Origin of the sequence: Microcoleus sp. w2-18bC1 (assembly GCF_036700365.1) — a bacterium.
In the GTDB taxonomy this organism is placed as follows: domain Bacteria; phylum Cyanobacteriota; class Cyanobacteriia; order Cyanobacteriales; family Microcoleaceae; genus Microcoleus.
In genome coordinates this window covers 1-57,671 of record NZ_JAUBOS010000026.1, presented here as the reverse complement: position 1 = coordinate 57,671, position 57,671 = coordinate 1, and the positions used below count along the sequence as shown (strand labels likewise).

The following is a 57,671-nucleotide window of genomic DNA, read 5'->3' as shown; positions in this document are numbered from 1 at the left end:
CACGAGGCTGCTTTATGCAGTACGGCGGGGATGGGTGTCAGTGATGGACTGAGTTGCTTGGGAGTTTTGAGTCAGGGCGCGAGATTGCTTCGTGACTCCCCGGGCGTAGCTGCGTCAAAGAGTTTTGAGATTGCCACCCACTTGCCACCCACTTGCCACCCACGGAGCACAACACACACGGGGTGCATGAGTGGTGATACCAATTTACTATGAAGCTGCATTTAATATAACGCTAAGGATATAGTTCCAACCAAAAAGACATCAGCCTCATTTAGTGTATCTTCATAGTGAATTGGTATGAGCTAAAATCTCATCCATAAAAGTAGACGAATCCCCAATAGATGCACCGCTCTTAAAAGGAAATATTAAGCTAAAAGGAAAGGGTATGTTTAATTCTACAGAACTGCTGATCGAGGCTTTTATCGAACAACTTCAGAACGGGTACAGCCGCACTTACGGAGGCTACAAATCAGACTATGCTGACATTATTGCCTGGGTGGGGGCAATGGCGTTAGAAAACATCGCCAACAGCGATGCTCTTTATCACAATGTAGAACACGCCATTTGCATTAGCTTAGTCGGTCAAGAAATCTTGCGGGGAAAACACATTCGCAAGGGCGGAGTTTCCTGCGAAGATTGGCTGCACTTCATTATTTCTTTGCTGTGCCAAGACATCGGATATGTCAAAGGAGTTTGCCGGCAAGACCAAGAATCAGAAGGATTATATGCTACGGGAAAAGATGGCATGAGAATTGCACTTGCTCCCGGTGCAACAGCCGCTAGCTTAGCTCCTTACCGAGTTGACAGAGCCAAATTGTTTATTGACGAGCGCTTCGGCAACCACAAGCTAATTAATGCTGAGATAATTAAGCAGAACATAGAACAGACTCGTTTCTCGGTGCTTGACGGCAACACTGACGAGGATGCAGGTAATTATTCTAGTTTAGTGCGCGGTGCTGACTTGATAGGTCAGCTCAGCAACCCGCAATATTTGCAGAAAATTGGCGCGCTGTTTTACGAGTTGGAAGAAAGCGGTGCTACTAAAGTTTTGGGCTATCGACATCCGGGCGACTTGCTGCAAAGCTACTCTAAGTTTTACTGGAGCGGCATTTATCCTCACATCAGTGAATCTCTCGGTTACTTGCAGTTGACGCAGGAAGGCAAACAGATTGTTGCTAGTTTGTACGCTAACATATTTCGGATGGAACACCAACGTTGCGATTCTTCTGAGGTTGCTTGATTGCAAAAGTGAGTTCAGCAGTCAGCAGTCAGTTGTCAGTTATCATTGGTTATGTGTAGGTGCTAATAACTAACAGCTCATAACGAATAAAAGAGCACAAATTACCAATTATCACCAATTCCATATTACCTAAGTGTATTTCATCCAAATTAACTAATTTCCTCATCCATTTCAGAATGATATCTGGGACACAACCAATTACTGGGTACCAAAGAAGGCCATCCCTCCCGCAGCGCTTCCAAACAAACAGCACGCACAGTTAACTGACAGTCAAGCAGTTCTACCCCAGCTTTTTCAACTTGCTTTTTGCCAATTTTTAAAATTGATTCATCGCTAAATTCAAAGGTTTTGTGACACTGAATGCAAACCAGATGATGGTGGTGGTGCAATTCGGGAAAATTCAGTTCGTAATGTTTGTGTCCTTCTGCTAATTCTAGTTCACGCAAAATTCCTATCCTTGCTAACAAATGCAGCGTTCGGTAGACAGTAGACAAGCCTATTCGTTCTCCTTGATTCTGCAAAGTCCTGTATAATTCTTCCGCACTTAAATGATTACCCTGCGGTAGATTTTGAAAGACACTCAAAATAGTTTCTCGCTGGGGAGTCAGGCGGCAGCCTCTTTGGTTGAGTTCGACTTTGAGTGAGTTAGCACTGTATAAATTCATGTCGGAAAAAATAAAAAAGTTGAACGAGGATGGTCATGGATTATCTGTTATTTATTCGTGCTATTTTTTAGATGCTCCTAAAGTATATTTTCCGTGATAATCCATATAACTCTAGACTCTCCCTTTAGTCCAGGGTAATCTGCTAGCCACCTATCCCCTTTGCTAAAAGTGGAACTGAAAAAGTTGTTTTCGGTATTTCTGCGTAATTTTTGTGAAGTTTATAGCAATGTTGCGGATAAGCATTGATAAAACAAGTCTTAGGTTCAAAGTCAGTGCAACCGCTCGCATCTTCAGCACAAGCAACGCACGGGCGCACTGTAAATGTGAGGCGGTAGTCGTTAGTAAAAAAATTTCAATCACAAGGAATTGGATACAAGCGCTTGATTTGATGCACTCCTTCTGAAAATGTTACGGACAGACTCCACAAAAATAATCAAAGTGGCAATACATAAATATTAGAAAAAGACAGTCATAAACCACCGAGATACATAGCTTTAGCCCCCAACAAGAAGGTAGTGACACCCAGCAAAACTAGGTGGATGCCCAAGATGGTGGTCACTTTGTGTGCGTCTTCCCATGTGTAGCCAAAGAAAGAAGTTCTTGCTTCGAGGGTGGCTGGCCCTTTGAGGGGGTGAAAGATGCCGCCGAAGCCGAGAAAGGCTGAGCTGATTAGGTGAATCGCCCTAATGGCGAAGTACGGATCAGTCTCGACAATTTTGCCTCCCGCACCCCCGCCCAAGCCGAGTCTGGCTAGGTTTGGCAACGGGATTAAGCCTTGTTCGTACATGGGCAATTCTGAGTTAAAGCGGGAAAGCTCTAATAGGGATAGGCTCCCGCCCAGAAGACGATGAGGCCGGCGTGGGCGACGTGGATACCGAGCAAACGGCTGGAAAGGTTGATTAAGTGGGCGTTGCCGACCCACCAGGGAAATGATTTTCCTTCGGCTGGGAAGGATTTTGCCATGCTGGTCACGGTGATTTACCTCTTGAGAAAGATGCCAGGGGAGTTTTAAGCGATCGCAGATTATTGATATAGATAATCAACAATTTTAGTAGTTTAGTCAAGGGGTATTTGAGAAAAATTTTCACTGATTTGAGTTCAGGTATGTAAATCAGTAGGAAAAAACATCGTTATATCACGATTATGACTGTTTTTGGCGCTTGAGCGGAGTTTGGCTTCTTCTTAGCCAAAATAGCAGCTAAAGGAATACCTCTAAATTTATTGATAAATAATATTATTAAAGAGTATTATGGCTAGAGTATTGTTTAAGTAGGTATCCAATCCTCTCGGAAAAGACAAGGTGGAAAAAGAAATCCGGTACTTTCCTATGGACAAGCTTCTCTAAAAGTACGGTTAGAGGCAGGGCGGTTTCGTTCTCACGAAAATCGCGATTTTGTAGGGGTAGTGTCCCCGTGCCTAGCCCCCCACAGGCGATTTCACAGTTTCAGACATGGGGCTAGCCCCTACAAGAGAATGAAACCGCGCGGTCAGAGGGGGGTGTGGGATTGTTTTTTTCCGAATGAAGAGAGTTAATGCCTACTTGTTGACATATTCATATCAAACTCCAAACAACTAAGCCTGAGAGCAAATGCTCTCAGGCTTTTCTAGCGGAACTTTTAACTGCTTGTTGCATCTGGCGTGCTAGCTCAAGCAGAGGATTTTGTTTGTTCAGCTACTTGCTCGTTGTTGGGTAACTCCAGGCAATAACCAGCCCCGTATACGGTTTTGATGTACCGAGGATGGCGGGGATCGGGTTCCATCTTGGTTCTCAGGTGTCTGATGTGTACACGAATAGTTTCGATATCGTCGTCGGGGTCGTAACCCCACACTTCTTTGAGAATTTCGCTGGGAGAGACTGTCTGGCCGTGGCGCTGAAGCAAGCAGTGCAGCAACTCAAACTCTAGGTGGGTCAGTTTGACTGTCTGAGCGTACCAAACAGCTTCAAACCTTTCGGGGACAAGGGTCAGCGGGCCGTAATTCAGGATTTCGGAGTGTTTGGCCGCTTGGGGGATGCGGTCTGTGCGTCTTAGTAGAGCTCGCACTCGGGCTAGCATCTCTTCTAGTTCAAAGGGTTTGGTCAGGTAGTCGTCGGCGCCGGAGTTGAAGCCTTCTACTTTGTCTTGAGTTTGACTTAAGGCTGTCAACATCAAGACGGGAATGTCGGAGGTGCGCTCGTCACGCCGCAAACGCTGACATACGGTGAATCCGTCTACTCTAGGCAGCATGAGGTCTAGCATGATCAGGTCGGGGAGCATTTGTATGGCTAGTGCCTGACCTTTGATGCCGTCTTCTGCCTGGGTGACTTCGTAGCCAGCCATTTCTAGGTTGACTGCTACGAGTTCGGCGATCGCCGCGTCATCATCAATAACAAGTATCCGAGGCATCATTATTTATCTCACAGCTAACCGAATGGCAGATCCTACAGCCTTCTGGGGGTTCCAGGTAACTTTAACGAACAATTTTTTAATTTTAAGCTTCATTAAGGATTATAAGGTTGATTAAGAACTTTCGGGACTCTGTAAATATTCTTGTACTAATTATAAGCCCTAAGAGCGCTTATCAGAAAACTGTTTACCAAAAATCTTGCTGGGGACAGATTTTTGGTCGGAAAGAACAGCCTTAACTTTTGCAGGGTGCGCCTGGGGCTTCACAGGATCGCCCTAACGGTAGTCTGCGTTTTACATAACCCTGTTAACCGTTAACTGTAATTTTTTTAAGTTAGTTAATTTTGCTGATAAAATTTTTGTGTTTTTGGATTGGTAGGGCCTATTTTTTGGGGTATTGACGGTATTATCAAATAATATTATTATGACTATTTATAAAATAAATAAACAATGTTGGCACCATTTAATTGTATCATATAAAAGTCAAATAATAAATCCCGCAAACTGAAAGTTTTTGGTCAATTTTTTGCGTGTGGGGCTAATTTTTTTATCGCCCTGGAATCAGCAAAACAACCGATAAAAACAGTTGCGTACCTACTGAGGGCGAGTTTCCGATCGAGCTGGCTGAGTATTTTGGTTGGGAAGAGTTGCCTGAGAGCCTAATTTTTGGAAATAAAGACCGCCGATGGTGGCTAAGAATATGGTGTAAGCCGCCGCTTGGACGAGATAAAGTCGCTCTCTGTATCCAAACAGTGCTTTGAGAATCACTCCTGGAAATTGTCGATCGGGCAAAATTTCCGCTGCATTCCACACCAGAGGCCCTAAAATACAAGAGTGGAGTGGTGCGAGGCGATCGTAATAAAAACAAATTGCTGAATATTTGCTATTCATCTGCGACAAAATCCCAGCGGCTTGGTCAAAATGTTTGAGTGCAGATACTGCCAAACCTGCTACGATTAACAGCAACAAAATCCCCATAAACTTGAAAAACAGGCGGATATCAATTTTGACACCCCATTTGAACAGTAGCGCGCCAATGATTGCGGCCCCAGTCAAACCGCCCAAAGCACCCAAAGCAGGAGTTAAACCTTGTTGAAATTGAGCGCTGACAAATATAACTGTTTCAAAACCTTCGCGCAGTACCGCAATAAAAATTAAGCCAAATACGCCCCAGCCGGCATTGCTATTTTCTGTTAAAGCTGCTGTAACTGCTCCTTCAACTTCTGCTTTGAGAAAGCGAGCTTGCTGAGTCATCCAAATTAGCATCCAGCTTAGCATTGCGATCGCCACAATGCCCAACACGCCCTCTAATAGCTGTTTAATGACTGGTGCGTAAGGCTGCTCTGAGGTTGATAGTGCTGCGAGCAATCCATTGAAGAGAATACCCACAATACCGCTAGCACCAATGCCGGCTGCGACACCTGCATAAACCCAAGAATTGAGGTGACTTTGCTCGGCTTTTTTGAGGCAAGCTAGTACAATTCCGACAACTAAGGCGGCTTCTACGCCTTCGCGCAGGGTAATTACAAAAGTGGGTATGGCTTCACTAAAATTCATTTTTTATAATCATGGGGCATGGGCATGGGGTATTGGTCATTGGTGAGTGGAAATAACCAATAACCAATAACCCATAACAACTAACTAATGATTAAATCAACTATAATCCCGCAGCATTTTTTTCAATTCTACTTGGTGCAATTCTTCTTGCCCAATCAAATTGCGGGCATATTCTTCCAAATAAACGCTGGAGTCTGTCACAACTTCAAGTAAAGATTTATACTTTTTGAGCGCTTTTTTCTCGTGATTTAAACTTTCTTCTAACAAGTCTTTCACCGAGTGTTTGTAGGTTTCTTCGATGGGAGCAATTTTCTGACTAGGATGCCCCTCTAAACCGGTGAGAATTTCTCCTGCTTGTTGGGCGTGGATTAGAGATTCCGTGGCTTGTGCTTTAAAAAACTGCACGATGGGAATCCGGTTTGGCCCTGTCACCATTAGTGAATAGTGGGTATAGCGCACGACACCTGCCAGTTCCCATTCCATGATGGTGCATAGCAGTTCCTGGGTTTTTTTCTCGTCAAGTTCTTTCATTTGTTGTTTTAGAAGTAGAATGCCTTAGAGGGCGCTGTTTATAATATCACATTTAAGTTAAAAATGAAAAGTAAGGTGTGGATGGCGAACCTTACCGGATATAGATGTTGTATGTGAGTTAGGGGTTAACTTCTAAGGTGCCAGTAGGAGCAAACACTACAGTAAATTTAGCGACTGGCGCTGCATTGTTGCTGCTAGTTTCGGGAGATTTGAGCAGATGTGGCAAAGGAGTTTCTTGGGTGTAATCCTTGGCTGGTTGATTGAGCGGCTCGAAATTGCTGATCGCCCCATCTTGACTTGTAGTGACTCGATAGACTAGATTTTGATTGAACGTAGGGCTAGTTTGCCAACTTTGATCGATGCGATCGTAGACTTTCAGAGCTAACTCATCTAGTTTTACGCTATCCGTAATTTCTGCTGTCTGATTTGTTCCATCCACCGCCTGAACTTGCTGCTGGCCTGCTGATACAGGTACAGCTTGGACAGTCTTATCTGTAGGGCTACTCGAAATAGCCGTTTCAGTAGACGTATTAGTGAAAGGTACAACCTGTGGAGACTTCTCAGGCAGCTTTTTTTGGCTGTCAACAACTAAACTGGAATTATTTGTAGTCGCAAGCGCACTGCTACTCGCAATCGCTGGTTGGACCAGCCCCTTAGCAACAGCATTATCGGGTTTTTTCCCCTCGATTGTGAAAGACTTGACGTGGGAACCGAGAAACTTTTCTTTTTGGCTGACGCGCCACATTGAGATAGGAAAAGTCACAAAGAAAAGAGTCAAAACTCCCATACTAATCCAAACTATTTTGTGCATCTCCCTGGCTGGGATCGGCTTATTTTTTGTTTCCATCATTAAACCTCGAATTATTTAAGTTAAGGGCAAATAGGGGAAGAGAGGATGCCAGGACATAGCTGTCGCAGCAACTAACAAAGCAAACATCCAGAAAAATATGGTGCGACTTTTAATCTGCTGATTTTTCCACAGCAGATGCAGAATTGGCCAACTGACAAGCCAACCGACAAGCAACATAGTTTCTTTGCCCGTGTAGCTGCCGATGTTTCCCCACAATTCATCATTAGTCTTGCTTCCCGGAATCCAACTACCGAGGTTCCAAAGCATTTCGTTTATCTCTTTGGATGTGTCCCCTAAATGGTGACTCACCATCATTGTGAAACAACCAATTGCAGCGCTAACTATTGCTGCTGCTGCCGGGCCCGAAACGCTAGGCGCAGTTGCCGAACCCTCAGCTAAACCTTTGGGAAAGTGTTTTAATTTGCTCCAAAGTTTTCCGTAAAAAGGTTCATCACCCGCATGACTTTGGCGGGATAATTGTCTGGTCATTTCACAAATCTCCTATGATAGTTGATAGTGGGTAGGGTCAGTGCCACCTTGTCCGCCCTGAGAGTCAATCGATTGAGAGTTTAGAGTTGAGAGTCGATCGATTGATAGTTGATAATTGGCCAATGCTGACTACAAAGCATGAATTTTTGCAACGCCAATTCCACTTACCATGCCCCCCATTGAAAAAAACATTAGCGCCATCAAAGCTACACAGGTTGCGGTTAAAACCGGGCGATTCTGCTTTTCTAAAATTGCATCGCCGTAAGTCCACAGAATCCAGGTGCAAGCTATTGCTAATGGCAGGGTAAACAGGACGCTAAACTCGTGATATTCCATCAAAACATACTGCCCTAAAGGCGAGTTTTCTTTCAGCCAAGCCCGAGCTCCGCCAAAGTCCATGCCTGCCCGATAACGCATATAAGCCCAATTGCCGGTAGCTATGGCTAAAAAGCTCAAAATAGATGACCAAAAGGCTAATGTACGCATTTGCGGCAAGATTTTACCGGCACCCCGCAGCAAGGGGAAAGCTAAATGTCCCGTGTAAACCATCACTACCATTGCAAACATTGCGCCTAAGCCGTGAATGGTTCCCATCAATCGTTGCCAATGGCTGGGATGCAGTAGGTTGACTAAAGGTAAAAACAGAAACATACCAGCCGATAAAAAACTCAGCCCGTAGATAGAAACTTGAGCGATATCTAACTGTTTGGGAAATTCCGATGGAACTAAATCGGTAGTTGAGTCTGGGGTTGAGTGTTGCACCGCTGGCGGGCCTCCTGTAGGTTGGTCGGAAAATTAGTTGAGAATAATTGCATTAGATCTTTGATTTTCTTGAGAATGCAGCCCGTGCGGGAAAAGCCGATCGCCCATTGGCGCGAGTGACAACTGCTAACCTACTGCTAACTATATTAAGTCGCAATAATTCGCACTTTTTAGTTTCTATAACACGCAATACTTTTGCTGTGACTAGCTATCTGCTAATTTCACTGGCTGCGGTATTCAAAAACTTAATGCTATTTATTCTCAAGAGTTGAGAATAAAACCAATGAGAGATTTTCACGGAATTCTTTATATTTTTTTAATATTCTTGTTTGAGCTTGACGGTGAATACAATTGTGGAGGTGAATCTGTAAACAAATATTGATAATTCTTATCAAAAAGTTTCAATTTGGGGGTGCTAGGTAAAATATCCCAATAATTCTTCAGGATTATTTAATGTAAAATTTCTCATCCTCAAAATTTTGCTTTTGAGGCGGTAATCTATATCAAATAAGCGATCGCCCGCCACCAATCCCCCGATCGCTCGATCGCAGAAATACCCCCACAGGGGATGGTAAATTTTTGTAAAAAATAGTTGACTAAAGGGCTGGAAGTTCTCTTGTTTGGGATACATCAATGCACATACCTGATGGTTTTCTTTCACCGCCAGTAGCCGTTGCCACCGGCATAGCAAGCGCAGCAGCAATTGCAGTTGCCCTAAATCGAACCCGCGCCAGTCTTGGACTCCGACAAGCCCCAATCATGGGCTTAACCACAGCTTTCGTGTTTGCAGCCCAGATGATCAACTTTCCCGTAGCCGGCGGCACCAGCGGCCACTTGTTGGGAGGGGCGCTCGCATCCGTCGTTTTGGGGAACCCTTGGGCGGCAACTTTAGCGATGAGTACAGTTTTTATAATTCAGAGCGTCTTGTTTGCCGACGGGGGCATCACCGCCCTGGGAGCCAATATTTTTAACATGGGGCTAGTTGGCATTTGGGTGGGCTGGTGGCTGTTGCAGCCATTGCAGCAACTTTTGGGAGGTTCCAGAAATCGTTTGCCGCTAGCAGCAGGGATTGCAGCCGCCCTTAGCGTCGTGGCTGCTTCGATTTCTGTGGCGATCCAATTGGCAATTTCTGGAACAGTAGGGCTCAATATCGCATTGCCCGCAATGGTAGGCGTACATATTTTAATTGGGATTGGCGAAGGGGTAATTACAGGTGGCGTTTTAACTTATCTCGTCAAAGTGCGGCCGGATTTACTGCCGGGACAACAGCCACAATTGCAGAAATGGGTAGTGCCAGTAATCGGAGTTTTATTAATTTCCGGGGTGCTTTCACTGTTTGCTTCAAGTTGGCCTGACGGGTTAGAAGCGGTAGCCGAAAAATACGGCTTTAAAGATAAAGAAGCTGTGGCAATCGAAAATCCCACTCCTTTAGCAGATTACACAGTTAAAGGATTAGAAGAACAGCCGATTGGTACTAGCATTGCTGGACTTTTAGGGTCTGCCTTCAGCTTCGGCGCGGCTTTTGGAATTGCTCAGTTGGTGGTAAAACCTAAAGATGTCTAAACTCTCCATACCTTTTCGATTGCGAGTGTCTCTCACAATTGTGATTGGCATGGGTTTTCTGAAGACAGGCGCTTGGCTGTGGCTGGGAATTTATGGAGCGATCACACTTTTTTGGTCGTTTTGGCTGAGGGCTCCGGTGCGAACCCTCGCGCAACTTTTGGGAGCAGAATTGCTTTTTCTCTCCTTATTAGTCCTGCCCCAAGGTTGGGAACGCGCTAGTTTTCTGTTGCTGCGTTCCCTAATTTGCCTGCTAATTATGAACAGCTTCCTGTTAACTTTGCCACCCCACAGTTTCGGAATCGCCCTCAAAGGATTACCCCTACCAGCAGGTTTGCAAGAGATTGTACTGTTAACGGGACAATACTTGGAAATCCTGCTGACCGAAGTCAACCGCATGAAAATATCTGCCCAACTCCGGGGCTTATCGGGTACCGGAGGATGGCTGCGCTACGCCAGCGCTTCCATGATCGGAGCGCTTTATTTGCGAAGTCTCGATCGGGCAGAAAGAGTACACGCAGCCATGCTAATTCGCGGCTATCAAGGAGCTTTACCTGCTGACTCAAAATCAACACCAAAAGAGCGACTCTGGCTGACAGTAGCAATTTTAATGGCAGCCGGATTAACAATAGCTTCTTATGGTAAGTGGTAATTTAGAACGGGCAATTGGTAATTTGTAATTGATTCATTCATGCCTCTACCTTTTGCCTTCTCCCTTCCCCTCTCTGCGCCCTCTGTGTTCTCTGCGGTTAAATACTCTTAATCCTAAAATAGAGGAAAATAAAAATTGACTATACTCAAATCCGTGCCAACAATCGAAGTAGAAAACTTAGTATTCGGATATCACGATCAAAAGCCAATATTGCGGGGGATTTCTTTTACTTTGCAACCGGGAGAAAGAGTTGCTCTACTCGGTCTGACAGGTGCTGGTAAAAGCACTTTGCTCGAAAACTTGATCGGATTAAAAATGCCTCAATCGGGCGAGATTAGAGTGCAGGGAAAAAAGTTGGAAGAGGCGACTTTATCGCAGGCGCGGAGGCAGATTGGATTTTGCTTTCAAGATGCTAATGACCAGCTATTTATGCCGACTATTTTAGAGGATGTCATGTTCGGGCCCCGCAATTATGGAGTGCCGCCGGGAGTTGCGCGCGATCGAGCTTTATCACTATTAGACGAATTTGGTTTAGTAGAATTCGCCAACCGTTCTGCCCATGAACTTTCGGGAGGTCAAAGAAGGTTAGCAGCCTTGGCAGCAATTTTAGCATTAGAGCCGGCAATTTTAATCTTAGACGAGCCGACCAACGGACTAGATCCCTCGTGGCGGCGTCACTTGGCGTCAGTTTTGTCTCAATTGCCGATCGAGGTAATTTTGATCGCTTCTCACAATTTGAATTGGATCGGGAAAACAACTCAAAGGGCTTTAGTTTTGGCGGATGGCGAGATTAAAATTGACAGAAAAACCCAAGATTTGCTGGCAGACAAATCAACTCTCGAATATTACAATTTGCCGCCAGATTGGTAATTAACCATTGTTTATTAGTCATTACATAAAGTAGTCATAACTAACCACAAGCGATATTTCTCATGGAAAGTGGGTTGTTTGGGGCCACGGCGTTCTAGTAAACTTTAGAGTTGATCGGGAAAGAATTTCCAACTATTACTGGGTTTGCAGGCAAAAATCATGAAGGTAGCCGTATTCAGCACCAAATCTTACGATCGCACATTTCTGGAAGCAGCGAATGTCGGCGACAAACACGATTTAGTTTTTTTTGAACCGCGTCTGAACCTGGAAACCAGCGTTTTGGCTGCTGGATTTCCGGCAGTCTGCGCGTTCGTGAACGACTCCTTGGACGCGAAAACGCTGCTTAGCATTGCCGAAAAAGGCGTTCGCTTGCTGGCCCTGAGATCCGCCGGATTCAATCACGTCGATTTAGCAGCAGCGAAGGATTTAAATCTAACTCTCCTCCGCGTTCCGGCTTATTCTCCCTACGCAGTGGCCGAACACGCAGTCGCTCTGATTTTGTCCCTCAACCGCAGAATCCATCGGGCCTACAACCGCGTCCGCGAAGGCAATTTCGCCCTAGACGGCTTGTTGGGTTTTGATCTCCACGGCAAAACGGTGGGAATCGTCGGAACAGGCAGAATTGGTGCAATTACTGCCCAAATTCTGCACGGATTCGGGTGTCACCTGCTGGGATACGATGTTTACCAAAACCCGGATTGCCTCGCCCTAGGCATGGAATACGTCGCACTCCCGGAACTCTTCGCCGCTTCTGATATTGTCAGCCTCCACTGTCCGCTGATACCGGAAACTTACCATTTAATCGGTGCAGAGGCGATCAAACAAATGAAACCAGGGATGATGCTGATCAATACCAGCCGCGGTCAGTTGATTGACACTAAAGCTGTTACCAAAGGACTGAAATCTGGTATAATTGGATACCTCGGTTTAGATGTTTACGAACAAGAGACGGATCTGTTTTTTGAGGATTTGTCAAATCACGTCATTCAAGACGACGTATTTCAGCGTTTGCTGACTTTCCCCAACGTCCTGATTACCGGACACCAAGCTTTTTTCACCGAGGAAGCTTTGAAAAATATCGCCGAAACCACGATCGGCAATATCACCGACTTTGAACAAGGACGCCCTTGCCCGAATCAAATTGACCTCGCTCAAGTGAAAAAATGAGTCAAAAGACCGATTTGGCAGGGAAGGCAATTGTTTAAAATCAAGTCATATCGTTATTTTTGCTTGCAATTTGTGAAACTCTGCCTTAGTCTCATCAATTAGTCCCTGCAGCGCGGATGCTGTGCTAATTGCCGGACAATTATACTGGCAGCAATTCACAGCCTGCAATTTTACCTGACAACGGAGGAAGTATTCAATGACACAAGCTAACTTTTCGGACGAGACACAAACAATCACTGAAGTCGTGACAGTAGATCTGGTTGAGGACAAACCGGGGGTCATGACTACAGTGACAACCACAGAAACAACGGCAGGTCAGTTCCAAGATATTAAAGACCAAGTTATTACAATTTTGTCGGAACTTCCAGTCTATCTCTCTAATTTTTTTGCTGACTACCAAAAGCCCCTCATAACTGTTGGTTTAATTCTGGCAGGCGGTATTAGTATTAAGGTAATGCTGGGAGTTTTAGGTGCTCTTAATGATGTCCCTTTGGTAGCTCCAATTTTTGAGTTGATTGGCATGGGATATACGGGTTGGTTTGTTTACCGGTATCTGCTCAAGGCTTCTAATCGCCAAGAGTTGTTAACGGAAATTGATTCTTTAAAAGAACAAGTTGTAGGGAAAGATTCTTAGAGGAAGTCATTAGTCATTGGTTATTTGTTATTTGTAAGGCTATAGCCATAACCGATAACAAATAACCAGCAACCAATGCCCAATGCCCAATGCCCAATGCCCAATGTCCAATCTCAATTTGGATGGCAAACTTGTTGCAAAGTGGCGGTAAAGTCGGGGTAGGAAATGGCAGCAGCTTCTGCCCGGTGAATGTTAGTAATACCTGTGGCGTTGAGCGCTGCGATCGCCAAACTCATCGCTATTCTGTGGTCGGTGTAGCTGTCAACATCCGCACCAGTCAAAGGAGTTCCCCCGGTAATTTCTAAACCGTCAGGTAACTCGGAAATTTGGGCTCCCATGCGGTTGAGTTCGGCAGCGGTCACGGCCAGCCGATCGCTCTCTTTGACTCGCAACTCGGCCGCATCTCGAATTATTGTAGTACCCGACGCAAAGATCGCCGCTACTGCCAAAATCGGGATTTCGTCAATCAGTCGGGGAATTAAGTCGCCCGCAATGGTGCATCCCCGCAATTGGCCGGAACTGCGAACCAAAATATCCGCTACAGGTTCTCCGGCGGCCTCTCGCTGATTTTGCAGTTCAATATCGGCCCCCATCATTTCCAAAGCTTCCAAAATGCCTGTACGAGTTGGGTTGACGCCGACATTTTCGACTACGAGTTCCGAACCCGGGACGATCGCCCCTGCAACTAGCCAAAATGCCGCCGAACTAATATCTCCCGGTACAATCACATTCTGCCCTTGCAGTTGTGTCGGCCCAGTAACTGTCACGCTACAAGTTTCTGGATCGACGCTCAATTGGGCTCCAAACGCTCGCAGCATCCGTTCGCTGTGATCCCGCGACAGAGCGGGTTCTGTGACTGTAGTTTCTCCCTCTGCCATCAAACCGGCGAGCAAAATGCAAGATTTAACTTGAGCCGAGGCGATCGGAGAATGGTAGTGAATTGGTTTTAACTGCTGTCCGAGTATCGCTAAGGGAGCTAAAGAATTACTTTTTCGACCCCAAATTTGCGATCCCATAAGTTGCAGCGGTTTAATGACGCGCGACATCGGGCGCGATCGCAGAGAACTGTCACCCGTTACCGCAAAAAAACGCCCCGGATGAGACGCTAAAATTCCCAACATTAGCCGCATCGTTGTGCCGGAATTGCCAGCGTCCAAGACTTCTACAGGCTCCTCTAACTCGCCAATTCCGACGCCCGTGACTGTCACCCGTTCCGCGTTGAGTTCAGAAACTTTGGCTCCGAGGAGCGAGAAACATTTAGCCGTGCTGCGGGGGTCTTCCCCTAGGAGTAGTCCCTCAATAGTAGTTTCACCTTGGGCGATCGCACCCAACATCAAAGCTCGGTGAGAAATTGACTTATCGCCCGGAACTCGAATCCTCCCCACCAGCGACAAGCCCGAGGTCGGTTTTTGAATGCTTAAAGTTTGGCTTTTGTCAAGAAGCGTAGTAGTTATAATGTCAGCTTGCATTGAGATAAACTAGGATTGGATGGCGTTAGCTATCCTACCTTTTTCTCAGTCCTAAGTCAGTCGTCTTTTGTACGGCCTGCGGGTTTTTTCCCAATGTGTCCGGTTAACTTAAAGCCTGATTAAACTCGCCCAGAGACTCTGCTGTCAGTTATCGAGGACACAGGAGTGCGGAGGCAACGGCACGGATTTCACTTTAATTTCACATTAATTTCACAAATATTATCCGTGTATATGCTTAGATTTCATCTCCTGCTGTGAGTTATCGACCAGATGATTGAATTGTGACTAAACAATTTTCGATTTTCGATTGCCAGTTGTAGATTTTTCATTTTTTTAAGCAAAAGCTCCGGAATTTGGAACCCAGCTAATCTAAAATCTAAAATCTAAAGCTTAAAATCTCAAATCTCAAACCCCCCGATCCACAACAACTCCTACACTTTTGTTTATGCTGACGCATCACCGCAAGCCTGTAAGTTTATCGCTGGTATCCACAGATTTACCATTGTGGTCAGTTGTTGAAACCGCTGGTACGCTTTATCAAAAAGACCGCGATCGCTTTCACTTGTTGTTGCACGAACCAGCCATCCTCGATCGCCAATTTTCTGACGACTCCGACGCATCTGCCGAGCAAGTTACAATCTTACCCCCAACTACAAAACCCCGGTTGCTCTGGCTAGAAGTTTCCCCTTATCGAGTCATTATGACCATGCAAGGAAACGGCAAATACAGTTACCGCCACTGCTGGGAACGAGGAATGTACGGCCTGAGCCGTTATTGGCTTCAGGGCGAATCGCTGGCCACTCCCGAACAGTTGCGACTCCGCAACTTCACTCGCAACTTGACGCTGACAGGAAAGCCGGAACCGGATCACTTGCGGTTAGAATACGAGTTGTGGTCGGAGAAAGTACAACTCGGTCGCTATATTTTGAATCTAGAAATTCATCACTAAATTGGGTAATTGCAAAGGGGTAGATAGTAGGTGAAGGCGACGCATTCCTCAAATTCATTCACCCGCTGTGCGTTGTTGGAGTTTGCGTGGCCATCTCGCAAATCAAAACTCTTAGCCTTTAGCGATCGCCCTTACAATAATTAATCAGTTTGCTAGTCAAAGCGTCTTGATTTGCGGCTGCTTGATTCGCCTGTTGGCCGGCTCTAATAATATCTGCTTGAGCGGTTTGGATTTGCTCTCGACCTTCTATACTTGTAGAAGCGAGATTTCCAGCCTGAAGACTTTTGCTTATGTCGCCGAGTGCTTGACTAATTTCCTGGAATGATTTAACCGATGGCTGCTGAATTTCTTTGAGGGTTGAATCTGTTATTCGCAGATCCTCAAGTTCATTCGCTATCAGGTTCAAATTTTTAGCTAAATTGTCGGTCGTTGCAGCATCGTTGCTGTCTTTATCAACCTCAAGGAGAGCGTTGCCTTTGTTGACAATTTCAGTAAATTTAGTACACTGGACAGCTCGGCTATCGCTGCAACTAATCGTCAGCGTACAGCAAGCAACAACTATCAACAGGATGGCAATCTGTTTGCGAAAAAAGTACATGAACCCTCGGTTGCAAAAAAAGTAGATTCTGGGATTTTGTCGTAGAGTGCGTCACTCGATTTTCGATTTTCGATTTACTTGCGACATTGAATCAAAGGAGCTGGAACTTTGGTCTAAAATTAGGGATTGTCCACAAGGCGAGTGTACGCGGCACAGTATCCGTTTTTGGGTGTGTCAGCGGGCCGATCGATATATCGACTGTCGAAAAACTTTCGCGACATTCAGACACGCTCTACTAAGCTAAACTACGTACCTGTTTAGGAACTATGGTCAAAAACAGCAATAACCTAAAGAAGGGAAGCATTTGGGGATATCTTACCCTGCTTTTGCCTATTTCCTTGACGGCGGTTGCCAGTTTCGAGTCGGGAAGGATGTTTTGGGCGATCGCCACCACTGCGGGCATTGCTTGGGCTTACAAACTCTACCACCAGCAGCAAAAACATAAACTCGCTCATTTAGACTCGGTTTTCTATAAGTTGATCAAGGAAAATCAAGGGCGAGTTACGGCTTTGGATTTGGCGATGAATGCGAAACTCCCCGGCGAAAAGGTTCAAGAGTATCTCGACGAACGAGCTTCTGAGTTTGCCGCAGATTTTGAAGTGACGGAACAAGGCGGAATTTTGTATTATTTTCAAATAGCTCCACCTGTCAATCAAAGCGAAACAGCTAATGCGGGAATAGCTGTTCAAGAGCCTCCCACAAATCGGGAAAAAGCACAAGATAAAAAACCAAATTTATTCCCCATAGCTTCAACCAAGACTCCTCAAAAGCCCAAAATCTCTTTTACCCAGACGGAACTCTCCCGCAGGTTCAAAGTTCACGCAACTACGATCGGCAAGTGGAAACTTAAGCCGGAGTTTGCTCAGTGGAGTCGCGAAAAAGACCCGGAGGATCTCGCCTGGGAATATTCTACAGAAAACAAGCGATTTTATCCCAAAGATTGAGTGCCTCCGGTATTTGCCAAAATATCTCAAGAAACCCGGTTTATACGATGCTCTGCAGTTGGTAACGAATAATTTGGCAACAAACCGGGTTTCTGAGACTTGAGCGCGTGTTGGACTGATTTTACTGCGGTTGACTGAAAGCATCCAGGATACACGCCCCCGGATTCATTCCTTCGCAGACTCAGGACCGAGAAATAAAAAAACTGTATCCGATGAAACTTGCCCCCCGAATTTATCCGTGGGGTCAATGCTTCAAATCTAAAATCTAAAATCTAAAATCTAAAATCTAAAATCTAAAATCGATTGACCGATCGACCTGTGTAGGTTATTTTAAGTAAAATCTTCTATATTTGAGTTTGCCAAATAAAAATCGGTAAATTCGATCGTCCTATCTGTGACTTTTTTCTCCTATGTCCAAAACAACCTTGCGAGTAGTCGCCCGCCTCGTCGCCTTTCCCGACAAAGTAGCAGAACTTAAATCTCTGCTGCTGAGCGTTATAGAACCAACTCGCAAAGAAAAAGGCTGCATCAAATACGAGCTCCTGCAAAATCAAGCCGACCCCACAGATTTTACGTTTGTTGAAGAGTGGGAAAGTGCAGATTTGCTCGAACTACATCTCGGTTCAACTCACATTCAAGACGCCGTACAGAAATTAGACGGTTTGGCCGTTGGGCCTCCAGATATCCGCCGCTATGAATTGCTAGCTTAATCGGGTTTTTATAGCAATTTGATTAAGGTTTTTGAATTAGCTTCGACCCCCCTAGCCCTCCTTAGTAAGGGGGGGGGGACAAGAGTGAAAGTTAAAATTTTACTAACTTGGGAAATATTTATGACATTAGCAACAATAAAACAGTTATTTATTTATCCCATTAAAGGGCTGACACCGCAAGAAATGTCGGAGTTTGCTTTAACAGCAGGACACGGAATTAAGGGCGATCGAGCTTTTGCCTTAATGTTTGCAGATAATCTGGAAGCTGCAAAGATGCCCGCCCAAAATGTCCCTTGGATGAGCAAAAAAAATTTTGCTGTCCAAAACGATTGGCCTTTGTTAGCAGCTTTAGAATGTGATTATCAACCGGAAACGGCCGTTTTAACAGTCAAGCGTGAAGGAGTGGAAGTGTTATCGGCAGAAACAAACACAGCAGCGGGGCGCGATCGCATCGGCAGTTTTTTCACAGAATATCTAGCCGCAATTGAACCCACAAAAGAAGCGAGACACCCGCAGTTTGCACCTTTGCACTTAGTCGGCGACACCAGCGGCGAAACTCGTTATCCCGATCGAGAACCCGTACACATTTCTTTACTCAGTCAAGCCACATTAGACCAATTAACAGAAATTGCTGTTCAAAACATTGACGTGGGCCGATTTCGCCCGAACATTGTGCTAGAAGGTATGGCAGCTTGGTCAGAATTTGAGTTGATCGGAAAACAGTTTCAATTAGGCACGGCGCGCATAGAAGTTACAGCACGAATCGGTCGCTGTGTCAATATAGAAGTGAATCCAGAAACAGGCGATCGGGATATTTCCTTACTCAGTTTACTGCAACAGGAATTCGGTCACGCGCAAACTGGAGTTTTAGCCAAAATTATTAACAGCGGCACAGTTAAAATTGGCGATGTTTTGCATCCCTAGAATAATCAGTTGATGCGTTGTTATATATCCGAAGCCTTTAGAGGCGTGCCCTAGTCCACAATCCGAACCAACAGGAGACAATATTAACACAAAACCCGCCCCAAGCTAGCGACTCCTTATGCTTCCGGCACCCTCACCTTATTACCAATTAAATTCAGAAAACTCGTTCCAAAATGTTGAATCTCCAAAAAGTTAGCATAGGAAGGAGTTGACTTGTAAACTCTAAAAGTCCGCATAATTCCTAAAGTCGCGGCACTTTCTAGCGGGCCGATAAAGCTAGTATCTCTATCCAAAAAATGAGACTGCTTAGCCCAATGTGCCATTTGTTCCGCATTCAAAAAATAGCAGCCGGAATGAGGATTCAAAGCCCGCTCAAAAGCGACTGTTTGTTCCATGATTTTTCCCATTAACTGCCGCTGCTCCTCTACATTTTGAAACGGAGAAGTCGCTGAGTCTGCTAAATCACCATCAACATATGCTTTAAAAACCGCGCCTTTAGGCGCTATTTCATAGCGATTAGGTTGCAGCAAATTCCCATTTCCTCCGTGATGCGTAAACCACTTTAATTTACTAAAAAACCACGGATCATGCAGAACTAAATCATCTTCCAAATAACAGAAATAATCGTATTTGTTAAGGCACGCTCGCAAAACTGCTTGACACTCAAACCCCAACAGCAGCGGTTCGCATTTAGTAGCGTGGTGCATAAAACATCTGGGCTGCACTGGCAGTTGAGGCAACAGATGATAACCTTGAGTAGTGCAAACAACAATGTCAATTTCGTGCTGTTGAGATTGATTTGCTGGGATAGTTGCACATTCGCTAATGTCAATCATGGACTGAGATTTGCCGTACAAGGCTTGCAGCGATGTCACGCAAGCGGTTAAAGCATTTAGTCGGGGCTGCGGATCATTTCGCTGGGAAGCGTGTTTCCCGTCGCCGCTGGGATTGTAAAAGTGAGCAATAGTGAATAGAATTCGCATTGGTGTGGAGTAACAATTAGAAATTAAGCAATAAAACAGTAAGATCGCACAATAACCCTATAAATCTTACCGCACTTAGTCACCAAATAACTCCGGCAGGCGATCGCGCAACTCAGCATTTAAACGTGGCAACTCGTCCCGCATCTGTAAGTACCAATCTCGCCGCTGCCGGTAGTGCCCGCACAGCAAGCGGTTGTCCCGCACCCATTCGTAAGCATTCGCGGCTATTTTCCGGCGCATAGAAGTGTCTGAAATCAGCGAATTTAGTTTGGTTTCAAACTCTTTTTCATATCTATAAATCAATCCGGTTTCACCTTCGACAATCGAATGTTCGTAAACAGTGGGACTCGCCAGCACCGCTACTCCCCGCGCTGCACATTCAATAAACTTTAAGTCGGATTTCGTTTCGTTAACCGGGTTGGAAACGAGCGGCAGCAAAGCTATATCGCAACTGTACATTATTTCTTGATACCGTTCGTAACTGCAAAATGGTTCAAATTCTTTTTGCTGTATTTTCAAGGATTCAAAAAATCTGCGGTCGTGGATTACTTTAACTTTAATCCGGTGCTTGTGTGCGACTAAAACTCGATTTAGCGCTGCCATAATTGGCTGCCAATCTTTTTCGCGGTTGAGTGCACCAAAAAAAATTGTGACTGTATCTTCTGCCGGATAAATTCGTGGCGGGGGTAAATAGGCTAATTGATTGGGAAATACAGCAACATTGTGATTGTAATACCGCAAAATTTTTGCTAGCGGTTCCGTAGAAGTTTGCACGCAGTGACAGCCGCGATAGCTAAGGTAGTTATTGTCGGCGTATTCGCGGCGACGGATGGGATTGTCGTCAATTTCAGCTACTATTAAATAGCCTTGTTGCAACAGTTCTTTGAGTTGAGGAATATAGCCGGGATATTGCATAATTGTCCGCTGCCAAATGAAGACTTTTTCTTCTTCCGGCAGGGGGGGAATTAATCCTGCTGTTTTCACGCCGGATACGGTGCGGACACCGGGAATTGTAGCGCTAAATTTGTCCGGTTCCAAAACTCGCACACGATCGCACCCTGTAGGAGCCATAATGATAGTCTGAATCAGCAGTCTGCGCGCAGGTGCGGTAGATTTGGTCGATCGCACGATATAATGTTCAGCACCGGTTTCCGTAGCAAAACTGCTCGATGTTAGCTCTAAAGCCTTTACCATTGGATGCAGTAATTCCTGAAAGTGGACAAAATTTTCGGTTTTGTGTCCCTTTCCTTGGAATTCGTAAACCTGCAATCCGGCTTGAGCAAATAGTGATTTAATACTTTCTAGGGTAAACCAGTGCTGCATCTTGTTGTCGGGATTCTCCCACTGTCCCCGCAACAGATTGACAATCCGCCGCCAGTATTGAACATTAGGGATTCTAGCGAGAATTTGCCCCTCTGGATTCAGCAAAACACTGTACTGCTTGAGGACTTCCCAGGGATTTTTGAGGTAGGGTAGCAAGTCACCAAAAACCAAACAATCCACGGTTCCTGGGGCGATGTCGAGACTTTCGAGGGCAATTTCTTCAATATCGGCTACCGTCACCCAGTTTAGCCGATCGACTGCTATTTTAGCTTTTTCTCGATCGCATTCAATGCCAATATACTGACAATGGGGATTGATCAGCTTGTACTGTTCGCCCGTCGATCCCGTACCGCAGCCAATTTCAACAATGACTTTAGCATCCGGCGGTAGCAGCTTCAAGAAGTCGTGGTTGGCGCGATCGATCACTTTGTCTAAAATTCCTGATTAGTTGATCGTAAAATAAAACAGAGCAACCCATGCCGACAGACAACCAGCCGAAGGTTAGCATTGCGATGCCAGTATACAATGGCGATCGGCACATTTGTCAAGCCTTAAATTCTCACTTGCGAACTTTTTTTCTTTTCTATTCTCTTGGTCTGCGTTAAGAGCGTTTCCTTTAAATCTTATTCACCAATCCTACAAGGATTGCTATATTTGAGCATACTAAGTATGGAAGACCCGTTTTTGGATACTTAAACTAATATTTAAGGACAGTAAGTACGAAACCGCCTATTTTTTTATTTTTTAGCAAGCCCCAACACTTCTGTCTCCCATCTCATCACTTCAAACCTAATAATAAGGCGATTCCGCCGATCGCACCAACTACCCCCAAAACAGCCCGAATGCTGACTTTTTCGCCCGCCAGCACGGCTAAAGGCAGTATAAATAGGGGACTGGTAGAACTGAGTGTTTGAGCGATTGCTGCGGGTGCATATTTCAGCGAAGTCTGTTGCAGGAAAATTCCGAGATAGGTTCCTAAAAAAGCTGCCATAATTATGGCAGCTAATATTTTGGAGGATTTTAATTGTTTGAAACTGTCAAGGTTTGTTGGCTTCAAAAAGCACAGCATGGCTGCCATACCACCGCTCAAACGCAAGGCCGCCGTCCACAGGGGATCAATATCTATTTGAGTGAAGGCGGCGCGGGATAAAATTGCTCCAACGGCGTGGGATGTTTGTCCTAATAAACTAATACCTAATCCCTGCCAAAGATGTTTTGATGATAAGGTTGTTTCGGCTGTTCGTTCGGCAATTACCCAAGCTACGCCGCAGATTGTTAAAAGAATGCCAGTACAAGCAATGGGCGATAATTTTTCTTGCAAAAATATTAAGCCCAATAAAGCTGTTAAAGGGGGAGATAGGGTTTCTAAAAGCAGCGTTCGCCTCGCGCCTAAATATTTTAATACGATAAAGAAAGCGGTGTCTCCGATGCCAATTCCTAGGCCGCCGCTAATCAGCAGCATTGCTAAAATATTAGGGTTGATTGCGGGTAAAGATTTTCCTAAAATTAGTACAGTGGCAAGGAGCATGAAAAGGGCGATCGCACCTTTGAGCAAGTTTAGCACCACTGCTGGGATTTGCTGTCCTACTCGCTGCCAGATGGTGGAAGATAGAGCCCAGACAAATGCAGCGCCTAAAGCGGCTATTTCACCCATAAAATTTGTTGACTGTTAACGGTTGACTGTTGACTGTTGTTACCAATTCCCGATGCCCGATGCCCGATGCCCGATGCCCGATGCCCGATGCCCGATGCCCAATGCCCGATGCCCAATATAAATTTAGGGTTCCAGACTTATCATCTGGAACCCTAAATTTATTAAGCTTTTCTAGCAGTGGGCGGGGAGAGAATCGAACTCTCATACCTTTCGGTGTCAGATTTTGAGTCTGATGCGTCTACCAATTTCGCCACCCGCCCTTTTTCGTTTCACCATCATAACACACCGATCGATTTCCTGCAAGCAAAGATTCATAATCTTTTGAACTTGCCCAGCGATCGATCTCTCTGGCGCGCAATACTGGTACAGGATGGGACAACTGAGCCGTCTGAGCTTGTTTGAGCATATCTCCCAGTTGAGTGCTGCTGAGGTCGTCGTAGGATCGCGCCTGCGCCAAAAACGCATCGACATTCAGTTTGGGAGCTAAAGTCGGCGAACCTCCGGCCAGTTTCATCAACAGTGATGCTACCACTCTTGGGTCTTGAGTCGCGAGCAAGGCGGCGCGATCGCACGTAAATTCCGCACACCGCAACCATTCCAACATTTGTGCCTGCAAACCCTGCGCCAGCACGGCTCCCACAGGCGAAATTTGGCCGGCGGCCAACACAATTAAATTAGCCAGAGTCAGGTAAACTCCGTGCTCGCACTTCAAATGCCCCAACTCATGAGCAATTACTGCCTTAACTTCCTCGTCTGTGAGCAAATCAATCAGAGAAGTGTGCATCACCACAAAAGGCTGTTTTCCCCGCATCGCAAAGGTGTAAGCATTTGGCATCGGATGCTGGCGGACATAAAGCTGCGGCACCTCCAAATCCAGAGTTTTGCAGGCATCCACTAGCAATTGATGCAGGTGCGGCAATTGATTTTCGCCGACTTGGACGCTGGAAGCCAGATTTTCCAGCATAAAAAACTGTTCGCCAAGTTGTCCCAGCAACTGCCGCACGATCAAATCCAGGCCGGGCAGTTGTTTGAGAGTGCTGGTAGCTTCCAAGTCTAGCGGGTGGCGAAACTGGTCTGCTTTCAAACCAATGAGCGGTATGTTCGACATTTTAGTTATTAGTCAGTTGTCAGTTGTCAGTTGGCAGTTGGCGGTTGGTAGTTGGTAGTTGTCATTCATCTTAATGACTAGCGAAGAATTGCTAACGAAGAAACACAAGACTGACGCAAAAAGGGTTTGACACACTACCACTGCCCACTGACTACTGCCAACTGACTACTGACTACTTTAAACCCGATCGCACGGGATTGACAGGAGCCTCAGCAGTCGCCGGGTCTGTACCCTCTTTGACCCGCCGCAAGTTAGCTCCCAATTTTTGCAGTTTCACCTCTAACTGCTCATAGCCGCGGTCTAAGTGCTGCAAGCTGCTGATAGTGGTGACACCATCGGCTGCAAGTCCCGCTAACACTAACGCCGCCGAAGCCCGCAAATCTGTTGCCACTACCGGCGCACCCGACAGCCGCGACACTCCGCGCACAATCGCTACATTGCCTTTAAGGCGAATGTCCGCGCCCATGCGGTTGAGCTCTGCTACGTGGCGCAAGCGGTTCTCAAACACGGTTTCTTTGATCAAGCTGTCCCCTTCGCTCAGCGTCAGCAAAGCCATAAACTGAGCTTGCATATCTGTGGGGAAACCGGGATAAGGCAGAGTTTCGATGTCTGTGGCCGAGTGAGTTTGGCCGGGAACTATCCGCAAAATGTCGGGGGATTCTGCAATAATTTTCGCCCCCATGGTCTTCAATTTGGCAATGACTGCGGTCAGGTGGTCGGGAATTACCGGCGACAAACTGATTTCGGAGTGAGTGATGGCTCCTGCTACTAAAAATGTTCCGGCTTCAATGCGATCGGGAATAATTGAATAGTCTACCGCGTGCAGCTTAGGAACTCCCGAAATGACGATCGTATTCGTGCCGGCGCCTTGAATTTTTGCTCCCATGGCGCGGCAGAAATTCGCCAAATCTGCGACTTCCGGCTCTTGAGCTGCATTTTCAATCACGGTTTCTCCTTCAGCCAGAGTCGCCGCCATCATCAAAGTTTCTGTTGCGCCGACGCTGGGGTAGTCCAAATAAATTTTGGCTCCTTTCAGGCGGCGATTTGGCCCTTTGACGTAAGCGTGAACCGTGCCGTGGTCGATGTGGACTTCGGCACCGAGGGCTTGCAGACCACGAACGTGGAGTTCAACGGGTCGGGCACCGATGGCGCACCCACCGGGCAAGGGTACTTTGGCAAATCCTAAACGCGCTAGCAGCGGGCCGATGATGAAGAAGCTCGCCCGCAGTTGGCTGACTAATTCGTAGGGGGCTTGAGCGTCTATGAGGTTGCTGGCGTTGATGTCTAAAACGTCCCCATTCTGCTGTAATTTGACTCCTACAGCCGAGAGAATTTGCCCCATCCGGGCGACATCGACTAGACCGGGAACGTTGCGGAGGCGGCAATCCTCTGGGCAGAGCAAGGCTCCTGCCATGACGACTAAGGCCGAGTTTTTGGCGCCGCTGATTTTGACGTGTCCTTTAAGGGGCTGGCGGCCCCAAATTTGCAATACTTGTTCGTCGCTTTCAGGTGAAGCTGGCAGGTTAGATGAGTTCTGAGCTGGTGTAATGGGTTTGCCCTCCATAATGCGCTTCGTTACTTTATACATTATTAATTTTGGTTCGATTTTACCGGAAAGTTTTTATATGTCTAGGGGTAACATTAGGAATTCTTGGCATTATATTTGCCAACCTTCAGTCGGGGCAAGGCTTTCAGGTTTACCCGCACAAATATTGTCCATCTAGTCTCATGAAGTTATCTGTATCAAAATTTACGTTCATTTGTAGCGCTCGCTCGGATCTCAGATGTTGTAACTTTGTCAACGATCTTTTTAAGTAAAAGCGGACCCGGTTGTTGACAAAGGTGTAAGATATCGGTTCGATCGACAATGCCAGAAAGTTAACACATTGTCGATCGCCCCATTGCCTGTGCTACCCTGTGACAACAACCTAGAGCCAAAGCTACTCCTAGCATATGGTTCACATTAAACGGATCGAACTGACTAACTTTAAATCTTTTGGCGGCACGACGGCCATTCCCGTGCTGCCCGGTTTTACTGTGGTTTCCGGGCCCAACGGTTCTGGGAAGTCCAACATCCTCGACGCTTTGCTGTTTTGTCTCGGACTTTCGAGTTCTAAGGGAATGCGGGCTGAACGTTTGCCGGATTTGGTGAATAGCGCCCAAAACAAACGCGGTACGATCGAAGCTAGTGTGACTGCGACTTTTGCGCTGGAAGATGTGGGGGAGGAATGGTTCGCGCGGGATGAAGATGAGGATGAAAATGCAGCAGATGAGTTATCTGTTGAAGCAGAGGAAGTTGAAGGGATAGTAGAAATTGCCGAAACTCAAGACAACAACGGCCAATCATCTCCTGTCAATCAAGAATCGCTTCTATCTGTTGAAGAAGCCCAAGGGATAGAAATTACCGAAACTCCAGACAACAACGGCCAATCATCTCCTGTCAATCGAAAATCAAAAATCAAAAATCAAAAATCGGATGAATTATCTGTTGAAGAAGTCGAAGAGATAGAAATCGCAGCAACTCAAGACAACAACGGACAACTACTCGCTACCAATCGAAAATCGAAAATCGAAAATCGAAAATCGGATGAGTGGAGTGTGACGCGCAAACTTCGGGTAACTCGCCAAGGTACTTACACTTCAACTTATTACATTAACGGTCAACCTTGCACGCTGACTCAACTTCACGAACAACTCAACCGCTTGCGAATTTATCCCGAAGGCTATAACGTCGTGCTACAAGGAGACGTTACCAGCATTATTTCGATGAATTCTAAGGAACGCAGAGAAATCATTGACGAATTGGCTGGGGTGGCTCAGTTCGATCGCAAAATTTCCTTAGCTAGGCAGAAGTTGGATGAAGTTAAGGAGGTGGAAGAACGCAGCAGTATTGTGGAAAAAGAGCTGATTTCTCAGCGCGATAGACTTGCTTCCGATCGCACAAAAGCGGAAAAATATCAAAAGCTGCGGGCGGAATTTCAAGAAAAGTCGCAGTGGGAAATTGTGCTGAAATTCCGCCAGTTGCAAAAGCAAGAATGGAAACTGCGCGAACAAATCGAAGCGGGCGATCGCACTTCTGCTTCTCTCACGGAACAACTGCAAACAATTAGCACCCAAATTCAAGAAGCAACCGCCGAACTTGAGGCGCTGAATGCCCGCGTTAAAGCTTTGGGAGAGTCGGAATTGTTGGCTTTGCAAGCGACGATTGCCACTCAGGAAGCGGAAAGGCGGCAACTGCAAAACCGCAAACAGGATTTGGAAAAAACTGCTGGGCAGATGGCGGCTAATATAGCACAAACCGAGGAAGAGGTTCGCCAATTCCGGCAAAGTTGGGAGCAAATTGAGATTGAAATATCTTATGTTAAGTCTCAAATAGGAAATTTGCAGGAACAGCGAGATGCAGCCCAGCAAAGTTTAGATGAAAGTCGGGAAGTTGCCAATGCGATCGCCTCGACGGCCGAAGTTTGGGTGCAGCAGCAAACGGAACTGCACCGCCAAATCGAAACAATTCAACAAACTTTGGAACCGCAGCGTACAGAACAAGCTACCATTGGCGAAAGAGCCGATCGCCTGCAAAGTCAAATTCAAGAACAAAACCAATCGCTGCAAGTATTGGAACAGGAAATTGCAGCGAAAAAAGAGCAGCAATCTCGCCTTGTGGAAACCAAAGGCGTGGCATCTTTGCAAGTAGAATCGCTGAATCAAATTTTAGTCGAAGCCGAACAAGAATTGCAACTGCAACAAGAAACTCAAACTCGTTTGTTGGAAGAACAGCGGGAAAGACAGCGCAAATTAGACAAACTAGAAGTGCAGTTTCAAGCACTGCAAGAAGCAACGGGAACGTTTACTGCAAAAATTGTCGCGCAAAGCGGAATTGGCGGAGTTTGCGGCTTGGTAGCTCAACTGGGTCGGGTGGAACCGCGCTATCAGTTGGCGCTGGAAATTGCGGCGGGCGGGCGCATGGGAAATATGGTGGTGGAAGATGACAGCGTGGCTGCTGCTGCGATCGAATTGTTGAAACAAAAACGGGCTGGAAGGATGACGTTTTTGCCTTTGAATAAGATTAGGGGCGGCAGATATTCTGTGAATGAAAATTTGCGGCGCGCGGCTGGGTTTGTGGATGCGGCTGTTAATTTGATTGATTGCGATTCGCGGTATCAGGAAATTTTTGCTTACGTTTTTGGCAGTACGGTTGTGTTTAGCAACCTTAGCGACGCTCGCCGCTATTTGGGACAGTACCGGATTGTCACTTTGGACGGGGAAATTTTGGAAACTAGCGGGGCGATGACTGGGGGAAGTTCTACTAATAGATCTACCTTACATTTTGGCACGGTTGAGGCTAGTGAGGCTGCTAGTGAAGCGCGGACGATCGCCTCTTTGCAAGAAAGGTTGGAGGAAATTGAGCGGATTTTGGAACGGTGCAAAATTGCGATCGAGCGCGCGTCTATTGCAGTCAAAACTCGCAGCCAAGAATTGATGGAAGCGAAACAGAATTTGCGCGAAAATCAGTTGCGCTTGGAACAGTTGGATTCAGAAATTAAGAATTTGCAAGCGCAACAGGAACAAGTGCGATCGCAAATTGCGAAAAATACACAGGAATTAACTAATTCGCGATCGAGATTGCAGTTGCTGGAACGAGAATTGCCCGCACAGGAAACTCAATTGCAGCAGTACCGGCAAACTTTGGCGCAGTTGGAAGAGTCGAACAGTCACAGCGAATGGCAGCAAATGCAATCGGGTTTGCGCGCTCTGGAAGCGCAACTGCAAGAGCGAGAATTGGCTCTGAGAAACGTCCAGCAACGCCTTGTAGACTTGGAAAATCAATTCGGGCGTTTGGAAGACAAAATTAAGGAAGGCAGCGATAAATTGCAGGAATGGCAAGTGCAGCAAAACGCGGGGGCGGATGCGCTCGATCGCGTTGTTTCGCAGCAGTTAGAACTTGATCGGCAAATTGCCGAAGCTAAGGCGGCTTTGGGGGAAATTGAGGAAAAATTGGGCGTGCAGAAGGGAGAGCGCGATCGGGCGGAATCTCAACTGCGAGAACAGCATTTAGCCAAACAGCAGTTACAATGGCAGTTGCAAAAACTCCACGAAACCCAGCAAGAACGCCGGGAACAATTGAGCGCAGTCCGCACTCTATTGGAGGCGCAGCGGGCGGAAATGCCCGACCCCGTGCCGTCGATTCCTGAAAATGTCGAGAAAGCCAATTTGACGGAATTGCAGCAAGAAGTAAAGGCGATCGCCAAACGCATTCAAGCCCTAGAACCAGTCAATATGCTAGCCTTGGAAGAGTACAACCGCACTCAAGAACGCCTTCAAGAATTGAGTCAAAAATTGACGACATTGGAAGGAGAACGCACTGAACTGCTGTTGAGAATCGAAAATTTTACCACACTCAGGCGGCGCGCTTTTAAAGAAGCTTTCGACGCGGTTAACGAGAACTTCCAGACTATCTTTGCGGAACTTTCCGAAGGCGATGGCTATCTCCAGCTAGATGACCAGGAAGACCCCTTCAGCAGCGGCTTGAATTTGGTGGCTCACCCGAAGGGCAAACCAGTACAGCGGCTGGCTTCCATGTCTGGAGGCGAAAAGTCCTTGACGGCGCTGAGTTTTATTTTTGCGCTGCAACGCTACCGCCCGTCTACGTTCTACGCTTTTGATGAAGTGGATATGTTTCTGGATGGGGCAAATGTGGAGCGATTAGCTAGAATGATAAAACGACAGTCTGAACAAGCCCAGTTTATTGTTGTGAGTTTGCGGCGACCTATGATTCAATCGGCTGAGCGTACAATTGGCGTTACTCAAGCACGGGGAGCTTATACTCAAGTCATCGGACTGAAGTTGTAGTCCCGGAGTTTATGTTAACGCTCGTGTTGAGTGATATATGTACTTAATAAATCAGGATTAAAGTTAGAATGACATCCGAACAAATCTGCCAACGCTCCGATATTCTAGGCACTCAGGTCATCACCCGCGACAGAGGTAAACGCTTGGGGGTGGTTAGTCAATTGTGGGTGGACATTGACCGGCGGGAAGTTGTGGCGATCGGTCTGCGTGATAATATATTCGCGGTCGCTGGAATGCCGAAGTTTATGTTCCTCAGCAATGTCAGTGAAATCGGCGACGTGCTGTTGGTGGAAGATGAGAGCGCGATCGAAGACGATGTTGATGTTGAAGTCTACAGCATTTTGATTAACAGCGAAGTTATTACCGAAACCGGCGAACTTTTAGGTAGGGTACGGGGCTTTAGGTTCGACCCCGAAGACGGTAAGTTAGTTTCTATAATTATCGCTTCCCTGGGAATCCCCCAAATCCCCGACCAAGTTCTCAGCACTTACGAGTTGGGGATTGAAGAAATTGTCAGCAGTGGCCCGAATCGCTTGATTGTGTTTGAAGGTTCCGAGGAAAGGCTCAGGCAGCTTAGTGTGGGTTTGCTGGAGCGCGTTGGTTTGGGCCAAGCACCTTGGGAACGAGAAGAGGACGAGGCAGGTTATTATCCGAAACCCGTGGCTACGGGAAATCAATTGGGCCCAGGCGTGCGGATACCTGCACCGGAAATGCGGAGCCGGGTAGCTGCGCCTGCGGTGGAGGAAGTTCCTTGGGACGAGGATTTAGAGTGGAATCGGTCTGCGGTTCGCCAGCCGCAGATGCGCGCGGTGCAGGTACAGCAGCCCATCGAGGATTACGAGGATTACGAAGAGGATAATTGGGGCGGCGAGGAGGACGATTACGAAGAGGAGGAGTACGAGGAGAAGCCACAGTACACTCGCGCTGAGATTTCTCGCCCGAAACCGCCGGTGGTGGAGTACGAGTACGAGGATGATGTCGAGGCTGATGCTTGGGCTGACGATGAGGCACCGAAGCCTTACCAGGCTCCTAGGGTTAATATCCCTGAGAAAACTAAGACTCCTGAGTATGAGGAGGAGCCTGGTTATTAGGAATTAATCAATTAGCTCAAACCAATATTTTGCACTCTTCTTAAGAACGGGCAAGATGCCCGTTCCACAATCAAGTTTATTTTTTGTGGAACGGGCTTCTAGCCCGTTGCTGATATTGGTGCAAGATGTGAGTTTAAACTGAGATGTGGCACTATTCTCGCTTAACATGCAAGATGCCCGTTCCACAAAAAGTAGATTTTCTTGTGGAACGGGCATCTTGCCCGTTGCTGATATTGGTGCGCTCAATCTAATTAAATTAGATCCATGAACTAGATAATACTGGCATGGCAGTTTAGTATACTTTGGCTGACGTTTCATATTATGTTAATGAGCGAAAAAGACTTTGCTAAAAATGTTGCTTTCAGATTAATAACATATCTAATTTTTCCAATTTTTTTATCCACCACCACGGCTGAAATGGTCTTGCGAGTTGCGGGATACAAACCCTGGCAAATCGAAAATGTTGATGTTGCGGTCGAACCAAAAGGTAACTTTTTTACCAAAGACTCGGAACTAGGCTACAAGCATTTGCCCGGTAAATTCAAGGTGACACTTAATGGCAATTACTCATTTAATGCGACTCACCTCAATAATAGTTTAAGAATTACACATCCACTCAATACTTATAATCCATCCTCAAAGAAACCTGAAATTTGGATATTGGGCTGTTCTTTTACCTACGGTTGGTCATTGAATGACAGCGAAACTTATGCTTGGTTGCTGCAAGAGAAATTACCCAAATATGAAATAGTTAATTTTGGCGTTAACGGCTACGGCACGCTTCACTCGTTTATTCAATTCAAAGAAGCACTCAAACAAGGAAATAAACCCGAAATTGCGGTGATTGCTTATGCGGGATTTCATGACCGTCGCAATACTTTATTAAGGGCGAGAAGAAAGCAAATGGCTGCTTGGAATAAACTCGGTATTCTATTTCAGCCCGATGCTAGGCTGAATGGAGAAAATAATTTTACCTACAGCATGGCAAAACTTGAATATCGCGAGTTCCCCCTGATGCGGGTTTCTGCATTAAGCCATTTTTTGGAGGTTAATTACAATCAATTTGAAGAGGGATTGTATAGAAGCCATGAGGTTTCTAAGGTAATTATTGAAGAATTCAACCGTGTGGCTGAGGCTAATGGTGTTAAGTTAGTTGTGGCAGGAATTAATGCGGGTTCTGCTAAAATGTTGAAGGAGTTAAGTCAGGAAGGAATTGCTACGGCGGATATTTCGGTTGATTTGAAAATACCTGCCAATAATAATTTACCTCATGACCTTCATCCAAGTGCGATCGCAAATCGGCAATATGCAGAAAAGTTGGAGGTTTTTTTGCAAGGTAGTGTTTTAAAGTAAGTTAACGAACCGCGAAGGCGCAAAGGGCGCGAAGGAAGAGGGAAAGAGGAAGTTTAGAAGTTATTTAGGGTTGCTAGACTGATGGGATTATTTGATGTTGTTTCTTTTAAATTGCCTCGTAAATTTATAATTGATGGTTTTTTCCTGTTTTTACTTGTTCTTATAACAGTTACAGTAACATCAATCTATGTATCCAGCGAACATACTTTTTATTGGTGGGATTACGCGGGATACAATACCGCTACAGTCAACACGGCAAATTTATTTCGAGACTCGCCAGATAAAGCATGGCGCGGAGTTATAGAATCGCTATCTAAGGAAAAAAACCTGTTAATTTCTCTGCCGTTAGTGCCGTTTATTCTCTTATTTGGCGAGTCTCGGCTGAGTTACATTCTCAGCGTATCCCTAATTTATGTGCTGCCGTTTCGCCTGTTGGTGGGGGCAATTTCTGTAAAGCTAATTCCAGTTTATTCCCGCCGGGTGTTTTGGTCAACTGTGCTGCTGAGTTTATTAATTCCTATGAGTTGGATACCGACTCTGCGGGGATATCTGGATACTGGCGGGTGTGTTTTTGTAGCCTTGGCAATTTTGGTTTATTTGCAGGATGTTAAGCTGAAATCTTGGTGGAAAATCCCGTTAATTGGGTTTTTGCTGGCGGCGGCTATTCTGTTGCGGCGCCATTTTGCTTATAGTGCGATCGCATTTTTTGGTGCAGCGAGTTTACAGGCTTTCATCGAGTTTATTGTACAGTATAGCAATCCCAAAGCAGTTATCAACATGGTTCAGGCTTTTAGCCGGGACGGGCTAGAAGCCCATCCCACAAGTCATTTAGGATTGCTATTTCAAAGTATTCAAAACAAAGGTTGGAAAAAATTGTTTGAATCCGGCATCAAATTAGGTTTGATAGCTGCAACTAGCTTGACTATTTTAATGTTGGTAGCGGGAGATTTTACTCGCAGTGCTCTGACGGTTGACTACCGCAATTTGTATGTCGCTTGGAGTTTGTCTGTAAATGATATTTTAACTCGTTATGCGGATTTTTACGGGTTGGGAACTTGGCTGCTGGTACTGATTGGTTTTTCTGCGGGAATTCTGACTCGAATCCTGGTTCCGGCGGCGGCTATTTTTGTTTCGTTGTTTGGGGTTTTGTCGCTGATTGAATGGCTGTTAGTGTTGCGTTACGGCTACTTGCACTATACAATTCATCTTACACCGATCGCACTTTTGGGACTATCCACATTTTTCTGGACAACTTGGCTGACACTCAAAGGAAAAGTCCGGTATTTCATGGTGGGCGCAGCGGGTTTGTACCTGGTTTTGAATGCCGCAGTCGGGTTAATTCCTCTCAAAATTGATTTGCCAAGACTGTTTGTGGGTAATTTTCCGCCGTTAGTGCGATCGGACTACGACGAAGTTGTAAAATTAGTAGAGTTTCTGCGAAAATTAGCACCCAATGAAGAACCAATTTATATTGCCGGTGCTTCTAACAGTTTTAATGCTAATATCCTCAGACAAGCCAACCGCAAATTAAACCCGCCGGAGGGTTGGTGGAAATTAAATACAATCGGGAGGCCGCAAATTGACTCGCGCGATACTTACCCGCTACCGGAGTTGTTGCAGTCACAATATGCGGTGGTTGCTACACCTTTTCAGCAGGTGTTACCGACTGACGAACAAGTTTTGCGATCGCACGAACAAGATGTTGTTAAAGTTGTGTACGATGCCTTTACTCAAAACTGGGAAATTGCCCGCGATTTCCAATTGCTACCGGAACAGTTTAAGCTAGAAAACGGCGTGACTGTCAGCGTTTACCGGAGGGTTCGGCCGACTGATACAGCAACGGCAGTTAGGACTCTGGAGGCGATGCAGCGGCAAATAGTCGATCGACCAGGCACGCAGTTAGATTGGATTAGTTTGCATCAATCAATCTACACAAGTGCTAATTATTCAGTCAGTCAAGAATCGGATAACCTATATAAGATTGTAACTCATCCAATTAAAAACAGCCAGAAAATCGATACATCTTTCCTATATTTAGGTTCCATCTCAGACAAAGTGAAAGTTACTGGCAAACTCAATTTACCTAACAAACAATGTCCGGGAGTTACCCTGCGCTTGACTTTGTGGGACAAGGAAGGTAAATTAGTAGACTCAGCAGAGATGGCTTATAGTCAAAAAAGTGCGATCGGTTTAAATCTATTAGTTGAGGGCAAAAATACCATTTATCTGCTGCTTGAGGTATTGAGTAGCAGCAAACAGGATTTATCAAACCAATGCCGACTGGAGATTAACAATTTGGCTGTCAGTAGGTAAATTGAACCGTCAATGCAAAAACATCAAAAATCCCACTGGTATTTTAATCTATCTCTGTATACTTTTGTCATCATCGGTTCCCTGATGGCTACAGGCTATCTTTTCCCGATTGGAGGCAACTTCCCAGAAGTGCCTCCCATTCAATTTATGTTAAATCCTGAACTGTATAAAAATGATTATTACGTTCAGGAAATGGTTAAATTCAATCCGAGATACTACTATTACTATATCATTTATTTGCTCGCAAACTTAGGAACAAGCATTCCCCTAGCGCATTTTATTTATCAATTCCTATCCTTCGGTTCATTTATCCTAGCTTGCTACGCAATTATCAATATCTATACTAATTCCAAACTGCCTGCCGCAGCGATGGCTTTTTTATGTATAGCCGCTTCATTTACAGATGTTGGTAACACGCTGATATTTTCCACCAAGTCAGTACCCAGTACCTTCGCAATGGGTTTCGCCATCTGGGGAATTTACTTTAGTTTGCGCCAGAAATGGCTGACAGGATATTTATTTTTTGGGCTGGGTTGTTTGCTGCAATTCTTAGTGGGTTTGTTGCCGGGATTGATGATGGTTCCCGTTTTAGTTATTGACTCTGTAAGACAGCGGAAGTTTAAAACATTGATTTTGGCGATCGCACTTTTAGCAGCAATGGCAAGTATCGTTTACGTACCGATGTTATTAACAGGTACTACCAGCACTCACACTATCGACAACGCCCAGTTTGTCTACATTCACGCGAAAGTGCGAAACCCCCACCATATCCTCCCGTCAAATTGGGATGTTGGGAATTGGTTCAACTTTATATGTTTCATAATTGGTGGCTTGCTGTGCATCAAAAATTCCGATTTATTGCCACAAGAAGACAAGATTAATTTTTATGTAATTGTTGGCACATCAATTTTTGCATTATTTCTAAATTACGTATTTGTCGAAGTTTATCCTTTAGCTTTTATCGCCAAACTACAGTTAGCTAGAACCGTACCTTTCGCTCAATTAATTATATTTATTGCTGTTGCTTTGAGGGCCGAGCAACTTTACCGAGAAAAACAAATAGCTATTAGCTTGTTGCTGTTAGCTGTACTAACTTTGCCTTTTAGGGGCATCATTTTCTTAGGATTATCAGTTTGGCAAACAAAAAATTACGTATTTACTAAACGAGATAATATATTGTTGTGGATTTTAACAGCAGGAACGGTAATTTTCAGCTTGATATATCCGGTGACTGATTCATGGGAAATAATGGGCGATCGAATAATTAGCATCCCAGTCCTTTTCTCCATTCTCGCCTTCCCATTCATTTTAGAAAAAACATCCCTTGCTAAATCTATAAAACAGACTATAACTCACACATTAGCCTTAATAACTACAGCCACCTTGGTTTTTGGAATAGCAGGAATTCTGCCTAAACCTCTATTAAATGTATTTCAAACAAGAGTTAATATCAATGCCGTTCCCAGAGACGACTTAAGCAAATTAGCTATGCGATTTTCGCAAATTAGCAGCCGCGATTCACTCGTATTAATTCCACCTTCAGTTACCAACTTCCAGTTTTTCTCCGAAAGAGCGATTGTCGTCAACTTCAAGAACTTCCCCTTTACCGAAAAAGGCATCAAAGAATGGCAAAATCGCATGGAAACCGTTTTAGGAGTCCCCTTAAACCCGCAAATGATTTGGGGAGGAAATGACTTTTTTATCCGCCGCAGCAGTGCGGATTTAGTCAAAGTAGCCAGAAACTATCAGGCAGATTATATCCTGACTCGTACTGACTGGCACCCAAATATTCAAGGGGAAATCGCAGACAAACAAGGCAAATGGATACTCTATAAAATTAGGTAATAGGTAATTGGTAAAACTTGTTAAATCCCCATCTAACTTTTAGATTAGTCAGCAGAGGTAGACTTTGCTTGCCTAGAAGCAATTGTAATAGCCGATTTATCAGCGTTAATCAGCGTTAATCAGCCTTAATCTGCGGTTAAATATCAAAACCTGAATCATCAATAATTTCGCTAATTTGCTTGTCCACATAATCAGCATCCACATTCCGTGCCATCAACTCAGCTAAAATCCCCAGAGAAATCAACTGCACCGACAGAATTGTACACAAAATCCCAAAAAATAACAAAGGTCGATTCCCGATCGGCCCAAAATTCATCCCCGCCAAATTCAGAAACCAAATAACTATCAAATAACTCAGCGAAACAGTTCCAACCAACCCAAAACACAATCCCAAACCCCCAAACAAATGACCTGGTTTGTGCAAATAGTGCGTCGTGGCTAATACTGTCAACAAATCAATAAATCCCCGCGCATAACGTTCCCAGCCGTAATTAGATTTTCCGTGCTTTCGCGGATGATGTTCCACAACTACTTCGCCAATTTTAAACCCTAAATTGTTTGCTAAAGCTGGAATGTAGCGGTGCAATTCTCCGTACAATTTAATCGACTGCAAAACTTCCCTACGATACGCTTTAAAACCGCAATTCATATCGTGCATTTGCACCCCAGTCAGCAAACACGCCACGGCATTAAACAGCTTGGAAGGTAAAGTTTTAGAAAGCGGGTCGTTTCGCTGTTTTCGCCAACCAGAAACTAAATCAAATCCAGATTCTAAATGATGTAAAAATTTGGGAATTTCAGCGGGATCATCCTGAAGGTCAGCATCGAGAGTAAAGATAATTATCCCTGCTGCATTGCGAAATCCTGCTGAAAGTGCGGCGGATTTGCCAAAGTTGCGGCGCATTTTAATCGCTTTAATTAGTTTGGGATGTTGGCTGGCTAAATCTGTGATTTCTTGCCAGGAATAATCGCGGCTACCGTCATCTATGAAAATGACTTCGTAACTGTCAATTTCTGTTTGGAACATGACAAGTTTAATTTTTTCAAACAGCAATTTGAGGGTGGCTTCTTCGTTGTGAACTGGGATTACGAAGCTGAGATGTTTTGGCATAGGGCTATTCTATTTAATTTGTGTTGTCAAGGAGATTTTTTTATTAACCGCAGAGGGCGCAGAGGTCGCAGATGAGGCGAAAGAGAAGTTTTTTAGTTTTTATTGATAACTTGGGAGTTTCGCAAGGCTACCCAACCTTTGCGGTTTTTAAAGGAGGCATAGGCTGTCAATAATTTATCTGTTGGTGATGTTTGAATGTATCCTCTCCAAGCTGCAAATTCGTAGGAATGGCCAAACAATTTAACTAAATCTGGGCGCGGAAATCCTGACATGGCGAAACCTCGAACTACATTTTCTTGGTTGAGAATGGCAATACATTTTACATTGTTTTCGGGGTCTCCTACCCAGCCAATTACTCTGGCTGCTGTTGGTGCAAGTTTGGTGGCTGTATCAAAATATCCGGGTACTCCGTCTTTGGGTGCTGACAGTAAATTTGCGTCGATTTTTGTGTCTAATGCTGCACAGAAATTGTGTTTTTTGATGTCTCGGTTAAATGGTACTAAGTTGTTAGTTTTTAAGGCGTCGATTAAGCCGACAAAAGCGGCGGGTTTGTTGCCTACGCGGTCTTTAATTAGGGTTACGTCGGTGATGCCTAGTTGCAGTGATAATGCTACTAACGGTTGATAGGTTGCTCTGCGGGCGATCGCCATTGCAGTTTCGCCTCCCACCCCGTACATTAAAATAATCGCGACTGTGGCGACTGCAAACAGCGGTGTCAGCCAACGCCCTTGGATTCTTGGTGTTGGCTGCCACTCGCGCACCCACAATACTGTCAGCACAATTGTGCTCATCCAAAACAAGGCTGGGAGTGTGGCGTAGCGGGAAGCTGTGGCTTGTTCGACGCCAAATCCCGATCGGCTAACCGCGGCCATTAACGCGGTTTGCAGCGTGTAAAGTTGGATTGATAGCCAAGGCAGCCAATCCGGGCGATCGACCTTTTTTACAAATAGCCAATAACCAACAAAACCCGTCGCTGCAATCAAACCAATTATACCAATAATTGAAGCAACAATAATATTTTCGCTAAATATTCCGCCGAGATAAGTGGGAATATATTCGAGAGTTTTGAGGGGGTTGATTTTTGTTAAAGAAGGGTGATGAGATGGAGTTTTATAAGTTAAAAAATAAATCCCAATCACTGCAATCGAAGCAATGAAATACAAATAAGTTATTCGCCGAGGAAACCGCAGCACAACAGCAGCAGCACACAATATCGGCCACAAACCTAAAGGAGTGCTGTAACTAATACAGCCTAAAACGCCAAAAACAATGCTGCCAATTACCCACTTATTTTGTAAATGCGGGGGCGGGCACGGGGGCACCGCCCCTACCAACTCGTTACCAGGCTCTGCCTCCCTTTTCTTTAATAAATCTGTCACATAGGATTGCAAACAAAATATCGAACAAATCACAAATAAATTAGCAATTATCCAGTGAACGCCACTGAATCCCCGCATCCAATTGTGAGCCGCCGCCGGAGTAAAATTAAAAATAGAAATGCAAAGGAGTAGCGAGATAAATTGCAGCGGAAAACGCCTCATTTTTAACGGCAGCAGAGCAATTAATACGTGGCACTGAATCCACGCCAAAAACCAGGCAACTAAACACAAACCAATATTTGAACCTTGCGTTACAGCTATATTCAAGCCATAAATAATGGCCGGAATCAAGACAAAATGCTCGTTGGCCCGAAATATCCAATTAAAAGGATTTGTAGAAAAACCGTCTACTGAATAAAAATTCCATGTCATCCACCAATAATCAAAATTAGACAAGTCTCCCGCTTGCGATATCAAGTACAAAATATATGAAGCTGGTATTAGGATGCCGAGAACTGAGGCGGCAATTAAAATATATTGTTGCTTGATTTTCATGGATTCAGACATGGGGTATTTTTAATTAATGGGGCAGGTTTAGCGACGCACTCCCGACAAAGAAACCGGGTTTTTTATTTAATCTCTAGGCTACAGCGAAGGATTTTCGTAAAAAACCCGGTTTCTGGCCACCAGTGGATAAGTCCTATTGTCCTGAATCCCTAAATTTTAGACTAAAGTTCAAACTCCCAGATTCAATGCTGCAAGTAAATCTAAAATCTAAAATCTAAAATCTAAAATCGACTGACTTCTCTTGCCAGCATTTGTCTGAGTCCTTGCCGCCAGTGGGGAGGATACGTGCCTAGAAGTGCTGATATTTTTACCGTAGAGAGGACAGAAAAAGCCGGACGTTTTGCGGGTGTTGGATATTCGGCGGTGGTGATGGGTATTACGCGCTGAACTTTTAGGGGAAGGCCGAGTTGTGCTGCTTCCTCAAAAATGGCGATCGCAAAATCGTACCAACTACAAACACCGCTGTTAGTGTACTGGTATGTTCCAAAAGTTTCTGGCCCAAGGAGAGGAATAATTTGTGAAGTCGCCGCACCTAAATCCCCAGTCCAAGTAGGACTTCCGATCTGATCGGCTACTACTCGAATTTCTTCCCTTTCCTTTCCCAACCTCAGCATGGTTTTGACAAAATTACTTTTGCCACCGTTGCCGTAAACCCACGCGGTTCTAATAATAATATGTCGGTTTCCCGATTTTAGAATTGCTGCCTCGCCTGCTAATTTCGACTTGCCGTAAGTTCCCAGTGGATTCGTAGAATCTGTTTCCAGATAAGCAGAACCGTGGCTGCCATCAAATACATAATCAGTAGAAAAGTGAATCAAACTTGCTCCCTGTTTTTCGCATTCTTCGGCAAAAATTCCTGGGGCAATAGCGTTGACTGCATATGCTAATTCTGGCTCACTTTCGGCTTTGTCTACCGCAGTGTAAGCACCCGAATTGATGACTAAATCCGGTTGAATTTCAGCCATTGCTTGACGGATGCTTTCGGGTTGGGATAAGTCGAGGCGAGTGCGATCGAGCGCAATAACATCTCCCACAGATAATAAAATCGGCTGCAATTCTTGAGCTAGCTGTCCGCTGCCGCCTGCGAGTAAAATTTTCATGATCAAAACACTTGAGCTTTTTTCAACGTTTGTCCCGCTTGGTCTTTAGCTGATAAGATTGGTTGGGCACCATCTAGCGGCCAGTCGATCGCCAAATCCGGGTCATTCCATAGGATACACCGCTCGTGTGCCGGTGCGTAATAATCTGTAGTTTTGTACAAAACTTCAGCCGTCTCGGAAACCACTAAAAAACCGTGAGCAAATCCCGCCGGCACCCAAAATTGCCGTTTATTTTCTGCACTCACTAAACAGCCAACCCACTGCCCAAAAGTCGGCGAACTTTTTCTAATATCCACCGCTACATCAAATATTGCTCCCGCAACTACCCGCAGCAATTTGCCTTGAGGTTGCTGAATTTGGTAGTGCAAACCCCGCAGCACATTTTTAGAAGATTTGGAATGATTGTCTTGAACAAATTCTGCGGTAACGCCTGTTTGTTCAACAAAAGCTTTGTGATTGAAACTCTCAAAAAAGAAACCGCGATCGTCTCCGAAAATTTTCGGTTCAATGATCAGAACTTCCGGTATTTCGGTAGATATAACATTCATAGTTAGCTGTGAAAGTGATAAACTCATACTCAGTCTCTGCTATTTTACTATGAAAGCCGACGCATATCTCAAAAAATTGTACGCCAATCGATTTGATTCCCGACAACTGCAAGCCAAGGTGGCACTATGGAAAGTTTTAATTGACGAATTTTTACAAGATTATGTTCCTCCAGAATCAACCGTTTTAGATATTGGCGGCGGTTACTGCGAGTTTATAAATCAAATTCAGGCTAAAAAAAAATGTTTGATTGATCTAAACCCCGATTCCAAGTTATTTGCCAATCCTGATGTAAAAGTGCTGAACATTGATGTTTTAAGCTTTGATGATCAACCAGCTTTTGGCGAACAATTTGACCGTATATTTATCTCTAACTTTTTTGAACATCTCCGCAATAAAGAAGAACTCATCCAAATTATTTTATTTTGCTTTGAGGCGCTTAAGCCAGGGGGTTCTCTCTTAGTTGTCCAACCAAATTTTAAATATTCTTTCCAAGAGTATTACGACTTTATCGACCATCAATTACCAATTACCCACTTATCGCTGCAAGAACTTTTACAAACCGTCGGCTTTGAAATCGACTTAATTATACCGAGATTTTTACCATTTTCGACCAAAGGCAGACCGGCCTCGCCTTTGCTGTTAAAAATTTACTTAAAATTGCCTTTGTTGTGGCGGTTTTTGGGAGGGCAAATGTTTGTCAAAGCATCGAAACCAAACAATTAATGGTCGGGGAAAGCGATCGCCGCCCCTAGAGCATTTCAATTGTTATAATAAAAATTGCAAGTATTCCTGTAGTTTGGGCTGGGCAAAATCAGGATAAATTTGCTAAAAAAGCATCAATTGTAGGAAAAAAATGATGACACAAACATCCCGCGCCATTGCTGTGAATATTCCGCCGACACTAACACTCACCGTTACCCGCGAGCAATTCGTTGAATTGGCGATCGCCAACCGAGAATTACAATTAGAAAGAACAGCACAAGGAGAGTTAATCGTGAATCCACCAACCGGAGGCGAAACAGGATACAGAAACTCTGATTTAAACGGGCAACTCTGGCTGTGGAACCGCCAAACTAAACTGGGAAAGACATTTGACTCTTCTACTGGTTTTCACTTGCCCAATGGAGCCGATCGCTCTCCCGATGCTGCTTGGGTGCGTCAAGAAAGGTGGGATGGGCTCACCCCAAAACAAAAAGAAAGTTTTATTCCCTTGTGTCCTGATTTTGTGGTAGAACTCCGTTCTAAAACTGACAACATGGAACCGCTGCGAGCCAAGATGAAAGAGTATATGAACAATGGCGCTCGTTTGGGTTGGTTGATAGATCGGAAAAACAAAAAGGTGGAGATTTACAGGCCAAGTCAAGATGTAGAAGTCTTGGAAAATCCTATTAGTTTGTCCGGTGAAGATGTGTTGCCTGGGTTTGTCTTAGATTTGACAGAAGTTTGGGGATGAATGCTGAATCCCCTTCAATATCTGCGAGGGGTCATTCCTCATGTTTTAATCGGGCAACAATTGAGATATAATTCGCTCTCGTCCGATTTAAAAAATAGGGTTATGTATAAATTTATGTAGGGAAATGGCAATGCCGTGTCCTAATACCGGACACTCCAAAAGCCGTTTCCCTACCGCAGAAGAAATGGTTGTATTACCAAATTGCACAACACATCTCCCTGCATCTGAGGTTAAAAAATCCCTACAAAATCGAACTTAAAACCACCTCATTAGCAGCAATCCAATCATAAATATCCTGCAAAGCCGCTTCCGGCCCAATAACAGGCCGCCATCCTGTGCGCTCCATCACCCTAGAAGAATCAGTAATAAAAATCGGAATATCCCCCGCGCGTTCCTCCAAAACAGGATTAATTGAAATCGATTTCCCGGTAATTTTTTGGCACAAATCAGTTGTCTCAAACAAAGAAAGACTGTTGCTCAAACCGCCGCCAACATTAAAAACTTCGCCGTCAAATTCAGCAAAATGTTCTAATTGATAATTAACTAACCTCAACAAATCTTCAACGTGCAGCAAATCCCTAACTTGCTTCCCGCTGCCGCCAAAACCGATATAACTCAGCGACTTTTGAAAATAGTGGGCCGCCACCCACAAACCGCAAACTCCCTGATCGACTTTACCCATTTGCCAAGCACCAGTAATTAAGCCACAACGGTTAATAATTGCGGGTACATTGTATGATTCCCTGTATTCCTCAATCAGCAATTCCGAAGCTAATTTAGTTGCTCCGTAAAGCGAACGGTGTCCTTTTAATGGGAAGTCTTCTGATATGCCCAACTCGGATATACCGGGTAAAGTTTGCTCAGGGGCGATCGCAAATCTATTTGGCAACTCTAACAGCTTAACCGATTTGACACTGGCGATCGGATAAACCCGACTGGTAGACAAAAATAGCAAACTCGCACCCGTTTGTCTCGCCAACTCCAAAACATTTACAGTGCCCAGTAAATTCGTCTGCAAAACGTACTGAGGTGAACTAAAACCAGCCAGTACAGAAGGCTCCGCAGCACAATCTATAATGCAGTCAGCATTGAGTGCAACTGGATCTAAATCTGCCGCTGTGCGAATATCCCCGTAAACAAACTGAATCCCGCAACTTTTAAGCCGAGGCAGATTCAATTCCGAGCCGCGGCGACGCAGGTTATCTAAACAAATTATTTGCCATTCCGGGTGCAGTTTCTTCAGGCCAATTGCCAAACAACTGCCGATGAAACCGGCACCACCAACAATTAAAATTCTCTCAGGCATTCACTTTTAATTTTGCTATCTTTCTAGTCCGGTGGTAGTCGCCGCGAGACAGATGTTTTTCCAGCCATACATACAAGACAATAAACAAATATCGACTGCCCATCTCTTTGATTTTCAGCTTAGAAATACCAGCAGTCCGGTTGTACCACCTCAGAGGAATCACCGTATAGGAAAAACCCCGAACGATTGCTTTTAAAGGCAGTTCGACTGTCAAATTAAAATGATGGCTCAAAATCGGTTGTACGCCTTCAATTGCTTCTCTTCGGTAAATTTTAAAAGCATTGGTGACATCGCTGTACCGCAAGCCGAAAATACTTTTGACAAACCAGTTTGCTAAGCGATTAATTGCTAACTTGTGAAGTGGATAATCCACCACAAAGCCACCTTTGATAAAGCGGGAACCAAAAACGCAATCATATCCTTCTTGTAGCTTGCGGTATCCTGCTACCAAATCCATCGGATCGTCGGAAGCATCCGCCATCACAATTGCTGCAGCATCTCCGTCAAATTCCGCCAATCCCCGGCGCACAGCAAATCCGAAACCGTTGGGAGGTTGATTGTTGATGTATCTAACTGTGGGAAAAGTCTCTGACAACTCCTGGCAAATATCAATAGTTCGATCGACACTGTTGTCATTCACTATCAAAATTTCGTGCGGAATGCCTTCTAAATCGAGCGTCTGGGCGAGCGCCCGCACAGTACCGTACAAACAGCCCTCCTCATTGTGGGCTGGTATAATCACAGAAATTTTCACTCCTCATCCTCCGCGCAACTGGACAAACTTGTTGTCAACAGGATTATACACCCAAGCTTTAATTTCCGTTTGGGCGATCGGCAAATTATTATCCGACAAATCAACAGCCCACCTTGCATTATTGTATAACTCAGATTTTAAACTCTCAGCAATGTCGGGACTGTCCAAATTTACATAAGCGTTAGCAAAAAAAGATTTTTTCTCGCCGAGAGATAGCAGTACAATATGTGGCTGTTGCAAATTTTCTGGCAAAACCGCCCAACCAGCAGCCTTGACAGCATCATTTTGCTTAACAGTCAAGGATTTATCGCTAGTTTGAGGTTTGTCTAAATAACCGTAAACTTTCTCCGTATTAGAAATAAACTCTACATTTTTCGCGAACTTAAGCCAACCTATTTTTTCGATAATTGCAGCGCCTTCTCTCACCAGCCAAGTTTTTTTGCTCAGCACCCTCACACAGCTTTCCGGTGAATTATTGAAAAAATCAGATGGTTCCAGATAGTTAATTAACTGCAAACAATCTTGAGCGCCTTGTTTGTAAATAATTGCGGATCTAGTTTTGGCGATCGCCAGTTGAGAGTTAACAATAATTGTAGCAATTAACAGCCCTGCTACTACCCGATAAATAAATTTATAGTTAGGTTTTAACGTTGCTTTTGTTTTGGGATCATTACCTGGGACAAACAATTGCCATAGCTGAACCACAGCAATTAAGAGCAAAATTGAATTAGTCGTATATCTAGACGATTCGATCGCCTGTATTGCCCCAAATTCAGCCCTACCAGCCGTAATAAACAGAGCCGATAAAACCGAAAACAAACCTATTGACAGCCAAGGTAAAGCCTCATAATTCTCACCAATATCATTCCTATCTGTCATTGCGAGGGAGGAAGGAATCGCCGGGAGTTGAAATTGCTTTTCTGAGTCAGCACTCACAGATGAATCTGCCGAACTTGATACAATCTTTTTCCCAAAATAAACTACAAAAAATACAAAGCTTGCAAATATTAGCCATCCTACCAATGCCGAGATTCCATGCGATCGCACAATTGGCGAACCCAGCAAACTTAAAAAGTAATCAATCACCACAAACTGCTTATTCAACAATGAAATAATACTTGCTTTCCGACTCGGATGATAATCTATTGAGTAAACAGCACAAGTTGCCACAAAGAGCAACATCCAGACAATAAGTCTTTTTCGTTTCTGCGCTGCATTTCTTTCCAAAGCCACCACAGCCGGAATCGCCGCCAACCAAGACAGCAAGCCTTGAGCGAGCGAAAAACTCGCAAAAAAGCAGAATACAGCAGCAATAGAGATTCTAATATTAGGCAATAATTTGTGATGTGAAACCAGCGCATAAACCGCAGCTACAAAACATAAATTCACAAAAAACCAAGCTAATTGAAATCCCCAAAGCCAGTTTTCGTGCTGAACTAGCGAGAAAATCAAAATACAAGTTAAAATATTAGCTAAATGCCACAAATCATCCCCTACATTCTTAACTTGCATCGAGGATAACTTGTACATAGCAATAAAAGTTATCGCAGCCAAACCTATGCTGAGACACAACTGATAATTAATATTCCATCGGGAAGCAAAAGCCAGCACCGCAATAATTATTTTCGGAAAAAGTATGCGGTGGTTGCTGTGCAAAGCCCAAAAATCGTTAAAAGTTACATTTCCCTGAGCTATTTTCTCAAAAAGGCTAGCTAACCTCCACTCGTCATCAACGGGAACGTTAACGCTAAAATTCGCTACAAATCCGATTAACAGGACAACAGGAATTAGATATAAAGTAAATAAGATGATTTTTTTCATGAAAGTGCGATCGCACCGATTGCCATCACCATTTTATATCAAACCCTGTTAAATAATTTTTATCAAGTTTGTAGTGAAGACTTCACTCCTCATAGTTTGAGCCGGGACTTGCATTCCTTACTACAAACAAGTTGAAAAACATAACACATAGAAACCCGGTTTCTTCAAGAAACCGGGTTTCCGAACAGCCTAAAAGCCTCGCGTTCAATTCGGTTAACCGAATTACTTAATAGTCTTGAAGGTATCCATTTTCCCAGTAAATCGGTTGATAAACATCTGCAAAACAGTCCGCTTGCCAATATTGATATTAGAACTCACGGACATTCCCGACTGCAAGTTAACCTCCACTTCATTTGCCTTGCCCTTGTTCAAAACAAACTTCTGATTTTTGAGCTTAATTATGGTTTTGAAAGCATAGTATTTCCGCAGTTCAGTAGGAGGCTCAGCATCGCTGCTAATCTCTATCACTTCACCCTCAGCAGTACCAAACTCCATCGCCGGGAAAGCTTCTACATTCACTTCCACAGGCACGCATTGGTATTTCGTCAAACCCAGTTTCTCTCTGTTAACTTCCTTCTCTGGACAAACGCAACTTTTACCTATTTCGCAGTCAATCTTTTCTCCGTCTAATTGCTTGCCGTGATACTGCTCCAATTTTGCCCGCTTCTGTCTCAAAGCATCCAATACCAGAGCCACATTGCTGTTTTCCAGGTAAACTACTCCTTGCAGACCGTTGTCGTCATCCAAAACTTTGAGCAGCTTTTCAGTTTGCTGCGCTTCGTAATAAGCTTCTTCGCAGCGTGCTGGGCGCGGTTCGCCCGGTTTCAGCACCGTATTAATAATGGATTGGCATATGGGATCTTTCGCCATATCCAACTTAGCTTTCTCCTTCGTAGAAGGCTTCAAATCAAAGATTACCCCCGATACCGGAGCCTTCATCACTTGAGTGTCGCGGTTTTGTTGAGCCTTTTCTAGCTGAGCGTTCACCTCGGACAACTTTTTCAGGTTTTCCACTTTGAAGCGGCTTAGCTGAGAATCGCTGCTGGCAATTTGTTTCTCGTTTTCAGCAATTTTGCTGTAAAGTTCTTTTGCCCAGGAATCCTTGGTGTTTTTTAACTGTTCTTGGGCGCGGGCGATGGACTCCTGAATGCGCGCTTGCTCTCCTTGCTGGCGCTGTATGTCAGCACTAATTTTTTGGATGTCACCTTGACGCGCGTTAATTTCGCCTCGGCGCGTATTGATTTCACCAAGGCGCGTGTTAATTTCGCCCCTGCGAGAGTTGATTTCACCTTCGCGCTGCTTGATTTGATCTTGCTGTTTGAGAACGTCGCTTTGGCCTCTGAAAACATCTTGTTCTTGACGTTCTTTTTGCAGTTCAGCGATGGCTCCTTCCTCAACCAGGGGGGCGAGTCTGCCTAGAATGTTTTGATTCGACTTCAATACTTGTTGGGATTTCGCTAACTGTTCTTGGGCCAAATCTCTCTGAGCCAGGGCGGATTTTACTTGCTCTTGCGAAGAACCTAACTGCTGCTGAGCATAATTTAATTGGTTTTGGGCAAAACCCAATTGTTGCTGTGCCACTATCATTTGATCGCCGGCGGCTTTCTCAGCATCCTGAGCTTGCTTCAGTTGTTTTTCCAACTCCTGAACTTGGCCTTGAGCTGCAGCGACGCGAGACAGAAATTCCGATCGATAATTAACATAAAGTCCTTGCTGAGCAGCATCAAAATTTCCGCTAGCTCCCCGATTGAGGTACAGTTCGTCAATCAAAGCTTGCAGCACTTGATTTTGTGCCGTGAGGCTCTGTCTGTCCTTGATTGTTGATTCTAGGTTAGAAGGAACAGCGCCTTGAATTTTGCCGTTGACAACATCTTCGTAAAATTTATTTTCCTTTTCCAGAGCTTCTTTAGTTTTCTGTATCGATGTTAAATCGGCGCTGGGTGCAAGGGGGTTGAAAGTGAGCAGAGGCTGGTTTTTTTCCACGCGATCGCCATTTTCAACGTGAAGTCTCACCACAGCGCCCGTAGCAGGTGCTTGGATGTCTCTGGCACCATCTTTGAGTTCCAATTGGCCGACAGCGGGGACAGCTTGCTCTACGCTAGCAAAATAAGCCCAAACTACAGCCGAAGTGGTCATCAGCATGATCATCCACAAAAACAAGTGCGACCAAATCGCTGGTTTTTCGAGAATGACTGGTTGCTCAGAAAGTATTAACGATTTCATAGCCATTTGTTAGTTCTCAGTTGTTAAGCGTTAGTGATCAGTTGTGAGTTGTTAGAGATCAGGTATTCGATGACTCTTGTTGTTGGAAGAGGCAGTAGTAACGCCCTTTAAGAGCCATTAATTCTTTATGAGTTCCCCGCTCGACTACAGAACCTTGATCCATCATAATAATTACATCAGCGTTTTGGATGGTAGTCAGGCGGTGAGTAATGAAAAATACCGTGCGGCCGGCGAAAGCTTCTGCTAAGTTATTACAAACTTGGCGCTCTGAATGGTAGTCGAGGGCGCTTGTAGCTTCGTCCAAAATCAGCAGTTTCGGGTTTTGCAAAATCGTGCGGGCGATCGCCAAACGCTGCCTTTGACCCCCAGAAAGCGACGAACCCCGCTCTCCGACTATCGTATTGTAGCCAGCAGGCAAGCCCATAATAAAATCGTGAGCTACCGCTAATTTTGCAGCTCGCACAATCTCATCCGTACTCGCATCGGGATTGCTCAGAGCAATATTTTCCTGTACAGTACAGTTAAACAGCAAAGTATCTTGCAGCACCACCCCAAGTTGGCTGCGGAGCGAATATAATTCCACCTTGGCAATGTCATAGCCGTCAATAAAAATCCGGCCCGACAACGGCGGATAAAGACGCTGTAACAGCTTCATCGCCGTACTTTTACCCGAACCGCTTCCCCCCACAATTCCCACAAAACTGCCAGCGGGAAATTCCAAATTAACATTAGCCAATTGCAGTGCCCCGCTCTCCAGGAATCGGAAGGAAACCTCCTCATAGGTAACCTGCCCTTGAATTGCCGGCAGCGGGATATTGCTCCGGTCTTCATCGCTGGTTTCCGTCGGCGTATCGACCACATCCTTAAGCATATCGATCGACATCGAGACTTCTTGGAAACTCTGCCAGACGCTCACAAAACGCAGCAGCGAACCAGTCACGTTCCCGGAAATAATTCGGAAAGCAATCAACTGACCCAAAGTAATCTCATTTCCCAGTACCAAATAAGCTCCCACCCACAACTGAGCTAAGTTACCCACCTGGTTTAAAAAGCTGCTAATAGTACCGGCCGCAGTTCCCGTGATAATTGTTTTAAAACTGGCTGTAATGTATTTTGCGTAGCGGCTCGACCACTCCCAGCGGGATTTCAATTCAATATTTTGAGCTTTAACAGTTTGAATCCCGCTGACTACTTCCACTAGATAAGATTGAGAGTCAGCAAAACGCATATTTCTTTGTTTGATCAGGCGCAGCACCAGCGGATTGATTAGAATAATCATCAGCCCCAGTATCGGTACCACTGCCAAAGATACAAACGTTAGCTGCACGCTGTAGGAGAGCATCACGGCGACGTAAACCACCGAAAATACCGCATCGAGAACCACTGTCAGAGCTGTACTCGTCATGAATTCCCGAATCTGGCCCATCATGCTGAATTTGTAGACCAAATCTCCCACACGCCGATTGTCAAAGTAATTTTGGGGCAGCCGGAGTAAGTGGTCGATGACTTCTGCACTCAATTTGACATCAATGCGGTTTGAGGTATCTATAAACAAAAAGGTACGCAAACCGTTGAGCAGTCCTTCAAACAGGGCAACACCTAACAGAAAGGCACCCAAAATATCTAAGGTGTCAATGCTACGCTGACCTAAGACTTTATCAATAATTATTTGGCTGATTAATGGGTTGGCCAGACCAAATAACTGTACAAAAAACGAAGCAAGCAACACCTCAAAAAACACTGTCTTGTGTTCCATGAGGGCCGGCACAAACCACCAGAAGCTGAACTGCTCTTTTTGCTCAACTTGCGGAGCTTGCAGGAGCAGGACTTCTCCCTGTTCGCCCCAGATTTCTTTAAACTGAGGTATCCGCTTCCGCATCAGCCCCTGTTCGGGCGTGGCCATCACCAATTCTTGCTCGGTGATGCTGTAAATAATGGCAAAGCTATCTTGCCATTTAATCATTACGGGAGCTTTGATGCGGTTGATTGCTTCTGCAGGCACTTGCGCCAATTGGGGCGTGAGGCCGATGCTTTGGGCGATCGCCCCGCAAGCTTGCATACTGATAGAACCGGCGGTTTTTAACTGATTTTCTAGAACTTTGCGGATGATATCTCGACGAAATTTGAGGCCGAAATACTTGCTCAACATCTGGAAGCAAGCAAGCGGGCCCTCAATCTGCCCTTTGGCGCGGAAAACTGGGTATCTCCCGGCATCCTTTGGTTGACCGCTTGCGGGTTCTGGGGGACGATCGGGGGCGTCTATAACCGTGATCGATGTTTCGTTGGGCGGATTCTGCCCTGGGCCTACTGTATCTGTCGTGCCATTTAATGAGTCTGTTTCGGGTTGGGGTTCTGGGGGTTCCCGGAAGCCGACCAAGCGGGCGCCGAGGCGGCCTTCTACTTTTAAGGATTTGGCTGCGTTTTCCACAGAGAAGCGGCTGCCGGTGGGAAAGTCGCCCAAGACGCCACTGCTGACGAGCCAAATTCGATCGGCATCTAGCTCTTTGGCGATGTCTTGAGTTTTTTTGTTGCCGTTTGGTACGTTGACAACTGTCGCATCTTGCCAAGCTTGCAGGGTGAGTTCCTTGAGATTGGAAGTGCCGTCGGCTTGGCGCTGCAATTCCAGGCTCAACAGTTCAAATACTTCGCTCAAGGAACAGTGTTCGCGAAAGGCTTCTCCAAAGGTCGGCTGTTTTTCCAGTACGCTCAGGAACTCTTCGGCAGGTAGGACGATCGCGATCACATCTGTAGAGGCGATGGCCGTTTCGCAGGGAACCCCCCTGAGCAAGCCAGCCCAGCCCAGGATTTCCTTGGACTGCACCAAGCGTAAACTTACGTGGCGCTGCGAGCGCTGGTCAAAGCCCAGCAGCCGGGCCTGGCCTTGATAGATAATTGCCACTTGAGTCGGCATTTTTTCCCGTTCAAACAGGGGTTGCCCCGTCCGGTAGCCGAGGAGTTGGCATTTAGCCACCAAGGCTGTCAGAGCCGTCTCTGACAGTCGGTCAAAGGGAGGTGTTTGAGCTAGGAAATCCTGAATTTGGGAAAGGGAAACAGCGGAAGAAGTCATCCAATTTTAGATTTTAGATTTTAGATTTTAGATTGAATCAACAGATTAATCCAGGGGGTTTTTGTCAGGATGCTACGCTTTTTCAAGTCTCCACGGATAAATCCGGGGGCCCCTGACCCAATTGCTGGATTGTCATGATATTGAAGACACGGAGGAGAGGGGCTGTAGCGGGCCTATTTGCGATATCTGTTCGGCGAGCCAGCTTTCAAAGAGTTCGTTAATCAAGTGCAGCCGCATCGATTCATCGAGCTGGGCCGGCATGAACTTTTCTAGTCGAATAATTACCATCCATTCTGCCAGAGGACGCGGCGTCCAGAGTTGATTTGGCTGGCTGACGGACAAAAGTTTGCTGATTGCCGGGTGGGGCTGGCTGAGGGGTACTGGGCCCAACAAGCCGCCTGACTTGGACTCCGGCCCTTCGGAATAGTCGCGGGCCACTTCGGCAAAGGTTTGTTCCCCTTCGAGGATGCGAAAGTAAAGTTCGTTTGCCAGTGCTGGATTTTTGGTGCGTACCAGGGAATAGACTACGTGGTCTAGGCTGGCTTTGCGGGTTAAAAAATAATTATCTACTTTAGGTCTCCAAGTGGCTTGCTTAAATTTTTCGATCAGCAAGGGCCTAACGGCCATCTCTTGAAGTTCTTCTTCCGTCATATTTTGGCCGCGCAGCCAAGCTTCTTTGGCTTCCGGGGCTGTCAGTTGGTGTTGTGCCAGAAAGTTCTCGACGGCGGATTGGCGTTCTTCGTCGCTGCAACTAAAGGATGCGATCGCTTGGTCTACTATTACACCCCGCAAGAATTGTGGCATCAACTGATACCGCTTCAGGAGCGATGGCATATCCTGAGCTTGCAGTAATTTATCGCCTATTTGAAAAAGTCCTGTCATTTTTTTTTCTCCAACTGACTTGCGCTTCCCCTTTTAATTTAGCTGTGGCAGGAAAAGAGCGACAACCACTAACCCCTCGATTCCCCGATGATAGCAGACCGTCAGTGGGCTAGCGCTATTGCTGTCTATTTCTTGACGCTCTGCCTAGCGAGGGGTTCCCCGCGGGTCTCAGAATGGTAACGGGATGCCAGAGGGGGAGAGTGGGAAAATCTTCCCTCAACATCTATCCGTTAAATCCCATACACTGCTTAGTTGCTGAACTTCCTTCTTCCTTCATCTTTCACTCTCGGAATAGTCTTTCAAAGAGTGTTTCGAGTTGGGTCGAGCAAGCGCGACTGTCGAGATATTTAGGGTTTGCCGCCATTTTTTGCTGGATTCGCTCACGGTAGTGCCGACGCAGTTCTGGGTTGCTACCCAGTGCTATGCTCAGCTCTAAATAAGAGTTCTCGCTGTTTGCTACCAGTTCCGGAATTAGCAGTTCTTCGAGCACGGCGGCTGATTGTCGAGATCGAGTTGTTTGCCCTTTTCTTACCACTAGAGGCAATCCGGCCAACAAGGGTTCTGCTAAGGAGCAGCCACTGCTGTATGGATACGAGTCTAAATATATATCAGCCAATTCCAGACATTTTATGCAATCTGCGCGAGATGGCAGCGCCTTAATCACAACTAAGCGCTTTTTGTCAATCCCAAATTCGGCAAACAGCGATCGAATTTGGTTGTAAAAAGGCACCGTCGGATAGTTTTCATGGCCGGAACTAAAGGGATACAAAACTAAAATAGAATTCGGTACAGCAGCAATAATTTTTGCCCAAGTTTCTCTCAATTCTGGGATAATTGTCAAAGCTTGAGCGCCGGACATGAACACTACAGATTCGTCTGTAGCTCCCCAACTGCTGCGAGTCGGTTCAACTTTGCCAAGTGCTGATCCTACAGTATAGCTTAAACAAACTCCCGAACCTTTTAAAGTAATTAATTTTTCGCGATACTCTGCTGCTGCACCTGCGGGCAATGTCAAATCTCCAGCAATGAAATAATCGATATTTCGGGTTCCGGTGGTTACGGGGTTTGATGCACCGGTAGCTATTTGCACCCGCGCTAATCGGTGCAGGCACAGCAGCGCGCTTGGTTGAGAATGGTCGGTAGTATTGGTGCAGATTAGCAGAATATCTAAATCGTGCGATCGCATTTCTCGAACTTGATTGGGCAAATCTTCTGACAGTTGCACCACTTTGTCGGCGCAGTTTTCGCAATATTTCCTCAGTCGCTCGTCTTGTACCTGGAAATAGTACACGATTATTTCAAATTTGCTTCTGTCTAAATATTCAAAACTCGAGATGGCAGCACGAGTCTCGGATTCATCACTAATTTTATCAAGCAAAAAGCCAACTCGGATTTTAGTTCTTTCAGGCTCTCTCTGAGGAAAATTCCATTCTATTTGACAGCCGATATTTTTCAAATGAAATTCCAGAATATCAGCTCGCTGACTAAATATATTGAGCCGATTGACCTCGCTCAAATACAAGGATTGCAAGCTAACATTTTTCGCAATAAAAGCCGCCACATAACGCCAAACTTCTGAATCTGGAAAACTGGCTATGTTAGCAGCGACGTACTTGATTAACTGCTGGAAATATTCAGAGTACCTTTCTACTTCCATGTTTTGTTGAAAATAACCGGGAGAATGAAATATAAATCTCAAAAATTCGTCAAAAAACCACTGGGGAATCACTGCATTGCTATACTCAAGTGGCAACTGATAAGCGTCGCGGTACAGCATCACTGCGAGGAGATATTGCATCTTATCGGCAATTTTCCCTTCTTCAGCAAGTTTGGAGGATAACTGCTGGACAAAAGTTTGTTCTGACTCAGTTAAACTTTCATTTTTGAGGGCGCTATCTAGTAGCAATTTATGAGCTTTACCCATGTCTTTTGAGTAAGCAGTTTCTAATTTTTCCGCTGGCAAATTCAGCCAATATTCAGCTAGCTGTTGGCGGTATGGGCGCAGCGCGAGAAGAGGCTGTTTTGAGGGAAATTTATTGTATTGATCAAGGAGTGGTGACAATTCCGATAAACTCGGCTGGGTTCTCAATGCCAACTTATGGCGGATTGTCTGTTTGATTTGTTGATCCAGGAAACTGTAATCAGGACTATTTAGTAGTTTTTTGTAAAATCTGACTACATCCTTATGATTTTCCCCGGCAGCGAAGTTTTTCCAAGTTTGTTGTTCGGGATGAATCCGTAGCGACGACAGTTTTTCGTCTACAAATCCGATGTGATAGTTTCCCATGATTCGCCACCACATATCTAAGTCTACATACTGAGATAATCCCGAATCAAATAATCCTATTTCTTCAAAGACTCGCGCGGCAATTAACACGGTACTCGGTTCACCAATTTTGTTTATGGGGTTGCTCAAGCATTTAGTATCTGCGAGTAAGTCTTTTCCTGGCTGAATAGATTTTAAATTCGACCAGCTTTTGTGCAAGTCTTTAATTGAGTGGGAAGCTAGGCGCAAAATAGGGTTAGATTCATCGTCAGCTATGGTGATGCCGCGCGGGGAGAAAACCATACCTATTTCTGGGTTTTGTTGGGCGACGGCGACCATTTTCTCAATACATTCTGGTGCGAGCAAGTCGTCTTGAAACAAAAACTTAATGTATTGACCTTTTGCTTGAGATATGCAAAAATTCCAGTTTTGTGATAAACCGTAGTTGCGGTGCAGTATGATCCGGAAATCGACTGAGGTTTGTAATTGGAATGATTGGGCGATCGCAATTGTGCGGTCTGTGGAGCCGTCATCTGATATGATCAGTTCTATGTTAGGGTATGTTTGGGCCAAAGCACTTTGAATTGCTTCCTCAATAAATGCTTCTCCGTTGTATGTCGGAATGCAAATGCTAACCTTCGGCTGCTCGTTTGGCAGTTCTCCTTTTAATTGACTTTGTTGCTGTGATGGTGGCAAGTTAGCCCTAATTTTTGCCGACTTCGCTTTTGCTGTTCCTGACAGAGGTATGCTTTGAAAGTTATCGGTAATCTCGGCAATATATTCGAGACGTTTGCTAATTTTATTACCTGTAACTTGCGGGTTAAGTAAAGTCTTAATTTCCTCTGCCGCCACCGCTCCCATTTGTTGAGCTTCCCGGTAATTGTTAAAGACGTACCGCATTAAATCAGCAGCGTGTTCGACATCCGCTTCGGCCCAAACATTGCCTTTTTTGTAAGGCCCGCAATCTTGCTCAATTGGGATTAACTTATACTTGACTAAATAGCTATTGCCGACATTCATAAATTCTGTATTTGATGAATAGCCGGTGGCAATTACGGGTTTCCCGTAAAACATGGCTTCAGCCATTGTTAAGCCAAATCCTTCGCAGCGGTGCAGGGATACATAACAGTCGCAATTATACAGCAAACCGTTAAGTTTATTTTTGGACAAATACCCGTCTAGATGTTTGATATTTGAAGAATTAGCGATAGCAGAATTTAATAATTTTTGCTCTTCTAAATGTTTGTTTGAATTAGAAGATTTGATAATCAACAAGAGGCGGTTATCTTCGCCAAAAGCTTGTTGAAATGCTTGAAGTGTCGCTAAAGTATTTTTGCGCTCAATGTGGCTGGAAAAATCGAATACAAACAAGAAAATAAATTTATTTTTCGGTAAATTCAGTGCCTCTCTTTTCAGGGAAGGTGCGGGAAGAGCAATACTGGGCATGATTTTGATGACGGGAATTGGCGAGACTGCGGAAATTGCCTCGGCGCAATAGTTGCTGTAAGTCCATATTTCGTGAAAGTGATTAAATGCTGGCTGCCATTCTGGGGGAAATGCGGGAAGTTCCCAGGCCCAAAAGCCGATATTGTATTTGTTTTCAAAATAGGTGGAACCTGTATGTTTGATAAAGGCTGCAACTTGATCGGCGTTGACTTGAATTAAGTTTACGGGATGGGGATTGTCTTGGCTAAAGTTTTGATATGTGGTGTCTTGTTTGCGGTGAGGACTGCGGGTAAAATTGTTTATGGCGAAGGGAATCCCGGTGGCTTCTGCAGCCCTGATATTAGCTCTGACACCTTCTCCTATACCAAATTCGCCGTTAATGTAGCCGGCGATGTTTATTCCTAGACTAGGGTTCATAGTTTCTAATGAATTTAGCACAGTGTAGTGTGGATTTTTTGAGACTGTTGGCGAATGCTTGAGGGGTTTCACCCCTCAAGCATCGCCGTCCTGAATAGGCAGAATGATTGTGTCATCACGCAGCATATTAAATAATTTATTATGACTCTAGGAGTTACGCATTGACAAAAAACATTATCTATGCGTTCCAGATCATGCCATTACTATTAAGATTAGCAAAAATATGCTCACGTACAACTAAAGTAAATAGGGTTTGCTGAATAATCGATCGCCACCCAAGAGCAGGAGCTCACGATATCTGAAAGCTCAGTTAAAGATAAGTTTTTTCTGGAGCGAGTCCCCCCAATTATAATTGGGGATTATCTTCAACCTAAAAACAGGTGTTCTGTTTCCAAATAGACAGAAAAACACACAAAAAACCCGGCGCCACCAGGTAGCAAGGTTCATTACCAAAAAAGTAATTGCAATAACTGTACCAGAGGTATTATCAAGTTTAGCCATAACTCTATTGAGACCGAATCTTCTTTTCCCTTGCCCAAACTTTCCCTCTATTGCATTTCTAATTCTTTCATCTTCTAAAGCTTGCTTCTTTTTTGCTTTACTCACATTTGCTGGGGGTCTTCCTAGAGGTGGCCCACTAATTCTAATGCCTCTTTTTTTACACCATGCTCGGTTTTCTCTTGTACGGTAAATGCGATCTGCATGAACTGATTCTGGATAATATCCTGTGAACCTATGATATGCTTCTACTTGGGCTTTTAAGTCTCCTGATTCGTTAAAATTATCCCAGCTCATCCTGTTTAAAAATATATATCCTTCAAAGCAACTGGCTGATAGTTTGGCTCCAAACTCTACGCTTTTTCCGGCTTTTCCTCTGACTATCGGACGGATGTGGGGTTGGCTTAAACTTACTATTCT

46 protein-coding genes, 1 tRNA gene and 1 pseudogene (1 of these 48 running past the window's edge) are annotated in these 57,671 nt (G+C 45.0%); 18 read left to right on the top strand and 30 right to left on the bottom strand.

Annotated elements, in window-relative coordinates:
- Positions 1-52, top strand: partial view of a hypothetical protein gene (locus QT979_RS15580; RefSeq protein ID WP_333215945.1) — the final stretch only. The gene continues 152 nt to the left of window position 1, outside the view; 52 of the gene's 204 nt are visible here — the last part of the coding sequence; its start codon lies off the left edge, out of view; it ends in the stop codon at positions 50-52.
- A 333-nt stretch (positions 53-385) separates the two neighbouring features.
- A complete protein-coding gene (locus tag QT979_RS15575) occupies positions 386-1,240 on the top strand; it encodes an Npun_R2479 family HD domain-containing metalloprotein (protein WP_333059034.1) in 855 nt (284 codons plus the stop codon).
- A gap of 149 nt (positions 1,241-1,389) precedes the next feature.
- Here the strand turns inward: QT979_RS15575 and QT979_RS15570 are convergent, their stop codons facing one another.
- The 9 genes and pseudogenes from QT979_RS15570 to QT979_RS15530 form a co-directional block, all read right to left on the bottom strand.
- Positions 1,390-1,905 carry a transcriptional repressor gene (locus tag QT979_RS15570; RefSeq protein ID WP_333081255.1) on the bottom strand — a complete coding sequence of 172 codons (516 nt, stop codon included), beginning with the start codon at positions 1,903-1,905 and terminating at the stop codon, positions 1,390-1,392.
- Positions 1,906-2,374: 469 nt separating this feature from the next.
- A pseudogene (locus tag QT979_RS15565) lies at positions 2,375-2,868 on the bottom strand (hypothetical protein).
- Between the two features lie 683 nt (positions 2,869-3,551).
- A complete protein-coding gene (locus tag QT979_RS15560; RefSeq protein WP_333215444.1) occupies positions 3,552-4,289 on the bottom strand; it encodes a response regulator transcription factor in 738 nt (245 codons plus the stop codon).
- Positions 4,290-4,883: 594 nt separating this feature from the next.
- Positions 4,884-5,846, bottom strand: coding sequence for an FTR1 family protein (locus tag QT979_RS15555; protein WP_333215406.1), 963 nt, complete (start codon positions 5,844-5,846; stop codon positions 4,884-4,886).
- Positions 5,847-5,942: 96 nt separating this feature from the next.
- Positions 5,943-6,377, bottom strand: a complete 435-nt coding sequence (locus tag QT979_RS15550; protein ID WP_333075906.1) for a ferritin-like domain-containing protein — start codon at positions 6,375-6,377, stop codon at positions 5,943-5,945.
- A gap of 118 nt (positions 6,378-6,495) precedes the next feature.
- The gene (locus tag QT979_RS15545) at positions 6,496-7,227 is read right to left on the bottom strand and encodes a hypothetical protein (RefSeq protein ID WP_333215408.1); all 732 of its coding nucleotides are present in this window, start codon (positions 7,225-7,227) and stop codon (positions 6,496-6,498) included.
- A 15-nt stretch (positions 7,228-7,242) separates the two neighbouring features.
- A complete protein-coding gene (locus QT979_RS15540) occupies positions 7,243-7,716 on the bottom strand; it encodes a hypothetical protein (protein WP_333215409.1) in 474 nt (157 codons plus the stop codon).
- 129 nt (positions 7,717-7,845) lie between these two features.
- On the bottom strand, positions 7,846-8,478 hold the full coding sequence (locus QT979_RS15535) for a hypothetical protein (RefSeq protein WP_333215411.1): 633 nt from the start codon (positions 8,476-8,478) through the stop codon (positions 7,846-7,848).
- Positions 8,479-8,893: 415 nt separating this feature from the next.
- The gene (locus tag QT979_RS15530; RefSeq protein ID WP_333310908.1) at positions 8,894-9,109 is read right to left on the bottom strand and encodes a hypothetical protein; all 216 of its coding nucleotides are present in this window, start codon (positions 9,107-9,109) and stop codon (positions 8,894-8,896) included.
- A gap of 2 nt (positions 9,110-9,111) precedes the next feature.
- Between QT979_RS15530 and QT979_RS15525 the strand changes: the two genes are divergently transcribed.
- The 5 genes from QT979_RS15525 to QT979_RS15505 all read left to right on the top strand — a co-directional run bounded on the left by QT979_RS15525 (position 9,112) and on the right by QT979_RS15505 (position 13,361).
- Entirely contained in the window at positions 9,112-10,041 is a 930-nt protein-coding gene (locus QT979_RS15525) for an energy-coupling factor ABC transporter permease (RefSeq protein ID WP_333215415.1), read from the top strand.
- A complete protein-coding gene (locus tag QT979_RS15520; protein WP_333215417.1) occupies positions 10,034-10,690 on the top strand; it encodes an energy-coupling factor transporter transmembrane component T in 657 nt (218 codons plus the stop codon). Before QT979_RS15525 ends, QT979_RS15520 begins: the two co-directional genes overlap by 8 nt.
- Before the next feature lie 135 nt (positions 10,691-10,825).
- Positions 10,826-11,560 (top strand): ABC transporter ATP-binding protein, encoded by a 735-nt coding sequence (locus QT979_RS15515; protein ID WP_333310906.1) that lies wholly within the window; start codon positions 10,826-10,828, stop codon positions 11,558-11,560.
- Positions 11,561-11,719: 159 nt separating this feature from the next.
- Entirely contained in the window at positions 11,720-12,727 is a 1,008-nt protein-coding gene (locus tag QT979_RS15510; protein ID WP_333215421.1) for a 2-hydroxyacid dehydrogenase, read from the top strand.
- 196 nt (positions 12,728-12,923) lie between these two features.
- Positions 12,924-13,361, top strand: coding sequence for a CAAD domain-containing protein (locus QT979_RS15505; RefSeq protein ID WP_333215423.1), 438 nt, complete (start codon positions 12,924-12,926; stop codon positions 13,359-13,361).
- 113 nt (positions 13,362-13,474) lie between these two features.
- Here the strand turns inward: QT979_RS15505 and aroA are convergent, their stop codons facing one another.
- Complete coding sequence (gene aroA, locus QT979_RS15500) at positions 13,475-14,830, bottom strand: 3-phosphoshikimate 1-carboxyvinyltransferase (RefSeq protein WP_333215425.1); 1,356 nt, start codon at positions 14,828-14,830, stop codon at positions 13,475-13,477.
- 445 nt (positions 14,831-15,275) lie between these two features.
- On the opposite strand from aroA, the gene QT979_RS15495 reads away from it, so the two are divergent.
- Entirely contained in the window at positions 15,276-15,779 is a 504-nt protein-coding gene (locus QT979_RS15495; protein ID WP_333081266.1) for a hypothetical protein, read from the top strand.
- Between the two features lie 118 nt (positions 15,780-15,897).
- Here QT979_RS15495 and QT979_RS15490 read toward each other — a convergent pair whose 3' ends face one another.
- The gene (locus QT979_RS15490; RefSeq protein WP_333215427.1) at positions 15,898-16,377 is read right to left on the bottom strand and encodes a hypothetical protein; all 480 of its coding nucleotides are present in this window, start codon (positions 16,375-16,377) and stop codon (positions 15,898-15,900) included.
- Positions 16,378-16,643: 266 nt separating this feature from the next.
- On the opposite strand from QT979_RS15490, the gene QT979_RS15485 reads away from it, so the two are divergent.
- The 3 genes from QT979_RS15485 to QT979_RS15475 all read left to right on the top strand — a co-directional run bounded on the left by QT979_RS15485 (position 16,644) and on the right by QT979_RS15475 (position 18,955).
- On the top strand, positions 16,644-17,321 hold the full coding sequence (locus QT979_RS15485) for a hypothetical protein (protein ID WP_333215429.1): 678 nt from the start codon (positions 16,644-16,646) through the stop codon (positions 17,319-17,321).
- A 410-nt stretch (positions 17,322-17,731) separates the two neighbouring features.
- Positions 17,732-18,031, top strand: coding sequence for a putative quinol monooxygenase (locus QT979_RS15480; RefSeq protein WP_333215431.1), 300 nt, complete (start codon positions 17,732-17,734; stop codon positions 18,029-18,031).
- Between the two features lie 120 nt (positions 18,032-18,151).
- A complete protein-coding gene (locus QT979_RS15475) occupies positions 18,152-18,955 on the top strand; it encodes an MOSC domain-containing protein (RefSeq protein ID WP_333215433.1) in 804 nt (267 codons plus the stop codon).
- A 116-nt stretch (positions 18,956-19,071) separates the two neighbouring features.
- Here the strand turns inward: QT979_RS15475 and QT979_RS15470 are convergent, their stop codons facing one another.
- The 7 genes from QT979_RS15470 to murA form a co-directional block, all read right to left on the bottom strand.
- Positions 19,072-19,938, bottom strand: coding sequence for a calcium-binding protein (locus QT979_RS15470; protein WP_333215435.1), 867 nt, complete (start codon positions 19,936-19,938; stop codon positions 19,072-19,074).
- A 75-nt stretch (positions 19,939-20,013) separates the two neighbouring features.
- The gene (locus QT979_RS15465) at positions 20,014-21,687 is read right to left on the bottom strand and encodes a methyltransferase domain-containing protein (RefSeq protein WP_333310902.1); all 1,674 of its coding nucleotides are present in this window, start codon (positions 21,685-21,687) and stop codon (positions 20,014-20,016) included.
- Positions 21,688-22,039: 352 nt separating this feature from the next.
- Positions 22,040-22,915 carry a DMT family transporter gene (locus QT979_RS15460; RefSeq protein ID WP_333310900.1) on the bottom strand — a complete coding sequence of 292 codons (876 nt, stop codon included), beginning with the start codon at positions 22,913-22,915 and terminating at the stop codon, positions 22,040-22,042.
- Positions 22,908-23,120, bottom strand: coding sequence for a hypothetical protein (locus QT979_RS15455; protein ID WP_333310898.1), 213 nt, complete (start codon positions 23,118-23,120; stop codon positions 22,908-22,910). Before QT979_RS15455 ends, QT979_RS15460 begins: the two co-directional genes overlap by 8 nt.
- Positions 23,094-23,175 (bottom strand) — tRNA-Leu (locus tag QT979_RS15450). Before QT979_RS15450 ends, QT979_RS15455 begins: the two co-directional genes overlap by 27 nt.
- Positions 23,154-24,023, bottom strand: a complete 870-nt coding sequence (locus QT979_RS15445; RefSeq protein WP_333310896.1) for a M48 family metallopeptidase — start codon at positions 24,021-24,023, stop codon at positions 23,154-23,156. Before QT979_RS15445 ends, QT979_RS15450 begins: the two co-directional genes overlap by 22 nt.
- Positions 24,024-24,195: 172 nt before the next feature.
- Positions 24,196-25,611: a UDP-N-acetylglucosamine 1-carboxyvinyltransferase gene (gene murA, locus QT979_RS15440; RefSeq protein ID WP_333310894.1), complete on the bottom strand. Its 1,416-nt coding sequence runs from the start codon at positions 25,609-25,611 to the stop codon at positions 24,196-24,198.
- 365 nt (positions 25,612-25,976) lie between these two features.
- Here murA and smc point away from each other — a divergent pair, with 365 nt between their 5' ends.
- The 5 genes from smc to QT979_RS15415 all read left to right on the top strand — a co-directional run bounded on the left by smc (position 25,977) and on the right by QT979_RS15415 (position 36,472).
- Positions 25,977-29,870: a chromosome segregation protein SMC gene (gene smc, locus QT979_RS15435; protein WP_333310892.1), complete on the top strand. Its 3,894-nt coding sequence runs from the start codon at positions 25,977-25,979 to the stop codon at positions 29,868-29,870.
- A 68-nt stretch (positions 29,871-29,938) separates the two neighbouring features.
- Positions 29,939-30,961, top strand: coding sequence for a PRC-barrel domain-containing protein (locus QT979_RS15430; protein WP_333310890.1), 1,023 nt, complete (start codon positions 29,939-29,941; stop codon positions 30,959-30,961).
- A 327-nt stretch (positions 30,962-31,288) separates the two neighbouring features.
- Positions 31,289-32,314 carry an SGNH/GDSL hydrolase family protein gene (locus QT979_RS15425; protein WP_333213940.1) on the top strand — a complete coding sequence of 342 codons (1,026 nt, stop codon included), beginning with the start codon at positions 31,289-31,291 and terminating at the stop codon, positions 32,312-32,314.
- A gap of 81 nt (positions 32,315-32,395) precedes the next feature.
- Complete coding sequence (locus QT979_RS15420) at positions 32,396-34,627, top strand: hypothetical protein (RefSeq protein WP_333310888.1); 2,232 nt, start codon at positions 32,396-32,398, stop codon at positions 34,625-34,627.
- Positions 34,628-34,639: 12 nt separating this feature from the next.
- Positions 34,640-36,472: a DUF6798 domain-containing protein gene (locus QT979_RS15415; protein WP_333310886.1), complete on the top strand. Its 1,833-nt coding sequence runs from the start codon at positions 34,640-34,642 to the stop codon at positions 36,470-36,472.
- Positions 36,473-36,608: 136 nt separating this feature from the next.
- Here QT979_RS15415 and QT979_RS15410 read toward each other — a convergent pair whose 3' ends face one another.
- From QT979_RS15410 to rfbC, 4 genes are all read right to left on the bottom strand, one after another.
- Positions 36,609-37,583 (bottom strand): glycosyltransferase family 2 protein, encoded by a 975-nt coding sequence (locus tag QT979_RS15410; protein ID WP_333310884.1) that lies wholly within the window; start codon positions 37,581-37,583, stop codon positions 36,609-36,611.
- A gap of 92 nt (positions 37,584-37,675) precedes the next feature.
- A complete protein-coding gene (locus QT979_RS15405; RefSeq protein ID WP_333310882.1) occupies positions 37,676-39,469 on the bottom strand; it encodes a hypothetical protein in 1,794 nt (597 codons plus the stop codon).
- Between the two features lie 221 nt (positions 39,470-39,690).
- Entirely contained in the window at positions 39,691-40,569 is an 879-nt protein-coding gene (gene rfbD / locus QT979_RS15400; RefSeq protein ID WP_333310880.1) for a dTDP-4-dehydrorhamnose reductase, read from the bottom strand.
- Between the two features lie 2 nt (positions 40,570-40,571).
- The gene (rfbC, locus tag QT979_RS15395) at positions 40,572-41,117 is read right to left on the bottom strand and encodes a dTDP-4-dehydrorhamnose 3,5-epimerase (protein WP_333213928.1); all 546 of its coding nucleotides are present in this window, start codon (positions 41,115-41,117) and stop codon (positions 40,572-40,574) included.
- 49 nt (positions 41,118-41,166) lie between these two features.
- Here rfbC and QT979_RS15390 point away from each other — a divergent pair, with 49 nt between their 5' ends.
- Both QT979_RS15390 and QT979_RS15385 read left to right on the top strand, forming a co-directional pair.
- Positions 41,167-41,841, top strand: coding sequence for a methyltransferase domain-containing protein (locus QT979_RS15390; protein WP_333213926.1), 675 nt, complete (start codon positions 41,167-41,169; stop codon positions 41,839-41,841).
- A gap of 130 nt (positions 41,842-41,971) precedes the next feature.
- A complete protein-coding gene (locus tag QT979_RS15385; RefSeq protein WP_333310878.1) occupies positions 41,972-42,571 on the top strand; it encodes a Uma2 family endonuclease in 600 nt (199 codons plus the stop codon).
- A gap of 241 nt (positions 42,572-42,812) precedes the next feature.
- Here QT979_RS15385 and QT979_RS15380 read toward each other — a convergent pair whose 3' ends face one another.
- The 8 genes from QT979_RS15380 to QT979_RS15345 form a co-directional block, all read right to left on the bottom strand.
- Entirely contained in the window at positions 42,813-43,877 is a 1,065-nt protein-coding gene (locus tag QT979_RS15380) for an NAD-dependent epimerase/dehydratase family protein (protein WP_333310876.1), read from the bottom strand.
- Entirely contained in the window at positions 43,870-44,631 is a 762-nt protein-coding gene (locus QT979_RS15375; RefSeq protein WP_333213920.1) for a glycosyltransferase family 2 protein, read from the bottom strand. The genes QT979_RS15380 and QT979_RS15375 overlap by 8 nt, the downstream gene beginning before the upstream one ends.
- 3 nt (positions 44,632-44,634) lie before the next feature.
- Positions 44,635-46,452 (bottom strand): hypothetical protein, encoded by a 1,818-nt coding sequence (locus tag QT979_RS15370; protein WP_333310874.1) that lies wholly within the window; start codon positions 46,450-46,452, stop codon positions 44,635-44,637.
- Between the two features lie 222 nt (positions 46,453-46,674).
- Positions 46,675-48,681, bottom strand: a complete 2,007-nt coding sequence (locus QT979_RS15365; RefSeq protein WP_333310873.1) for a chromosome partitioning protein ParA — start codon at positions 48,679-48,681, stop codon at positions 46,675-46,677.
- A gap of 52 nt (positions 48,682-48,733) precedes the next feature.
- A complete protein-coding gene (locus QT979_RS15360; protein WP_333310871.1) occupies positions 48,734-51,742 on the bottom strand; it encodes a peptidase domain-containing ABC transporter in 3,009 nt (1,002 codons plus the stop codon).
- A 132-nt stretch (positions 51,743-51,874) separates the two neighbouring features.
- Complete coding sequence (locus QT979_RS15355; RefSeq protein WP_333034840.1) at positions 51,875-52,624, bottom strand: peptidylprolyl isomerase; 750 nt, start codon at positions 52,622-52,624, stop codon at positions 51,875-51,877.
- Positions 52,625-52,904: 280 nt separating this feature from the next.
- Entirely contained in the window at positions 52,905-56,753 is a 3,849-nt protein-coding gene (locus QT979_RS15350) for a glycosyltransferase (RefSeq protein ID WP_333310869.1), read from the bottom strand.
- Between the two features lie 306 nt (positions 56,754-57,059).
- Positions 57,060-57,671: transposase (locus QT979_RS15345; RefSeq protein ID WP_333310867.1), on the bottom strand; the 612-nt coding region annotated here is incomplete at its 5' end.

What these genes read in the sequence shown, in the direction of transcription:
- rfbD (WP_333310880.1), bottom strand. Translation starts at nt 40,569, where the DNA reads ATGAAAATTTTACTCGCAGGCGGCAGCGGACAGCTAGCTCAAGAATTG.
- QT979_RS15510 (WP_333215421.1), top strand. Translation starts at nt 11,720, where the DNA reads ATGAAGGTAGCCGTATTCAGCACCAAATCTTACGATCGCACATTTCTG.
- QT979_RS15420 (WP_333310888.1), top strand. Translation starts at nt 32,396, where the DNA reads ATGGGATTATTTGATGTTGTTTCTTTTAAATTGCCTCGTAAATTTATA.
- QT979_RS15545 (WP_333215408.1), bottom strand. Translation starts at nt 7,227, where the DNA reads ATGATGGAAACAAAAAATAAGCCGATCCCAGCCAGGGAGATGCACAAA.
- rfbC (WP_333213928.1), bottom strand. Translation starts at nt 41,117, where the DNA reads ATGAATGTTATATCTACCGAAATACCGGAAGTTCTGATCATTGAACCG.
- QT979_RS15570 (WP_333081255.1), bottom strand. Translation starts at nt 1,905, where the DNA reads ATGAATTTATACAGTGCTAACTCACTCAAAGTCGAACTCAACCAAAGA.
- QT979_RS15505 (WP_333215423.1), top strand. Translation starts at nt 12,924, where the DNA reads ATGACACAAGCTAACTTTTCGGACGAGACACAAACAATCACTGAAGTC.
- QT979_RS15540 (WP_333215409.1), bottom strand. Translation starts at nt 7,716, where the DNA reads ATGACCAGACAATTATCCCGCCAAAGTCATGCGGGTGATGAACCTTTT.
- QT979_RS15495 (WP_333081266.1), top strand. Translation starts at nt 15,276, where the DNA reads ATGCTGACGCATCACCGCAAGCCTGTAAGTTTATCGCTGGTATCCACA.
- murA (WP_333310894.1), bottom strand. Translation starts at nt 25,611, where the DNA reads ATGTATAAAGTAACGAAGCGCATTATGGAGGGCAAACCCATTACACCA.
- QT979_RS15525 (WP_333215415.1), top strand. Translation starts at nt 9,112, where the DNA reads ATGCACATACCTGATGGTTTTCTTTCACCGCCAGTAGCCGTTGCCACC.
- QT979_RS15575 (WP_333059034.1), top strand. Translation starts at nt 386, where the DNA reads ATGTTTAATTCTACAGAACTGCTGATCGAGGCTTTTATCGAACAACTT.
- QT979_RS15485 (WP_333215429.1), top strand. Translation starts at nt 16,644, where the DNA reads ATGGTCAAAAACAGCAATAACCTAAAGAAGGGAAGCATTTGGGGATAT.
- QT979_RS15520 (WP_333215417.1), top strand. Translation starts at nt 10,034, where the DNA reads ATGTCTAAACTCTCCATACCTTTTCGATTGCGAGTGTCTCTCACAATT.
- QT979_RS15475 (WP_333215433.1), top strand. Translation starts at nt 18,152, where the DNA reads ATGACATTAGCAACAATAAAACAGTTATTTATTTATCCCATTAAAGGG.
- QT979_RS15360 (WP_333310871.1), bottom strand. Translation starts at nt 51,742, where the DNA reads ATGACTTCTTCCGCTGTTTCCCTTTCCCAAATTCAGGATTTCCTAGCT.
- QT979_RS15470 (WP_333215435.1), bottom strand. Translation starts at nt 19,938, where the DNA reads ATGCGAATTCTATTCACTATTGCTCACTTTTACAATCCCAGCGGCGAC.
- QT979_RS15390 (WP_333213926.1), top strand. Translation starts at nt 41,167, where the DNA reads ATGAAAGCCGACGCATATCTCAAAAAATTGTACGCCAATCGATTTGAT.
- aroA (WP_333215425.1), bottom strand. Translation starts at nt 14,830, where the DNA reads ATGCAAGCTGACATTATAACTACTACGCTTCTTGACAAAAGCCAAACT.
- QT979_RS15480 (WP_333215431.1), top strand. Translation starts at nt 17,732, where the DNA reads ATGTCCAAAACAACCTTGCGAGTAGTCGCCCGCCTCGTCGCCTTTCCC.
- QT979_RS15530 (WP_333310908.1), bottom strand. Translation starts at nt 9,109, where the DNA reads ATGTATCCCAAACAAGAGAACTTCCAGCCCTTTAGTCAACTATTTTTT.
- QT979_RS15350 (WP_333310869.1), bottom strand. Translation starts at nt 56,753, where the DNA reads ATGAACCCTAGTCTAGGAATAAACATCGCCGGCTACATTAACGGCGAA.
- QT979_RS15370 (WP_333310874.1), bottom strand. Translation starts at nt 46,452, where the DNA reads ATGAAAAAAATCATCTTATTTACTTTATATCTAATTCCTGTTGTCCTG.
- QT979_RS15415 (WP_333310886.1), top strand. Translation starts at nt 34,640, where the DNA reads ATGCAAAAACATCAAAAATCCCACTGGTATTTTAATCTATCTCTGTAT.
- QT979_RS15550 (WP_333075906.1), bottom strand. Translation starts at nt 6,377, where the DNA reads ATGAAAGAACTTGACGAGAAAAAAACCCAGGAACTGCTATGCACCATC.
- QT979_RS15385 (WP_333310878.1), top strand. Translation starts at nt 41,972, where the DNA reads ATGATGACACAAACATCCCGCGCCATTGCTGTGAATATTCCGCCGACA.
- QT979_RS15560 (WP_333215444.1), bottom strand. Translation starts at nt 4,289, where the DNA reads ATGCCTCGGATACTTGTTATTGATGATGACGCGGCGATCGCCGAACTC.
- QT979_RS15460 (WP_333310900.1), bottom strand. Translation starts at nt 22,915, where the DNA reads ATGGGTGAAATAGCCGCTTTAGGCGCTGCATTTGTCTGGGCTCTATCT.
- QT979_RS15455 (WP_333310898.1), bottom strand. Translation starts at nt 23,120, where the DNA reads ATGAGAGTTCGATTCTCTCCCCGCCCACTGCTAGAAAAGCTTAATAAA.
- QT979_RS15430 (WP_333310890.1), top strand. Translation starts at nt 29,939, where the DNA reads ATGACATCCGAACAAATCTGCCAACGCTCCGATATTCTAGGCACTCAG.
- QT979_RS15380 (WP_333310876.1), bottom strand. Translation starts at nt 43,877, where the DNA reads ATGCCTGAGAGAATTTTAATTGTTGGTGGTGCCGGTTTCATCGGCAGT.
- QT979_RS15555 (WP_333215406.1), bottom strand. Translation starts at nt 5,846, where the DNA reads ATGAATTTTAGTGAAGCCATACCCACTTTTGTAATTACCCTGCGCGAA.
- QT979_RS15490 (WP_333215427.1), bottom strand. Translation starts at nt 16,377, where the DNA reads ATGTACTTTTTTCGCAAACAGATTGCCATCCTGTTGATAGTTGTTGCT.
- QT979_RS15425 (WP_333213940.1), top strand. Translation starts at nt 31,289, where the DNA reads ATGAGCGAAAAAGACTTTGCTAAAAATGTTGCTTTCAGATTAATAACA.
- QT979_RS15355 (WP_333034840.1), bottom strand. Translation starts at nt 52,624, where the DNA reads ATGACAGGACTTTTTCAAATAGGCGATAAATTACTGCAAGCTCAGGAT.
- QT979_RS15365 (WP_333310873.1), bottom strand. Translation starts at nt 48,681, where the DNA reads ATGGCTATGAAATCGTTAATACTTTCTGAGCAACCAGTCATTCTCGAA.
- smc (WP_333310892.1), top strand. Translation starts at nt 25,977, where the DNA reads ATGGTTCACATTAAACGGATCGAACTGACTAACTTTAAATCTTTTGGC.
- QT979_RS15445 (WP_333310896.1), bottom strand. Translation starts at nt 24,023, where the DNA reads ATGTCGAACATACCGCTCATTGGTTTGAAAGCAGACCAGTTTCGCCAC.
- QT979_RS15410 (WP_333310884.1), bottom strand. Translation starts at nt 37,583, where the DNA reads ATGCCAAAACATCTCAGCTTCGTAATCCCAGTTCACAACGAAGAAGCC.
- QT979_RS15405 (WP_333310882.1), bottom strand. Translation starts at nt 39,469, where the DNA reads ATGTCTGAATCCATGAAAATCAAGCAACAATATATTTTAATTGCCGCC.